At 62.2% G+C, this 54,500-nt stretch carries 56 protein-coding genes (2 of these 56 running past the window's edge); 24 read left to right on the top strand and 32 right to left on the bottom strand.

Annotated elements, in window-relative coordinates:
* Together ACQ4MS_RS03320 and ACQ4MS_RS03315 are read right to left on the bottom strand one after the other, a co-directional pair.
* Window positions 1–146: the 5' portion of an oxidoreductase gene (locus tag ACQ4MS_RS03320; RefSeq protein WP_431097714.1), read on the bottom strand. It extends 913 nt beyond the left edge of the window; only the first 146 of its 1,059 coding nucleotides appear in the window; the start codon lies at window positions 144–146; the stop codon falls past the left edge of the window.
* A 23-nt stretch (window positions 147–169) separates the two neighbouring features.
* Window positions 170–1,522, bottom strand: a complete 1,353-nt coding sequence (locus tag ACQ4MS_RS03315; protein ID WP_431097713.1) for a class-II fumarase/aspartase family protein — start codon at window positions 1,520–1,522, stop codon at window positions 170–172.
* 184 nt (window positions 1,523–1,706) lie between these two features.
* On the opposite strand from ACQ4MS_RS03315, the gene ACQ4MS_RS03310 reads away from it, so the two are divergent.
* Window positions 1,707–2,708 carry a Bug family tripartite tricarboxylate transporter substrate binding protein gene (locus ACQ4MS_RS03310; protein ID WP_431097712.1) on the top strand — a complete coding sequence of 334 codons (1,002 nt, stop codon included), beginning with the start codon at window positions 1,707–1,709 and terminating at the stop codon, window positions 2,706–2,708.
* Window positions 2,709–2,785: 77 nt separating this feature from the next.
* Here the strand turns inward: ACQ4MS_RS03310 and argF are convergent, their stop codons facing one another.
* Both argF and ACQ4MS_RS03300 read right to left on the bottom strand, forming a co-directional pair.
* The gene (gene argF, locus ACQ4MS_RS03305) at window positions 2,786–3,730 is read right to left on the bottom strand and encodes an ornithine carbamoyltransferase (protein ID WP_431097711.1); all 945 of its coding nucleotides are present in this window, start codon (window positions 3,728–3,730) and stop codon (window positions 2,786–2,788) included.
* Window positions 3,727–4,944 (bottom strand): aspartate aminotransferase family protein, encoded by a 1,218-nt coding sequence (locus ACQ4MS_RS03300; protein WP_431097710.1) that lies wholly within the window; start codon window positions 4,942–4,944, stop codon window positions 3,727–3,729. The genes argF and ACQ4MS_RS03300 overlap by 4 nt, the downstream gene beginning before the upstream one ends.
* A gap of 269 nt (window positions 4,945–5,213) precedes the next feature.
* Here ACQ4MS_RS03300 and ACQ4MS_RS03295 point away from each other — a divergent pair, with 269 nt between their 5' ends.
* The gene (locus tag ACQ4MS_RS03295) at window positions 5,214–5,525 is read left to right on the top strand and encodes a DUF3579 domain-containing protein (protein WP_431097709.1); all 312 of its coding nucleotides are present in this window, start codon (window positions 5,214–5,216) and stop codon (window positions 5,523–5,525) included.
* Between the two features lie 288 nt (window positions 5,526–5,813).
* On the opposite strand, the gene rpsT is transcribed toward ACQ4MS_RS03295, so the two are convergent.
* Entirely contained in the window at window positions 5,814–6,125 is a 312-nt protein-coding gene (gene rpsT / locus ACQ4MS_RS03290) for a 30S ribosomal protein S20 (protein WP_007864125.1), read from the bottom strand.
* A gap of 310 nt (window positions 6,126–6,435) precedes the next feature.
* Between rpsT and murJ the strand changes: the two genes are divergently transcribed.
* The gene (murJ, locus tag ACQ4MS_RS03285) at window positions 6,436–8,001 is read left to right on the top strand and encodes a murein biosynthesis integral membrane protein MurJ (protein WP_431097708.1); all 1,566 of its coding nucleotides are present in this window, start codon (window positions 6,436–6,438) and stop codon (window positions 7,999–8,001) included.
* 75 nt (window positions 8,002–8,076) lie between these two features.
* The gene (locus tag ACQ4MS_RS03280) at window positions 8,077–8,928 is read left to right on the top strand and encodes a SirB1 family protein (protein ID WP_431097706.1); all 852 of its coding nucleotides are present in this window, start codon (window positions 8,077–8,079) and stop codon (window positions 8,926–8,928) included.
* A 76-nt stretch (window positions 8,929–9,004) separates the two neighbouring features.
* Here the strand turns inward: ACQ4MS_RS03280 and ACQ4MS_RS03275 are convergent, their stop codons facing one another.
* Entirely contained in the window at window positions 9,005–9,928 is a 924-nt protein-coding gene (locus tag ACQ4MS_RS03275; protein ID WP_431097705.1) for a LysR substrate-binding domain-containing protein, read from the bottom strand.
* Window positions 9,929–10,047: 119 nt separating this feature from the next.
* Here ACQ4MS_RS03275 and metE point away from each other — a divergent pair, with 119 nt between their 5' ends.
* Window positions 10,048–12,396 carry a 5-methyltetrahydropteroyltriglutamate--homocysteine S-methyltransferase gene (gene metE, locus ACQ4MS_RS03270; RefSeq protein WP_431097704.1) on the top strand — a complete coding sequence of 783 codons (2,349 nt, stop codon included), beginning with the start codon at window positions 10,048–10,050 and terminating at the stop codon, window positions 12,394–12,396.
* A gap of 24 nt (window positions 12,397–12,420) precedes the next feature.
* Here metE and ACQ4MS_RS03265 read toward each other — a convergent pair whose 3' ends face one another.
* The 9 genes from ACQ4MS_RS03265 to ACQ4MS_RS03225 all read right to left on the bottom strand — a co-directional run bounded on the left by ACQ4MS_RS03265 (window position 12,421) and on the right by ACQ4MS_RS03225 (window position 21,868).
* Complete coding sequence (locus ACQ4MS_RS03265) at window positions 12,421–13,398, bottom strand: division plane positioning ATPase MipZ (RefSeq protein ID WP_431097703.1); 978 nt, start codon at window positions 13,396–13,398, stop codon at window positions 12,421–12,423.
* Window positions 13,399–13,567: 169 nt separating this feature from the next.
* Window positions 13,568–14,434, bottom strand: coding sequence for a DMT family transporter (locus tag ACQ4MS_RS03260; RefSeq protein WP_431097702.1), 867 nt, complete (start codon window positions 14,432–14,434; stop codon window positions 13,568–13,570).
* Window positions 14,435–14,492: 58 nt separating this feature from the next.
* The gene (locus tag ACQ4MS_RS03255; protein WP_431097701.1) at window positions 14,493–15,440 is read right to left on the bottom strand and encodes an amino acid ABC transporter substrate-binding protein; all 948 of its coding nucleotides are present in this window, start codon (window positions 15,438–15,440) and stop codon (window positions 14,493–14,495) included.
* Window positions 15,434–15,943 (bottom strand): hypothetical protein, encoded by a 510-nt coding sequence (locus ACQ4MS_RS03250; protein ID WP_431097700.1) that lies wholly within the window; start codon window positions 15,941–15,943, stop codon window positions 15,434–15,436. Before ACQ4MS_RS03250 ends, ACQ4MS_RS03255 begins: the two co-directional genes overlap by 7 nt.
* A 41-nt stretch (window positions 15,944–15,984) precedes the next feature.
* Window positions 15,985–16,866, bottom strand: a complete 882-nt coding sequence (locus ACQ4MS_RS03245; protein WP_431099526.1) for a phosphonopyruvate hydrolase — start codon at window positions 16,864–16,866, stop codon at window positions 15,985–15,987.
* Window positions 16,867–16,955: 89 nt separating this feature from the next.
* Window positions 16,956–18,182: a pyridoxal phosphate-dependent aminotransferase gene (locus tag ACQ4MS_RS03240; protein WP_431097698.1), complete on the bottom strand. Its 1,227-nt coding sequence runs from the start codon at window positions 18,180–18,182 to the stop codon at window positions 16,956–16,958.
* On the bottom strand, window positions 18,179–19,834 hold the full coding sequence (locus ACQ4MS_RS03235) for an ABC transporter permease (RefSeq protein ID WP_431097697.1): 1,656 nt from the start codon (window positions 19,832–19,834) through the stop codon (window positions 18,179–18,181). Before ACQ4MS_RS03235 ends, ACQ4MS_RS03240 begins: the two co-directional genes overlap by 4 nt.
* Window positions 19,834–20,901 (bottom strand): ABC transporter ATP-binding protein, encoded by a 1,068-nt coding sequence (locus tag ACQ4MS_RS03230; protein WP_431097696.1) that lies wholly within the window; start codon window positions 20,899–20,901, stop codon window positions 19,834–19,836. Before ACQ4MS_RS03230 ends, ACQ4MS_RS03235 begins: the two co-directional genes overlap by 1 nt.
* 25 nt (window positions 20,902–20,926) lie before the next feature.
* A complete protein-coding gene (locus tag ACQ4MS_RS03225) occupies window positions 20,927–21,868 on the bottom strand; it encodes an ABC transporter substrate-binding protein (protein WP_431097695.1) in 942 nt (313 codons plus the stop codon).
* 145 nt (window positions 21,869–22,013) lie between these two features.
* Here ACQ4MS_RS03225 and ACQ4MS_RS03220 point away from each other — a divergent pair, with 145 nt between their 5' ends.
* Window positions 22,014–22,916 carry a LysR family transcriptional regulator gene (locus tag ACQ4MS_RS03220; RefSeq protein ID WP_431097694.1) on the top strand — a complete coding sequence of 301 codons (903 nt, stop codon included), beginning with the start codon at window positions 22,014–22,016 and terminating at the stop codon, window positions 22,914–22,916.
* Between the two features lie 132 nt (window positions 22,917–23,048).
* Here ACQ4MS_RS03220 and purM read toward each other — a convergent pair whose 3' ends face one another.
* Window positions 23,049–24,089: a phosphoribosylformylglycinamidine cyclo-ligase gene (purM, locus tag ACQ4MS_RS03215; protein WP_431097693.1), complete on the bottom strand. Its 1,041-nt coding sequence runs from the start codon at window positions 24,087–24,089 to the stop codon at window positions 23,049–23,051.
* A gap of 184 nt (window positions 24,090–24,273) precedes the next feature.
* On the opposite strand from purM, the gene ACQ4MS_RS03210 reads away from it, so the two are divergent.
* From ACQ4MS_RS03210 to folK, 6 genes are read left to right on the top strand one after another with little or no spacing between them, the layout of a single operon-like run.
* A complete protein-coding gene (locus tag ACQ4MS_RS03210; RefSeq protein WP_431097692.1) occupies window positions 24,274–25,347 on the top strand; it encodes an AI-2E family transporter in 1,074 nt (357 codons plus the stop codon).
* A 36-nt stretch (window positions 25,348–25,383) separates the two neighbouring features.
* Window positions 25,384–26,070 (top strand): DnaA regulatory inactivator Hda, encoded by a 687-nt coding sequence (gene hda, locus ACQ4MS_RS03205; protein WP_431097691.1) that lies wholly within the window; start codon window positions 25,384–25,386, stop codon window positions 26,068–26,070.
* A gap of 46 nt (window positions 26,071–26,116) precedes the next feature.
* Complete coding sequence (locus tag ACQ4MS_RS03200; protein ID WP_431097689.1) at window positions 26,117–27,178, top strand: GSU2403 family nucleotidyltransferase fold protein; 1,062 nt, start codon at window positions 26,117–26,119, stop codon at window positions 27,176–27,178.
* Complete coding sequence (locus tag ACQ4MS_RS03195) at window positions 27,175–27,840, top strand: HAD family hydrolase (RefSeq protein ID WP_431097687.1); 666 nt, start codon at window positions 27,175–27,177, stop codon at window positions 27,838–27,840. Before ACQ4MS_RS03200 ends, ACQ4MS_RS03195 begins: the two co-directional genes overlap by 4 nt.
* A 6-nt stretch (window positions 27,841–27,846) precedes the next feature.
* Window positions 27,847–29,472 carry a polynucleotide adenylyltransferase PcnB gene (gene pcnB / locus ACQ4MS_RS03190; RefSeq protein WP_431097686.1) on the top strand — a complete coding sequence of 542 codons (1,626 nt, stop codon included), beginning with the start codon at window positions 27,847–27,849 and terminating at the stop codon, window positions 29,470–29,472.
* A gap of 7 nt (window positions 29,473–29,479) precedes the next feature.
* Complete coding sequence (gene folK, locus ACQ4MS_RS03185; protein WP_431097684.1) at window positions 29,480–29,983, top strand: 2-amino-4-hydroxy-6-hydroxymethyldihydropteridine diphosphokinase; 504 nt, start codon at window positions 29,480–29,482, stop codon at window positions 29,981–29,983.
* Here the strand turns inward: folK and ACQ4MS_RS03180 are convergent.
* Together ACQ4MS_RS03180 and pdxH are read right to left on the bottom strand one after the other, a co-directional pair.
* Window positions 29,980–30,381 (bottom strand): GFA family protein, encoded by a 402-nt coding sequence (locus tag ACQ4MS_RS03180; RefSeq protein WP_431097683.1) that lies wholly within the window; start codon window positions 30,379–30,381, stop codon window positions 29,980–29,982. The genes folK and ACQ4MS_RS03180 overlap by 4 nt on opposite strands.
* A 52-nt stretch (window positions 30,382–30,433) precedes the next feature.
* Window positions 30,434–31,084: a pyridoxamine 5'-phosphate oxidase gene (gene pdxH / locus ACQ4MS_RS03175; protein ID WP_431097681.1), complete on the bottom strand. Its 651-nt coding sequence runs from the start codon at window positions 31,082–31,084 to the stop codon at window positions 30,434–30,436.
* Between the two features lie 104 nt (window positions 31,085–31,188).
* Between pdxH and ACQ4MS_RS03170 the strand changes: the two genes are divergently transcribed.
* The 4 genes from ACQ4MS_RS03170 to ACQ4MS_RS03155 all read left to right on the top strand — a co-directional run bounded on the left by ACQ4MS_RS03170 (window position 31,189) and on the right by ACQ4MS_RS03155 (window position 35,244).
* Window positions 31,189–31,761: a TetR/AcrR family transcriptional regulator gene (locus ACQ4MS_RS03170; protein WP_431097680.1), complete on the top strand. Its 573-nt coding sequence runs from the start codon at window positions 31,189–31,191 to the stop codon at window positions 31,759–31,761.
* A gap of 155 nt (window positions 31,762–31,916) precedes the next feature.
* Entirely contained in the window at window positions 31,917–32,375 is a 459-nt protein-coding gene (locus ACQ4MS_RS03165; RefSeq protein ID WP_431097679.1) for a (2Fe-2S)-binding protein, read from the top strand.
* A 26-nt stretch (window positions 32,376–32,401) separates the two neighbouring features.
* Window positions 32,402–34,696 carry a molybdopterin cofactor-binding domain-containing protein gene (locus tag ACQ4MS_RS03160; RefSeq protein WP_431097678.1) on the top strand — a complete coding sequence of 765 codons (2,295 nt, stop codon included), beginning with the start codon at window positions 32,402–32,404 and terminating at the stop codon, window positions 34,694–34,696.
* Window positions 34,696–35,244 (top strand): nucleotidyltransferase family protein, encoded by a 549-nt coding sequence (locus ACQ4MS_RS03155; protein WP_431097677.1) that lies wholly within the window; start codon window positions 34,696–34,698, stop codon window positions 35,242–35,244. Before ACQ4MS_RS03160 ends, ACQ4MS_RS03155 begins: the two co-directional genes overlap by 1 nt.
* 29 nt (window positions 35,245–35,273) lie before the next feature.
* On the opposite strand, the gene ACQ4MS_RS03150 is transcribed toward ACQ4MS_RS03155, so the two are convergent.
* Together ACQ4MS_RS03150 and ACQ4MS_RS03145 are read right to left on the bottom strand one after the other, a co-directional pair.
* Window positions 35,274–35,807, bottom strand: a complete 534-nt coding sequence (locus tag ACQ4MS_RS03150) for a superoxide dismutase family protein (protein WP_431097676.1) — start codon at window positions 35,805–35,807, stop codon at window positions 35,274–35,276.
* Between the two features lie 207 nt (window positions 35,808–36,014).
* Complete coding sequence (locus ACQ4MS_RS03145) at window positions 36,015–36,563, bottom strand: gamma-glutamylcyclotransferase (RefSeq protein WP_431099525.1); 549 nt, start codon at window positions 36,561–36,563, stop codon at window positions 36,015–36,017.
* Window positions 36,564–36,684: 121 nt separating this feature from the next.
* Between ACQ4MS_RS03145 and ACQ4MS_RS03140 the strand changes: the two genes are divergently transcribed.
* The 3 genes from ACQ4MS_RS03140 (at window position 36,685) to eda (ending at window position 40,058) form a co-directional block, all read left to right on the top strand.
* Window positions 36,685–37,314, top strand: a complete 630-nt coding sequence (locus ACQ4MS_RS03140) for an OmpA family protein (RefSeq protein ID WP_431097674.1) — start codon at window positions 36,685–36,687, stop codon at window positions 37,312–37,314.
* 273 nt (window positions 37,315–37,587) lie between these two features.
* Complete coding sequence (gene edd, locus ACQ4MS_RS03135) at window positions 37,588–39,405, top strand: phosphogluconate dehydratase (protein WP_431097672.1); 1,818 nt, start codon at window positions 37,588–37,590, stop codon at window positions 39,403–39,405.
* A 38-nt stretch (window positions 39,406–39,443) separates the two neighbouring features.
* On the top strand, window positions 39,444–40,058 hold the full coding sequence (eda, locus tag ACQ4MS_RS03130; RefSeq protein WP_431099524.1) for a bifunctional 4-hydroxy-2-oxoglutarate aldolase/2-dehydro-3-deoxy-phosphogluconate aldolase: 615 nt from the start codon (window positions 39,444–39,446) through the stop codon (window positions 40,056–40,058).
* 100 nt (window positions 40,059–40,158) lie between these two features.
* Here the strand turns inward: eda and gloA are convergent, their stop codons facing one another.
* The 4 genes from gloA to ACQ4MS_RS03110 form a co-directional block, all read right to left on the bottom strand.
* Window positions 40,159–40,569 carry a lactoylglutathione lyase gene (gene gloA, locus ACQ4MS_RS03125; RefSeq protein WP_431097671.1) on the bottom strand — a complete coding sequence of 137 codons (411 nt, stop codon included), beginning with the start codon at window positions 40,567–40,569 and terminating at the stop codon, window positions 40,159–40,161.
* Between the two features lie 66 nt (window positions 40,570–40,635).
* Window positions 40,636–41,079: a DUF6691 family protein gene (locus ACQ4MS_RS03120; RefSeq protein ID WP_431097670.1), complete on the bottom strand. Its 444-nt coding sequence runs from the start codon at window positions 41,077–41,079 to the stop codon at window positions 40,636–40,638.
* A gap of 8 nt (window positions 41,080–41,087) precedes the next feature.
* Window positions 41,088–41,525 carry a YeeE/YedE family protein gene (locus ACQ4MS_RS03115; RefSeq protein ID WP_431097669.1) on the bottom strand — a complete coding sequence of 146 codons (438 nt, stop codon included), beginning with the start codon at window positions 41,523–41,525 and terminating at the stop codon, window positions 41,088–41,090.
* Window positions 41,525–41,851: an ArsR/SmtB family transcription factor gene (locus ACQ4MS_RS03110; protein ID WP_431097667.1), complete on the bottom strand. Its 327-nt coding sequence runs from the start codon at window positions 41,849–41,851 to the stop codon at window positions 41,525–41,527. The genes ACQ4MS_RS03115 and ACQ4MS_RS03110 overlap by 1 nt, the downstream gene beginning before the upstream one ends.
* 112 nt (window positions 41,852–41,963) lie before the next feature.
* On the opposite strand from ACQ4MS_RS03110, the gene ACQ4MS_RS03105 reads away from it, so the two are divergent.
* Complete coding sequence (locus tag ACQ4MS_RS03105; RefSeq protein ID WP_431097666.1) at window positions 41,964–42,839, top strand: MBL fold metallo-hydrolase; 876 nt, start codon at window positions 41,964–41,966, stop codon at window positions 42,837–42,839.
* On the opposite strand, the gene ACQ4MS_RS03100 is transcribed toward ACQ4MS_RS03105, so the two are convergent.
* Window positions 42,836–43,393 carry a PaaI family thioesterase gene (locus ACQ4MS_RS03100; protein WP_431097665.1) on the bottom strand — a complete coding sequence of 186 codons (558 nt, stop codon included), beginning with the start codon at window positions 43,391–43,393 and terminating at the stop codon, window positions 42,836–42,838. The genes ACQ4MS_RS03105 and ACQ4MS_RS03100 overlap by 4 nt on opposite strands.
* Window positions 43,394–43,432: 39 nt before the next feature.
* Between ACQ4MS_RS03100 and ACQ4MS_RS03095 the strand changes: the two genes are divergently transcribed.
* From ACQ4MS_RS03095 to ACQ4MS_RS03085, 3 genes are all read left to right on the top strand, one after another.
* Window positions 43,433–43,912 carry a MarR family winged helix-turn-helix transcriptional regulator gene (locus ACQ4MS_RS03095; protein WP_431097663.1) on the top strand — a complete coding sequence of 160 codons (480 nt, stop codon included), beginning with the start codon at window positions 43,433–43,435 and terminating at the stop codon, window positions 43,910–43,912.
* Complete coding sequence (locus ACQ4MS_RS03090; RefSeq protein WP_431097662.1) at window positions 43,905–45,182, top strand: MFS transporter; 1,278 nt, start codon at window positions 43,905–43,907, stop codon at window positions 45,180–45,182. Before ACQ4MS_RS03095 ends, ACQ4MS_RS03090 begins: the two co-directional genes overlap by 8 nt.
* An 87-nt stretch (window positions 45,183–45,269) precedes the next feature.
* On the top strand, window positions 45,270–46,244 hold the full coding sequence (locus ACQ4MS_RS03085; RefSeq protein WP_431097660.1) for a magnesium and cobalt transport protein CorA: 975 nt from the start codon (window positions 45,270–45,272) through the stop codon (window positions 46,242–46,244).
* A 1-nt stretch (window position 46,245) separates the two neighbouring features.
* On the opposite strand, the gene ACQ4MS_RS03080 is transcribed toward ACQ4MS_RS03085, so the two are convergent.
* Entirely contained in the window at window positions 46,246–46,905 is a 660-nt protein-coding gene (locus tag ACQ4MS_RS03080; protein WP_431097659.1) for a DNA-3-methyladenine glycosylase I, read from the bottom strand.
* Between the two features lie 119 nt (window positions 46,906–47,024).
* Between ACQ4MS_RS03080 and ACQ4MS_RS03075 the strand changes: the two genes are divergently transcribed.
* On the top strand, window positions 47,025–47,651 hold the full coding sequence (locus tag ACQ4MS_RS03075; protein WP_431097658.1) for a LysE family translocator: 627 nt from the start codon (window positions 47,025–47,027) through the stop codon (window positions 47,649–47,651).
* A gap of 152 nt (window positions 47,652–47,803) precedes the next feature.
* On the opposite strand, the gene ACQ4MS_RS03070 is transcribed toward ACQ4MS_RS03075, so the two are convergent.
* From ACQ4MS_RS03070 to ACQ4MS_RS03045, 6 genes are all read right to left on the bottom strand, one after another.
* Entirely contained in the window at window positions 47,804–50,188 is a 2,385-nt protein-coding gene (locus tag ACQ4MS_RS03070; RefSeq protein ID WP_431097657.1) for a heavy metal translocating P-type ATPase, read from the bottom strand.
* 205 nt (window positions 50,189–50,393) lie between these two features.
* Window positions 50,394–51,188: an SDR family NAD(P)-dependent oxidoreductase gene (locus tag ACQ4MS_RS03065; RefSeq protein WP_431097656.1), complete on the bottom strand. Its 795-nt coding sequence runs from the start codon at window positions 51,186–51,188 to the stop codon at window positions 50,394–50,396.
* Window positions 51,185–51,826 (bottom strand): 2-dehydro-3-deoxy-6-phosphogalactonate aldolase, encoded by a 642-nt coding sequence (locus ACQ4MS_RS03060; protein WP_431097655.1) that lies wholly within the window; start codon window positions 51,824–51,826, stop codon window positions 51,185–51,187. Before ACQ4MS_RS03060 ends, ACQ4MS_RS03065 begins: the two co-directional genes overlap by 4 nt.
* Window positions 51,827–51,863: 37 nt before the next feature.
* Complete coding sequence (locus ACQ4MS_RS03055) at window positions 51,864–52,745, bottom strand: 2-dehydro-3-deoxygalactonokinase (RefSeq protein ID WP_431097654.1); 882 nt, start codon at window positions 52,743–52,745, stop codon at window positions 51,864–51,866.
* Entirely contained in the window at window positions 52,742–53,674 is a 933-nt protein-coding gene (locus ACQ4MS_RS03050; RefSeq protein ID WP_431097653.1) for a sugar kinase, read from the bottom strand. Before ACQ4MS_RS03050 ends, ACQ4MS_RS03055 begins: the two co-directional genes overlap by 4 nt.
* A 148-nt stretch (window positions 53,675–53,822) precedes the next feature.
* Window positions 53,823–54,500, bottom strand: partial view of an IlvD/Edd family dehydratase gene (locus ACQ4MS_RS03045; protein WP_431097652.1) — the final stretch only. 1,062 nt of this gene lie beyond the right edge of the window; the window shows 678 of its 1,740 coding nt (coding positions 1,063–1,740); its start codon lies off the right edge, out of view — the gene reads right to left on this strand; its stop codon occupies window positions 53,823–53,825.

Here is a 54,500-nt window from a genome sequence, read left to right as displayed (position 1 = left end):
TCGGGCCAATCGGCATGCACCTTGGCAGGATCACTGCTTGAAATCGCGGCAAGCCTGAGCCCTGGAACTCCTGCTATCAATGGCGCGTGAAAGGTTTTGGTGGCATAGCCGTAACCGACGATACCAACGGAGAGTGTTTGAAGCACAGGGTTGCCCTTTGGTTGACCGTTTATCGAGGTCGCGTTACCCGCTTGACCGTCTCAATCGTGATGGCCGCCGATTCGCCCACGTAGTTGCGCGCTACAAGTGCCTGAGCCAGCCCCTCGGGAAGCCCATGCTTTGCAAACATCGGGTGCTCACTGATGGTTGTTATAAATGGAATCCCTTCGGATTGAGACCGTTGAGCTGCTTCGTAGAGTACCTTGTGTGCTTCATGGCGTCCCATCAGACTGGTCAGCCGCATCATGACGGCTTCCGAAGCGATCAGGCCGCCCGACAGCTCAAGATTGTGGCGCATGGCCTCAGTATTGACGGTGAGACCCTTTGCCAGCCTGGCAAGGGTTTCGGCAATAGACGTCGAGATGACGGCGATTTCCGGAAGCAGGGTGTCGGTCACGTTGGTCGCCGACGAGTCGCCTTCGTCCATGCGCACCATCGCTTCGAGAGCAGCAGGAACCCGCATCCGCATCATGCGTGCAAGACTGACCAGCAGCAGTGCTGTAGAGGGGTTGCGTTTCTGCGCCATGGTTGAGCTGCCCACTTTGCCCATATGGAACGCTTCCGCAACTTCCCCGATTTCTGTGCGCTGCATGAGTACGACGTCTTGTGCGATTTTCTGTGCGGTGCCTGCCAGCAGTCCGAGTGCTGAAATGTAGTCGCACACGCGGTCGTAGGAGGACCGGCTTGGCAGCCCGGCCGGCGGTAGCCCGAGCTGCTCAGCCATGCATTTTTCAACGGCACGGCCCGCCTCGCCCATGGCTGCAAAAGTGCCTATCGCGCCGCCCATGCATGCGACGAACGACGAGGCCAGGCGTCGCACCAGGCGATCGCGGTCCCTGTCCAGTTCGTCAATCCATCCGGCAAGCTTGAAGCCGAAGGTCATCGGCAATGCATGCTGGCCGTGTGTGCGGCCCGCCATCACCGTTGTCTGGTGTTCCTGCGCCAGCCTGCCAAGTGCGGCGATGGCTGCATCCAGATGACCCGTCAGCAAGTGGTGTGTCTTGAGCATCTGCAGTGAACTTGCGGTATCGAAGATGTTCTGGGTCGTCGCCCCCCAATGGATATAGCCCGCCGCTGGGTCGCCACACAGCTCTTCGAACTGGGAGAGCACGGGAACGAGCGGATGTTGCGCGAATGCGATGTCCCTGGACAAGCGTTGCAGGTCGAAGAGCCGGGCATCGGCGTTCTTCCCAATGATCTGCGCCGCCTCGGCGGGGATGACGCCAAGTTCGGCCTGGGCGCGAGCCAGTGCGGCTTCGACATCGAGCCATGCTTGCAAAGTTGCCCTGTCACTCCAGATGCGCTTGGCCTCGCAGTTGAACCAGTGGCCGGTAATAAATGATTCAAACATACTGATATTCATGGACGGCTTGTTGAACGAAAACTTGCATTGATGCTTCGCTTGAAAATTTTTATAGATGCATATTGTATTTACGTAATAACATGTTTTATATTGAATAAATTGAAAATAAATACAATTTACAATAAATATCAATACAATTCATTTGCCACGCACACAGCGGGTATATAAAACATGGAGACACGTCATGGAAAATCTTTTTGCCTGGCAGCGAGCCGGGCGCCGCAGACTGCTAAACCAGCTTGCCTTGCTGGGTGCCAGTGTTTTGTTGCCGGGCATCGGCCTCGCACAGTCGGACAAGCCCGTATCGCTGATAGTCGGGTACTCTGCCGGCGGCAGTGCCGACCTGGTCGCCCGCGTTGTAGGTGCCGAGCTGTCAAAGCGATTGGGACGTCAGGTTATCGTCGAGAACGTCGCGGGAGCCAGCGGCATGATTGCCGCGCAAAAAGCGCTCAACGCGCCGGCTGACGGTCACTTCATCTATATGGGGGGCACGGATACCGTGCTGGTGCCCATGGTCAATCCAAAAGTCAGGCTCGATTGGGAGAAGGACCTTCTGCCGGTTGGCAGAATGACCACGGTACCGATGGTATTCGCGGTCCCCACGGGGTCGCCCCACGCGACGCTTTCCGACTTGGCGGGTGCGCTACGTAAAAGCGGTAAAGAGAACTTCAATTACGCAACGCCCGGAATTGCGACGATGCAACATCTCTATGGGTCGCTCATCAATAAACGCGCGAAGGTGGAAATGTTGCATATCCCGTACCGTGGTGGTGCCCAAATCGTGAATGATCTTGTCGGTGGCCAGGTGGACAGCGCGGTACTGGTCTTGTCGACGGCGATGCCCTTTCTCAAGGAGGGCAAGATCAAGGCGCTGTCGGTGTCTGACGGTGCCCCGGTTCCGCAACTGCCGAATGTCAGGCGTATTGGTGATGAAGAGGGCTTCAACGGAATTTCGCTGCCGCTCTGGCAAGGCCTGTTTGTAAAAGCGGGGACTTCTCCCTCTATCGTGGCCGCTTATGAGAAGGCATTGCTGGATGCTCTCGCGCAGCCCGACGTGCGCACAAAGTTGACGGAAGCCGGCATTACGGTCGCTCCAATGACCGGGCGTGAGCTTCGTGCGTTCGTCGGTCCTCAGGCCGCGCTGTACCGCGATATTGTGAAGACCGCAAAAATCACCATGGAGTGATTCGGACCGGCTTGTCGGCCTCTCCGGTGGCCAGGGTCTCTTGTCCAGCTCACGCCCTATCGTTCATCGCCCAGCGTTTACGCAAGTTGCCCGAGCAGAAGAAACTCCATGAGTGCCTTTTGCGCGTGCATCCTGTTTTCCGCCTCATCCCAAACCACTGACTGAGGACCGTCGATCACGTCAGCTTCTACTTCCTCGCCGCGATGCGCAGGCAGGCAATGCATGAAGAGCGCGTCGGGCTTGGCGGCGCGCATCATCTCGGTGTCTACGCACCAATCGGCAAAAGCCTTCTTGCGCGCTTCATTTTCGGCTTCGTAGCCCATGCTGGTCCAGACGTCTGTCGTCACCAGGTCGGCACCGGCGCAGGCCTGCATCGGGTCTTTGAAGACCTTGTAGCTTTCGGCCGAGCGTATGCCGGCAATCGACTGGTCGACCTCGTAGCCGCCCGGTGTGCTCACGTTCACTTTAAATCCGAGGATTTCGCTGGCCTGCAACCAGGTATTGGCCATGTTGTTGCCGTCGCCTACCCAGGCTACCGTCTTGCCCTTGATGGAGCCGCGGTGCTCGATGTAGGTGAAGATGTCCGCCAGGATCTGGCAGGGGTGAAACTCGTTGGTCAGGCCGTTGATGACGGGCACGCGCGAATGCTCGGCGAAGCGGTCTATCTTGGTTTGCTCAAAGGTTCGGATCATCACCAGGTCGACCATGCGGCTGATGACTTTGGCGCTGTCTTCAATCGGTTCTGCCCGGCCTAGCTGGCTATCACCGGTGGTCAGATGCACCACGCTGCCGCCCAGCTGGTACATGCCGGCCTCAAAGCTCACGCGCGTGCGTGTCGAGGCTTTTTCGAAAATCATGGCCAGCGTGCGGTCAACCAGTGGCTGGTGCTTTTCGTAGGTCTTGAACTTCTTCTTGATGATGGCGGCGCGCTCGAACAGGTAGGCGTACTCAGCCGCGTTCAGGTCGCTGAACTGCAGGTAATGCCGCACTGGGGCGGGGGTAGAGGGGCTCGCAGTGGTCACGCGTTTTTCTCTTTCAACAATTGCTTGATCAGCGGCACCAAAATAGCCACCGCTTCGTCGGCCTCGGCCGTGGTCAGGATGAGCGAAGGGACCATGCGGATCACGGTGTCGGCTGTCACGCTGAGCAGCAAGCCATTTTCGGCGGCGCGGCCGAGCAGTTCGCCGCAGGGTACTGTCAGCTCAATGCCCAACATGAGGCCGCGGCCGCGGATTTCTTTCAGGCCTTTTTCTCCGGCCAGGCCGCTTGCCAGCGCCGCGCGCAGGTGATCGCCCACCTTCACGGCATTGGCCAGCAGGGCTTCTTCTTCCATGAGGCGCAGGGTTTCCACGCCGGCCCGCATGGCCAGAGGGTTGCCGCCGAAGGTGCTGCCGTGGTTGCCAGGGCCGAAGATGCGGGCGGCCTTGGGACCGACCACGACGGCGCCGACCGGCACGCCCGAGCCCAGGCCCTTGGCCAGCGGCATCACGTCGGGTTTGATACCGGCCCACTGGTGGGCAAACCACTTGCCGGTGCGGCCCATGCCGCACTGCACTTCGTCGATCATCAGCAGCCAGTCGCGCTCGTCGCACAGCGCACGCACCTCGCGCAGATACTCGTCCTTCATGCTGTTGATGCCGCCTTCGCCCTGGATGGCCTCAAAGAACACGGCGACCACATTGGGGTTGTTGGTGGTGGCTGCTTTCAGCGCATCGATGTTGTTGAGCGGCACGCGGATAAAGCCTTCAACCAGGGGGCCGAAGCCTGCCTGCACTTTGGGGTTGCCGGTAGCACTCAGCGTGGCGATGCTGCGGCCGTGGAAGGCCTTTTCATAGACCACGATTTCCGGGCGCTCAATGCCTTTGTCGTGGCCGAACTTGCGCGCCAGCTTGAGCGCGGCCTCGTTGGCTTCCAGGCCTGTGGAGCAGAAAAACACGTTTTCCAGGCCCGAGAGCTCCACCAGTTTGGCGGCCAGGGCTTCCTGCAGCGGCACATGGTAGTAGTTGGAGGTGTGGATGAGTTTGGTGATCTGCTCCTGCAGGGCCGGCACCAGCTTGGGGTGGTTGTGGCCCAGGGTATTGACCGCAATGCCGCCCAGCATGTCGAGGTAAGCCTTGCCGTTGACGTCCCAGACGCGGCAGCCCTGGCCGTGGTCCAGCGCGATGGGCAGGCGGCCGTAGGTGTTCATCACGTGAGGGGAGGCGGCTTCGATGTGCTTGGGAAGGGCTGCGGTCATGAGAACTCCGGAACTAGGGGCTTAACGGGGCTGAAAATCGGAGGCCCGCTACAAGTGAAGCGGGCCTGAGCTGATTTTAGGCGCAGAGTTTGCGGGCTTTTGTGACGATCCTGCATCACTGCAATGAGGGCGCCCGGCACCTCTTGATGTTGAAAATCAGGCATCAAGTCTTATATAAGAGTCGCAAATAAGATAGAATTGTTGTGCGGTGCAGCATGGGGTGAATACGATCGCTTTCCCACGTCAGGCGCCGCAAAACCCTCCATCCGATGGTCTCCAACACCGCCAAAGAAGTCTTCATTCAGGGTATTACCCGCGACGGCAAAACCTTCCGCCCCAGCGACTGGGCCGACAGGTTGTGCGGTGTGATGAGCCATTTCCGCCCGGGCGGCCCGCAGCCCGGCAGCCACCTGACTTATTCCCCCTGGTGTGTGCCTACCGTGATCAACGGCGTGAAATGCGTGGTCGTCAACGCTGAGTTGCGCGAGGCCGAGCCTATGGCCTGGGATTTCGCCATCAACTTCGCCAGGGACAATGACCTGCAGATGGCGGAGGCCTGCCTCATTCCGGATAAGCCATAAAGCTACTGCGCGGGCGCGATGCGGCGTTGCGCCTGATGGGAAGCGAAAGGGGCCCATCTCCCTTTCAGTCGCAATCCTCATGTACTGAAGCAGATTCCGGTTGCTGTGCTCCGGGCGCCTTGCCTCGTACCCGTTCGCTACGCTTTCTGGCTCATCCGGGGTCAAAATGAAGCGCCCAACAAAAAAGCCGTCTTTCGACGGCTTTTTTGCTTTGCTGCAGCGCACCCTACAAAACGGCGGACGGTATTTTCGAGAGAAGAATGCCGTCCGGGCGATTTGCCTAATTGCTTAGGCGGCCTTTGCGGGGGCCAGTGCCAGGGCTTTCACCTTGGCGGACAGGCGGCTCTTGTCGCGCGCTGCCTTGTTCTTGTGGAAGATACCCTTGTCGGCAACTGTGTCCACAATGCTCTGGGCCTTGGCGAAGAGGTCCTTGGCTTTGTCTTTGTCACCGGCTGCAACGGCTTTTTCGACGTTTTTCACAGCGGTGCGGTATTTGGAGCGCAGCGAGGTGTTCGCAGCGTTGAGTTTGACGTCCTGGCGGACGCGTTTACGGCCCGACGCGAGGCGGGGGTTCTTTTTCTTGGGTTTGGCGGTAGCCATATATAAATTCCTTTAATCCTGGGGAGGAGTCTGTGGATGTTGCAGCAAAGCCCATGATTATAGCCCCCACAGTCGTTCACTGCGTGTAACTCCTTGCCCCCCGAGGGGGCCGCCCGCCTGTGGCCCGGCAAAGCCGGTTCCACGGCTCATGCTGGTGAAGAAGGATTTTGCGGTCATCTGCTATCAAATCAGTAGCTACTTTCCCACGTTTTACTTGGGCTTGAGTGCGATTTGATGCCTGAATTTAAGCGATTTGCGTTGATTTTCCTGCCGTGTCTGGGCTTCGCGAGGCCACGGCTAAACTCCCTTTGTGTCACTTTTTAAATCCGCTTCTACCGTTTCCCTTCTGACGCTGGTTTCCCGAATCACCGGTCTGGTGCGGGAACTGTTAATCGCGTCGGCTTTCGGCGCAAGTGCCATGACGGATGCCTTCAATGTGGCATTTCGCATCCCCAACCTGTTTCGCCGGCTGTTCGCCGAAGGGGCCTTCAGCCAGGCTTTTGTGCCGGTGCTGGCGGCGAGCAAGACCCAGAACGGTGACGCCGAAACAAAGCTGCTGATCGACCGGGTGGCCACGTTGCTGGCCTGGACGCTGCTGCTGACCTGTGTGGCCGGCGTGGCCGCGGCGCCGGTACTCGTCTGGGCCATGGCCAGCGGCCTGAAGCAGGAGCCGCGCGGCTTTGAGGCGGCCGTGTTCATGACGCGGTGGATGTTCCCCTATATCGGTTTTATGTCGCTCGTGGCGCTGTCGTCGGGTGTGCTCAATACCTGGCGGCGCTTTGCTGTGCCGGCGGCAACGCCGGTGCTGCTGAATCTCTCGATGATCCTGGCCGCCTGGCTGGGCGCACCCTGGTTCAAGGCGCAGGGTATCGAACCGGTGTATGCCTTGGGCGCGGGTGTCATGGTGGGGGGCATCCTGCAGCTTGCGGTGCAGGTACCGGCCTTGCTCCGGCTGGGGCTGCTGCCGCGCCTCGGCTGGAACCCCTCCGCCATCAAGGCGGCTTGGAACGATCCCGGCACCCGGAACATTGCCAGGCTGATGATGCCTGCTTTGCTGGGTGTCAGCGTGGCGCAGATTTCCCTGTTGATCAACACCCAGATCGCTTCACATCTCACGCCGGGTAGCGTCAGCTGGCTGACCTACGCCGACAGGTTGATGGAATTCCCCACCGCGATGCTGGGTGTGGCGATAGGTGTGGTGCTGATGCCCCAGCTGTCGGCTGCCAAAGCTGCCGGCGATGCCCACCGTTACTCTGCCATGCTCGACTGGGGCCTGCGCATCGTGGTGTTGTTGGCAGTGCCTTGCGCCATAGCGCTGATGACATTTTCCCAGGCCCTGGTGGCGACGCTATATCACTATGGCGCTTTTACCGACCGCGACGTGCAGCAAACCACCACCGCGCTGATGGGCTATGGCGCGGGACTGCTGGGACTGGTGGCCATCAAGGTACTGGCGCCCGGCTTTTATGCCAGCCAGGACATCAGGACGCCGGTGCGCATTGCGGTGGTCGTGTTGGTGGTTACGCAGTTGCTTAACCTGGCGCTGGTTCCGTTTTTGCAACATGCAGGACTTGCACTGGCGATCGGCATTGGCGCGCTCATCAATGCGCTGTGGTTGCTGTTGGGGCTGATGCGCCGCGGCAGTTACACGCCGATGCCGGGCTGGGGCAAATTTGCGCTCCAGGTGGTCGGCGCGAGTGCGTTGCTGGCGGTTTTCCTGCTGTGGGCGGCCGGCGCGGTCAACTGGGTCGGCCTGAAGGGCCAATATCTGGAGCGAATAGGGCTTCTGGCGCTCGTCATGATTGCGTCAGGCGCTATTTATTTCATAGCACTATGGGCGTCGGGCCTGAAAGTGCGAAAACTCCTCAAACATTGAACTGTCGCTTTTTTCAGACCCTTCAAGGGCATTCCTTGATTCCCTTTTTACGCCGGTTTATGAGAAAGTAGCGTCATGCAATTAAATCTGGCTGTACCGTCTCCATTGCAGTATTTCTCCAGCCTGGTGGAAAGTGACGAGCATTTCCCCCTGCTTGAAGCGGCCATCAGCCTGGCGCAGGACGAATATCCTGACCTCGATGTGCAACAGGTGCTGGGTGATGTAGACCAGTTGCTGGCCCGGCTCAAGCGCCGCCTGCCGGCCGATGCGCCAGCCTTGCAACGCCTGCGGGCATTGAACCAGTTCTTCTTCCACGACCTGAACTTCGGCGGCAACGTCAATGATTACTACGACCCCGACAACAGCTACCTGAACGCCGTGCTGCGGACACGCCGCGGCATTCCCATCACGCTGGCCGTGCTGTGGCTTGAGCTGGCCCTGGGTCTGGGCCTCAACGCGCGGGGCGTGGCTTTTCCCGGGCACTTCATGGTCAAGGTCAACCTGCCCAAGGGCCAGGTCGTGATCGATCCGTTCAGCGGCCAGTCGCTCAGCCGCGAAGAGCTGTCCGAGAGGCTGGAGCCTTTCCGGCAACGCAGCAGCGCTGACGAGGAGTTCGAGGTACCGATGGGCCTGTACCTGCAATCGGCGCCGCCGCGCGAAATCATCAGCCGGATGCTGCGCAACCTCAAGGAAATCCACAAGACGCAGGAAGACTGGCAGCGCCTGATTCCTGTGCAGGACCGGTTGATCGTCCTGCAGCCCGAAGCCTGGACCGAATACCGTGATCGCGGTTTGGCATGGGCTGCCCATGGTGAACCCCAGCGAGCCATTGCCGACCTGGAAATCTACCTGGCCAACGCTGCGGATGCGCTGGACATCGATGCCATGGCCGAGCGGCTGGCCCAGCTGCGCCGGAGCCGCCACTGAGTAGCCCTTGTCGGGTAAGTTGCTATATATTTGATAGCTGCTTTCGCCTGTTTAAAGCGGGCTACAAGCACTTTTCTTAAAGAAGTTCGATTTCGCTGAGCGTGAGAAAACAGCTCTCGCGTGTGATCGCCACAAAGTCTTCCAGCCAGGGCCGGCCCGACATGGTCTCGGTGCACGCAACATAAAGGTGTCCTGTCAGGCCTTTCTTGCCCACAGGCCTTGCAGTCACGTAACCGCGGTCCAGGTAACTTTGCACGGCCCACTTGGGCAAGGTGGCGATGCCTCGCCCGCTGGCGACCAGTTGCAGCATGGCAATCGTCAGCTCGGTCGTGCGGCGCGCGGGCTTGATGCCTGCCGGTTCCAGCACTTGGCGCACCACGTCGAGCATCTCGTCGGGCACGGGGTAGGTGATCAGGGTTTCGTCGGTGAAGTCTTTGGCCGTGAGATGCGTTTTGGCCGCCAGCGGATGGTTGTTTGCCAGCAGCGCCATGATCTCAAACCGGAACAGCGGATGAAAATCAACGGCTTCGCTGGCATCGGTCTCCGAGACGATGGCGATGTCGGCCCGGTCTTGCAGCACCAGCGCAATCGGGTCAGGATGAAAACCCGAAACAATGTCCAGCTCCACCTCGGGCCAGCGCGTGCGAAATGAATCCATGGCAGGCATCAGCCAGTCAAAACAGGTGTGGCATTCCACTGCGATGCGTAACTGCCCCGAACGTCCTGTGGCCAGCCGTGCCACATCGCGCTCGGCTTCCTCGACCTGGGGCAGTACGGCATCCGCCAGCGCCAGCAACCTGAGGCCCGTGGTGCTGAATTGCGGTGGTACGGACTTGCGCTCAAACAGGGGCGTGGCATAGCGATCTTCCAGCAGCTTGACCTGGTGCGAAAGCGCCGACTGCGTGAGGTTGAGCAACTGCGCCGCGCGCACGAGGCTGCCGCTGTCGCGCAGCGCCGTCAATGTGCGCAGATGGCGGAGTTCAAGGATGGACGGGGACATCAAGGTTCTTTGCTACTGCAATTATTTTCATGTTGAGAGGCAATATCTTTCGTTTGAATAATAATTGAATCTGGCTGACCATGCGTTCTTCTGTGATTTGCATCAGGGAGATAACTGGCATGGTCTACACACATACCCTGGGTTTTCCGCGCATGGGCGCGAACCGGGAACTGAAATTTGCGCTGGAAAAACACTGGCGCGGCGAGATGGGCACCGCGGCGCTGGAAGCCACCGGAGCCGAACTGCGCGAGCGGCACTGGGCCGTGCAGAAAGAAGCCGGACTGGACTTTGTCACGGTAGGCGACTTCGCTTTTTACGATCACGTGGCCAATCACATCCAGATGCTGGGTTGCGAGCCGGCGCGCTTTGGCTTCACCGGCCAGGAGCCTTCGCTTGGCCGCTACTTCGCCATGGCGCGCGGCGTGAATGTGCACAAAGACCATGCACACAGCGCCGACTGTGCGTGCGCGGATGGCAAGGCGGGCGGCGGCAGCTTCGCGCTGGAAATGACCAAATGGTTTGACACCAATTACCACTACCTGGTGCCCGAGTTCAATGCGGCCACGCAATTCGGCCTTGCTTCGGAACGCCTCTTCGACGAAGTGGCGCAGGCCCAGAGTGCCGGCCACCGGGTCAAGGCGGTGCTGCTCGGGCCACTGAGCTTTTTGTGGCTGGGCAAGGAAAAGAGCCAGGGAGGTGAGCCCGGCTTCGACCGCTTCAGCCTGCTCGACAAGCTGCTGCCGGTCTATGCGCAAATTCTTGGGCGGCTGAAGACGCAAGGTGTGGAATGGGTGCAGATCGACGAGCCTATCCTGGGCCTGGATTTGCCCGAGCAGTGGCGCTACGCCTTTGAGCGCAGCTATTCGCAGCTTGCCCGCAGCGCGCCCCAGTTGCTGCTGGCCACCTATTTTTCACCGCTGGCCGACAACCTGAGGCTGGCTTGCCAGCTGCCGGTGGCGGGCTTGCATGTCGATGCTGTGCGTGCGCCTGAGGAATTGGTGGGTGTGGCCGACTGGCTGCCCGCACACAAGGTGCTGTCGGTGGGTATTGTCGACGGCCGCAACATCTGGCGCACAGACCCCGATGCGGCGCTGGCGAAGCTGCGCGCGGTGGCTGCCAGGCACCAGGGGGAGCTCTGGATCGCGCCCTCCTGCTCGCTGTTGCACGTGCCTTTCAGTCTTGCCGCCGAGAGCGCGCTGGATGAGGAACTGCGTTCCTGGCTTGCGTTCGCGGTGGAAAAACTGGGTGAGCTGCGCATGTTGCGCGCGGCGTTCATGGGTGAGGAGCCTGTGGTTGCCAGGGAACTGGCTTCAGCCCGTGCAGCTGCCGCGGCGCGCCGCCGCAGTCTTCGCGTGCACCGGGCCGACGTGGCGCTGCGCCTTGCGCGCAGTGTTGCGGGCGACGATTGCCGCAGCTCACCATTCCCGGCGCGCCAAACCCTGCAGCGCGTGCGCTTTGCGCTGCCGCCGCTGCCCACCACCACCATTGGCTCCTTCCCACAGACTGCGGAGATTCGCGCCGCGCGCGCAGCGTTCAAACGCGGCGAACTCGGTGCGGCGGCCTACCGGGAAAAGATGAAGGGCGAGATCGCGCTGGCGGTGCGCAAACAGGAGGCGCTGGGGCTGGATGTTCTGGTGCACGGCGAAGCCGAGCGCAACGACATGGTCGAGTACTTCGGCGAGCAGCTTGACGGCTTTGTCTTCACGGCCAACGGATGGGTGCAGTCTTACGGCTCGCGCTGTGTCAAGCCGCCGGTGATTTTTGGCGATGTTGCCAGACGCGCACCGATGACGGTCGAATGGACGGCGCATGCGCAGAGCCTGACGAGGCTGCCGATGAAAGGCATGCTGACCGGCCCTGTCACCATCCTGCAATGGTCTTTTGTGCGCGACGACCAGCCGCGCAGCTTGACCTGTGAGCAGATTGCCTGGGCCATCCGCGATGAGGTGGTCGATCTTGAGAAGGCCGGCATCGGCATCATCCAGATTGACGAGCCGGCCATTCGCGAAGGATTGCCGCTGCGCCGTGCGGGCTGGCCCGCCTACCTGCGAGCCGCCACCCGGGCATTCCGCATCAGCGCCTCGGGCGTGCGCGACGAGACGCAGATCCACACCCACATGTGTTACGCCGAATTCAACGACATCCTGCCGGAGATCGCTGCGATGGACGCCGACGTGATCACCATCGAAACCAGCCGTTCCGACATGGAACTGCTGCGCGGCTTTGGCGACTTCAAGTACCCCAACGAGATTGGCCCCGGCGTTTATGACATCCATTCGCCGCGTGTGCCTACCGTGGACGCCATGGTGCGTTTGTTGCGCAAGGCAGCCAGCGTGATCCCGGCAGAAAACCTCTGGATCAATCCTGACTGCGGACTGAAAACGCGAGGCTGGCCGGAGACGGAAGCTGCACTCGGCAACATGGTGCGGGCCGCGCGAGAAGTGCGCAAGGAGCTGGCGGCTTCCTGACTTTGGGGGGCGGGGGGAGGCGAGTCAGGTACCGCGCTTGAGGAAATGCGGAATCTGCATGCCGTCCGGAGAATTCACATTGCGCGACAAGGCCGGCGCGGTGCTGACCTGCACAGGCCGTCCGACCGCGCGTGCGGTGCTTTGTGAGGACATGCGCGCGCCGTGCACCAGGGATTCCTGCGCGGGCATGAGGCTGTTGGGAAGTGAGCTGCCCAAGCGCGCAGGCGCGGCTTTGGCTGCGGGGGGCGGGTTGAGCGGGCGGGCACCCAGCGTAGCGGCGGTCGAAGGCAGGGGCGCAATCGCCCGGACTGGTGCCTTCGCCGGTGCCGCGGCATGTCCCCTTTCGGGTGCATCGTTGGCAGCTTGCGGCGGATACAGCGTGGGCCGCAGCCACTGCAGGATCGGTTGCCACTGCTGGAGGTCTTGCGCCGCAGCGCTGGCCGGCAAGTCGAATATCGTCATGCCGCGCTCCAGGCTGCGTACATACAGCTGGGTTTCGCGCAAGGCACCCAGGAAGGGCATGCCGAGGCTTTCGGACCAGGCTTCCAGCGTTTTGGCGGCACTGGTGCGCCCGTCGATGCGCATGCCCACCGTTGCTAGCTTGCAGCGGCCACTGGCCACCCGCGGCATCGCCATCAGCTCGGCGTGGCACTGTGCAGCCGATTCGCGGTCAAACATCGAATTGCACACGGGCATGACGATGACATCGGCAAACATCACCACGCGCGCCAACTCAAAACCGTGCATGCCGCCCGGCGTGTCGAGCACGACGTGCGTGATGCCGGTGGGCACACGCAGCATGTTTTTCTGGTCGACGGCCCAGGGCGCGATGGCGGGCAGTGCGGCGTCGCGTCGCTTGAGCCAGCTTCGCGCCGACTGCTGGCGGTCTACATCGCCCAGCATGACGGAGCTGCCATTGCGCGCGCACCACGCGGCGATGTGCGCGGCGAGTGTGCTCTTGCCACTGCCTCCCTTGCGGTTGACGACTGCAATAACGGGCATGAATGCTCCAGGGGCGGGTTGGGGGATCAACGGAACCAATGGAACAGTTTGATACAAAAACCGGCAAAAGTCCAGCTGAGCTAATCAGCATGCGCGCAAGCAGCTAGTATTTTTGTAGCATCCGGGTAAAGCTGGTATCAGGGCCGCCTCTTGGGCGCTGGCTGCCGAGCTACGCCAAAGCCAGGGCCAGCACGCCCGATGCCATCAGGACTGCCCCGAGGATCTGCACCCGGCTCAGGGATTCCCCCAGAAATTTTGCCCCCACGAACGCGGCGACCAGCATCGAGACCTCACGTACCGGCGCGACGTAGGCCAGGGGTGCGAGCTGCACTGCAAACAGCACCAGCACATAAGCCAGTGGTGATAGCGTCCCGACCAGAATGACCGCGAGGGTGTTCTCGCGCCAGCAGGCACGGATGCGCGCGTGGCCCCGAATGGCCCACGGCGCGAATAGAAGCACCCGGAACCAGAGCACGGCGCCGTAAAACAGGATGGGCGTTGCGCCGAGGGACTTCACCGCCCATCCATCGAGCAATGTGTAAACGGCGATCAACGCTCCCGTGAGCGACCCCCAGGCAACGCCGGATTGGCAGCGTGACGGCTCCGCGCTGAAAATGTCCAGGACGCCTGCAGTGACAAAAACCCCGGCAACTATCAGCGCGATACCGAGCCAGCCGGGCAGGCTCGGCGTTTCGCCGAAGAGCAGCACGGAGCCGATCACGGCTAGCATAGGCCCAACCCCACGCGCAATCGGGTACACGACGGCAAAGTCACTGACGCGGTAACCCTGCTGCAGCACCAGCGAGTACGCGGCATGAACCAGGGCACTCGACAGGGCTGCAAGCACCAGGCCCACCGTCATGGCCTGTGGGTGAGTCTGCCATTGCCAGAGCATGACGGGTGTGGCGATGGCCGCGCTGACCCAGCCAAACAGAATGACAAACGGAGGGCCGCCTGCAGAACGTTTTGCCACGACGTTCCAGAAGGCATGCAGCATGGCCCCTGCCAGTACCAGTGCAAGCGAGGTCGCGGTCACGCGGGCACTTCAAGGTCGAGACCGCGATCCCGGAATGCGGAGGATGTGAATCCGGTCATTACTGCATCCGCAGGATGCGCAGATCAGGGACGTAGTCTGTCGGCGAGCGATAAAGGTCTTTGGTGAGGGAGTTCAGCGGAACCTGAAGATTGACGCCCTTGGGCGGGATGGGCTCTTCAAACCATTTCGAATACAGGCGACGGACTTCGCCAGCACGCATGAGAGAACGCATGGTCCGGTCTACCAGGGCCTTGAACGCTGCATCGTCTTTGGGCAGCATGATGGCGAGGGGCTCGATGGACAGGTGCACACTGCTGATGACGTAGTCCCTGGGGTTCGCGGACATGGCCCGCTGGCTGAACAGCTGTATGTCGTCATGCAGCCACGCCTCGGCCCTGCCGCTTTGCACGGCTGAAAAACTTTCGAGACTCTGGCTGAAAAGCTGGAGCTTGATGGGGGCGCGAAGTTGCTGGTTGAAGAATTCCAGCATTTCGGCCGCGGTACTGCCGTTGTTGGTGGAAACATTCCGGCCTTCCAGCTGTGAAGGGCTGGTGATTGGTTGGGTGCTTTTGGAAAGGATACGTACACCGGCGATGTAGTGGGGAATCGTGAACGCCACCTGCCGCCGCCTTTCGGCTGTGTTGGTTGTCGAGCCGCATTCAAGGTCGATTTTTCCCTCTTTCATCAGGGGGATGCGGGTCGATGAGGTCACCGGAACCCATTCAATACCCAGGCGTTTGAGTTTGAGTTCCCGGGTAATCGACTCCACGATGTTTCTGCACAGGTCAATCGCAAAACCCATCGGTTCGCCTTTGCCGAACGTATAGGAAAAAGGCACGGAAGAGTCCCGGTATCCCAGCCGTATGGTTTCACGCTGCGAGACAGCCGCCAGCGTCGCCGAATCGCCGATGCCCTGCATCTGCGATGGGTTGGGTGCGCCGAAAACCGCCTCACCGGCCGTCGCCAAGATGATGCAGAGAGCCAGTGCGGCCGATGGCTTCACCATGACCGTGCCACTCCGTATTTTTGTGCCAGCAGTTCACCAATGCGGCGAGTTACGGCTGAGCATTCCGCGTTGTCCAGGCGGGTGAAAGCTGCTGCCCATTTTTTTGCGTTGGCATGGTCGGGAAACCGCGGAGACTCTCCCCATTGCCAGTCGGGATGCCGGGACAACGGGTTGCGTCCCAGCACATGCAGATGAACACGCCGATGTGTCTGCGGGTGCTTCGGCCCCGAGGGTGCAGCGTTGTGGTGCAGTGCCCAGTTGCCAGCTTCCCAGTAGTTGATGCATCCGCCGGAAAGCTGCGGCAGCGTGTCCAGCATCGCCCGGCCAGTCGCCGCGACCAGAAAGGACCAGAGGGTCAGTTCCACCGCGCTGAGTTCGCTGCGTTCCCAGACTGCTCTGGGTGGATTGACCAGAAGGTGCCCGCCGTCCTCGCGGCTGTTGAGTAACTGCGAGGGCAGAGTGACTGTGCCTCCGTCGAATTTGAAGATGATTTCTGGTTCCATGACTTGCCTTTCCTTGGTTGTTCCGGATCACGCATGAAGCTTCAGCGCAGGAAATTCGCCTCGACTTCGCGCATGTGGGCGTCACCTTGCAGCGCGATGATGTCCTTGACAGAAGGAAGCCGTTTGTCTACCTCGGCAATTCCGCCCTCCCGGCGAATCCGCGCGAAAACATCGCGCATGGCACCCACTGCGGCACGGATGGCGTGGTTGCCATAAATTACGATGCCGACTTTCTGGAGGGCCGCAATGTCGGCTTCCGTGAGCTGGGGATAGGCGGTCGGCACCAGCACCAGCGGGACTTTGCCGCGCCATGCATTGATAAACGCCAGGACTTCGTCGGGTGTTTTCTGTTTTGAATGAATCAATATTGCGTCTGCACCGGCTTCCTCGTAGGCCAGCGCACGTTTGATGGCTTCATCCTGGCCTTGCCCTGCGATCAAGGCTTCGGTGCGGGCAATGACCAGCAGGTTTTTGTCGGTGCGCGCGGCTGCGGCCGCCTGTACCTTGCCCTGGAACTCCTCAATGCGCACCAGCTCCTGCCGGCCGTCTGAGCGCAGGCTGGTGTCTTTGGGGAAGGTCTTGTCTTCCATGACGACAGCCGATGCGCCTGCTGCTTCATATTGCGGCACGATGTAGCTGACGTTCACGGCATTGCCAAAGCCGGTGTCAATGTCCGCGATGAGCGGAACAGACACCACCGCTGCGATGGCACGCATCATCTCCAGATGGGCCCCCATGGACAGGATGTTGGCGTCCGGTACAGCGTGGCTTGCCGACAGTTCAAAGCCGCTTCCCCAAATGGCATCAAACCCTGCTTCTTCGGCCAGCTTGGCACAAAGCGGATTGTGCGCCGCCATGGCGGTCAGCAGCTTGCCTTGGCCGAGGGCCGCGCGGAATTTCTGGTTTTTCTGAAGAGTGTTCATGTGGTTCATGTGGTTCATGTGGTTCATGTCTGTTGTGTAGGGTTGTTGGAGTGGGCCTGAAATTGCCGAATGGATGCGGCGACAGGTGGCTAGCGCAGTTCGGCACACGCCACTGCAATGCGGCGCAGAGCCTCTTCAAGTTCTTCGTCGGATGCTGCATAGGAAATCCGGAAGTGGCCGGGCAGCTCGAAGGCCGCACCCTGGACCACGGCAACGCCTGCTTCGCGCAAAAGGTACAGCGCAAGATCGGAGTCGGTCGCAATCAGGTTGTTGAGTTTGTCCCTTCGACCCAGCAGTCCCTGGCAGCCGGGAAATGCGTAGAACGCGCCGGGAGGAAGGTCACAGCTCAGCCCTTCTATCGACCTTAGAACTTCCACAACCCGGTCGCGGCGCCGCCTGAATGCCTTGACAAATCCTGGGAGGAAATCCATGGGACCATCCAGCGCGGCAATGGACGCAGCCTGACTGATGGAACTGGTGTGCGAGGTCGACTGGGACTGCACCAGATTCATCGCCCTGATGAGTTCAACCGGTCCCGCGCCGAAGCCCACGCGCCAGCCGGTCATGGCGTAGGCTTTGGAGACACCGTTGATCGTCAGTGTGCGGCCGGCGAGCTCAGGCACCACAGCCGCGGGCGTAGCGAAAGCCGTGTCCTCGTAGCGGATCTTTTCGTAGATGTCGTCGGCCATCACCCAGACATGAGGATGGCGAAGCAGCACCTCGCCCAATGCGGCCAGTTCTTCCTGGCTGTACACCGCACCGCTGGGGTTCGACGGCGAGTTGAGCATCAGCCATTTGGTGCGCGGCGTGATGACTTCTTCCAGTTGCTGGGGCGTCAACTTGAACCCGCTGGAAGCGCCGCAACGAACGATGACCGGCCGCCCGCCCGCAAGCAGCACCATCTCCGGGTAAGACACCCAGGCGGGCGTGGGGATCACCACTTCGTCGCCGTCGTTGATGGTGGCCTGCAGGGCGTTGTACAGGAGCTGTTTGGCGCCGCAACCCACCTGGATCTGCTCGGGGCTGAACCTGAGGCCGTTGTCCCGCTCGAACTTTCGCATCACCGCTTCACGCAATAGCAAGGTACCGGCCACATCGGTATAACGCGACTCGTTTCGGTCAATCGCAGCCTTGGCCGCTTCCCGGACGTGGAGTGGCGTCGGAAAGTCGGGCTCTCCCTGGCTGAGCGCGATCACGTCGCGGCCTTCGCGTTTCATCTGGTTGGCCAGGCGCGTCATTTCCTTGGTGGCGGACGGCTTGGCGCCCAGCACACGTTGCGCAAGAAATGCGTGGCCCGGGAGGGAGGGATGGTTCATTCAATGGCTCCTACTTTGAGACGGAAAACCCGACGGGCGAGCGCCAGCGGGATGAAGATGGTGAGGAGGAGCAGCACGCTGTAGGCACAGGCCAGTGCCAGCCTGCCGCTGTCCACCTGCTGGAATATTTCGATGGGCATGGTGTTCATGCCGCCGAAATACAGGACGACTGTGGCCGAGAGCTCCGACAGGGTGGTGACCCACATCAGCACGGCAGCGGCCGCGACGGAGGGGCCGATGATCGGGAGTACCACGCGAAAAAAGCTTTTGATCGGGCTCACACCCAGGCTCATGGACGCCTCTTCGATGGAGTCCCTCAGGTTGTGCAGCGGTCCCGCCGCAGCGCGAACGCTGGTGGGCACCCGGCGCAGGAAGTAAGCGAGGGCCATGATCACCCAGCTGCCGGTCAAGGCCAGCCAGCCGCCGTTGAAGGCATTGATCAGGGCAATGCCCAGCACGGTCCCCGCGATGGTCAGGGGCAGCATGACCAGCACGTCCAGCGCGTGGGTCAAGGCCGAGCGGCGCTTCACGATCAGGTAGGCAACCGCCACCGAGAAGAGCATCCCGGCAGCGGTGGCGATGGTGGCCAGGAAGAGCGAGTTGTACAGCGGCTCGGGAGCCCGCACCAAAGCGTGCTGCAAATGGGCCAGCGTGAAACCGCCGTAGTGCAGCACGGGGCCTATGGAGGGCGTGAAGGCCGTCACCAGCACCACCAGCACCGGGAGCATCGACAGCGTCACTACTCCCAATACCGCGGCGGTGGCGGCCTGCGCGCGCCAGCCCGCAATGGAGATGGCCGCCGGTGTGCGGCCCGATTCCATCTGGAACTGCCGGCGTTCGACCCACAGCTTTTGCACCAGCAGCATGCCGGCGCCGAGGAACACCAGCAGGGAGGCCATCGTCGCCTGCATTTGGGGGTTGCCACCCATTTCGCTCACAAACTCGTTGTATGCCTTGACGGCCAGCACGGGTGTGCGGGCCCCGAGGATAGCGGGCACGCCGAAGCTGCCGATCACGTGGGTGAACACGATCAGTGCGCCGCCGAACACCGACGGCAGCAGGAGCGGCATGGTGACGCCTTTGAGTACCGTGCCCAGGGGCTGGCCGAGGCTGAGCGCGGCTTCTTCCAGGTTGCGGTCCATGGACTTCAGGCCCACCAGGACGGCGACAAAGGCGTAGACGTAGTTGTTGAGCGTCATCACAAAGACCAGGCCCCACCACGAGTACAAGGAGGGCAGCTGTACGCCCAGCGGTTCCAGCCAGCCGTTGAGCAGGCCCTGACGGCCCAGCACCAAGACCCAGGATGCGGCAACCACAACATCGGGAATCACCAGCGTGATCAGCGGCAAAAAGGTCACCAGCCCGGCGAACGGGAATTTGCAGCGCGCCACCACCACCGCAAGCCCGCCGCCCACCAGCATGGAACTCACCGTCACCAGCAGACCCAGGATCAGGGTGTTGAAGAAAACTTCACGGTAAGAAGCTTCGGAGAAAAACCGGGTATAGCCGCCGACGCCGCCATCGCTGCCCGGTGCGGCAAAGGACTGCCAAAGCATGTTGGCGAGCGGCCATACCAGAAAAAGGCCGAGCACGGCCATCGCCGCCATGGCCATCGCCAGCCAGGCCGGGTCTCTGCGCAAGGGGCCCAGCATCACGAGGGCTCCACGATGTGGGCTGCTGGCGGCAACTGCAGCGTGACCGGCTCGCCACGGCTGCGCAGTTGCTTCTGCTGGCTGGTCCAGACGTCCACGCGGATCAGGCCCACGGTGGTGCGCACCGCATAGCCCGTGATGCTCCCGCGGAACTCCACATGTTCAATCACGCCGGAGAGAAGGCCCTCTTGCTGCGGGCCTGCTGCAACCAGAGAAATCTCTTCGCTGCGGATGGCCAGGCTGGAACCTGCGGCGAGCGGGAGGTCGGAGCGCGTGAGGAGAACCCCGCCGGGGGTCCCCAGGCGCCGGGCGCCGTCGGCAGACGACGGCAGCTCGCTGTCGACCGGAACCACATTGGCGCTGCCGACAAAATCCGCGACGAATCTGGACCGGGGTTTGGCGTAAATCTCGCGCGGCGGGCCGGCCTGCACCACCCGGCCGCGGTCCATGACGGCGATCAGGTCCGACATCGCCAGGGCTTCTTCCTGGTCGTGGGTGACAAATACGGTGGTGATGCCGGCCTCGGTTTGCAGGTCGCGAATCATGCTGCGCAGTTCGACGCGCAGTTTCACGTCGAGCGCCGAGAGTGGCTCGTCAAGCAGCAACAACCTGGGCTGGATGACAAGGGCGCGTGCCATGGCCACCCGCTGCCGCTGGCCGCCCGAAAGCGCTGCAGGCATGCGCCCGGCAAATGTTTCCAGGCCGACGCGCTTGAGCATCGCCATGGCGCGTGCTTCGGCTTCTGCGGCGGGCACCTGCCGCGCTGCCAGGCCATAGCACACGTTGGCCAGCACGGAGCGGTCGGGAAACAGCGCGTAGTCCTGGAAAACCATTCCCACGCCCCGGCGATGGACTGGCACCTGGGTGACGTCGTCGTCCCCGAACAGGATCTGGCCGCTGTCCGGCTTGACAAAGCCGCCCAGCATTCGCAGCAGGGTGGTCTTGCCGCAGCCCGACGGGCCCAGCAAGGTAAAAAATGATCCGCTGGGGATGACAAGGTCGAACTGCTGAAACAGCACCTGCCTGCCGTAGCTCTGCGAAATATTCCTGAATGAAACCTGCATCATCGGCCTTTGCTAGACGTTGTGGGCATCACCGGCCAGCCGCAAGCTGACGCCACTGGACCAGAAATTCGGCGCGCTCCGCACCCATCCTGGCGTCGTCCAGCGGGATGATCTTGAGGCTGGCCAACGCCGGCAGGTCAGCCAGCCTGGTGACGTCGATGTCGGCGCGCACCGGACGGCGGTAGGCGCTTTTGAAAACTTCCACCTGCAGATTTCTGGATGCCAGGAATTCGTAGAGCTTTCGAGCTTCGTTGGGGTGTTTGCCCCCCTTGATCAGCGCCATGCCTTCAGGTGAAAGAAAGGTGCCCTCGGCCGGGTAGACCAGCCTGATTTCCTTCATTCCGCCGGCCACATACTCGTAGGCGGCGTATTCCATGGTCACCGCGACGGCAAACTCGCCCTTGGCGACACCTTCGTAGGCTGCGGAAGTCGTTCCCACAATGGTTGCATTGCGCACGATCTTCGCCAGCACGTCCTTGCCGAGCACCTTTTGCAGTCCGTAAAGCGCTACGTATGACGCGCTGCTGCGTTCGGGGTCTGGAATGACAATCCGGCCCTTCCATTTGGGATCGGTCAGGTCGGCCCAGCCTTTGGGCAACTGGCCTCCGGGTACCTGCCGCAGGTTGGCCATCAGCACCGTGACATGAACATTGGTTCCCAGCCACAAGCCGTTGGGCCCGCGGTAGGACTCCGGAACCTTGGCAGCCTCGGGCGAAATGTAGGGTTCCAGCTGTTCCCGGAATTCGCTCACGGTGGAAAGGCCGCCCGACCAGAAGATGTCTCCCAGCGGATTCGCTCCTTCCGCCTTGATGCGCTGCATCAGGGCGCCGGTGCCGGCGCGCACAACGGAAACCTTGATGGACGGGTGTGCTTTGGTGAACAGGTCCACGACCCGGTTCACGGTTTCCACATTGTTTGAGGAGTAAAGGACCACCTCCGCAGCCGTGGCTGGAAGGATGAGTATCACCATGAGTAATACGCATATTTTCCGGATGAAATACCGCATGTCTAAGCTCCTTGCGTGGCTGGGTTGGACTGTTGCCGTTATCCTATGGGTATGCGTTGGTCAGAGCCAGCCATTGGCCGTTCAACTATTCCTGATCAGGTGGATCGTCATGAGTAATACTCATAAGAAGCAGGCGGACATCCCTTTGGTGGCGGCTCGGGCTTTTGTCATCGTTGGGAGGCACGGCAGCTTCACCCGGGCCGCCGCGGCGCTGGGTGTGACCCAAAGTGCTGTCAGCAGGCACGTCGCGACCCTGGAGGCGTGGACCGGTCGGCGTCTTTTTGAGCGCAAGGGCTCGACTGTGGCGTTCACCCCCGCCGGCTCGCAGTTTTATGACGCCATCCGGGACGCCATCTCAACCATCGAGCTGGCGACGAAGCAGATGGCCCAGACCGGGCGTCTCCACGACCGCCTGAAGGTACGCACCTCCATGCCAAGCTTTGCGCTGACGGTTGTGGTGCCTGCGCTGGGGGCGTTCAGTACTGAAAACCCGGTTCAGGTGGATCTCATCACCTCGCTGTCGCCGCCGCAGCCGCAGGATGAATTCGACGTTTTTATTACGCGCGACCTGAGTTTGCCCGGCACGGAAAGCTGGGAATTGATCCGGGAGGAACTGGTTTGTGTCGGCTCGCCGGTGCTTGTGCAGGCCCATCGTCAGAACGCGCCCAACCGCTGGCCCATGATTGCCGCCAGGTCACGTCCGGACACCATCAGCACCTGGGCTGTAGCCAAGGAAATTGTGGTGGACCGCCTTCACGTGGGCGCGATGTACGACCACCTGTTTTTGGCCGTGGCTGCGGCCATTGGGGGTTCGGGACTGCTGGTGGTGCCGCGGCTCCTGGTGCTGGACCAGCTGCGGGACGGCACGCTGATGCTGGTGGACGATGAAAAAGTCGCCTCAGGGGCGACCTATGCGGCTTACATCAACCCGCGCAGCGAGCACATTCAGGTGGCGCGCGAGTTTTGCCGATGGTTAAAAGGCATGCTCAGGGCGCGCGTACAGGACCTGTAAGGCCGGAGTTTTCAAGAGATTTTGGCCTTGAGCCCAATGTAATCGGGCGCAAGCAGCTATTGTTTTAATAGCAATTACCGGTAAATCCGCCGTATCTCGGACAGAGGTGCTGCCGGTCCGTATTCGGCGTGACTAGCCAACCGTCACAGCGGCGCCGTCGCCTTTGGGGGCGATCACGCCGATCTCGTAGACCTGCTCACCGGCGTCACGCAGGGTTTTGGCTGTGGCCTGGGCGTGGGCGGCGTCCACCACCACCACCATGCCGATGCCGTTGTTGAAGGTGCGGTTCATCTCGAAATCGTCGATGCCGGCGGTTTTTTGCAGCCAGGCAAACAGCTCGGTTTGCGGCCAGCTGCCCTTTTTGAGGTGGGCGGCCATGCCTTCGGGCAGCACGCGCGGAATGTTTTCCAGCAGGCCGCCGCCAGTGATGTGGGCCAAAGCCTTGATGGGGTGGGCGGCCAGCGCGGCCAGCACGTTCTTCACATACAGGCGGGTGGGTTCCATCAGGGCCTGCTTGAAGGGCTTGCCGTCCAGCGTGGCGGGGGCATTGCCAGCCGCGCGTTCAATGCATTTGCGTACCAGGCTGAAACCATTGGAGTGCACACCGCTGCTGGCCAGGCCGAGCACCACGTCGCCGGGCTTCACATCCTTGCCAGTCAGGATTTTTGACTTTTCCACGGCACCGACGGCAAAACCGGCCAAGTCGTATTCGCCCGCAGGGTACATGCCCGGCATTTCGGCGGTCTCGCCGCCAATGAGCGCACAGCCGCTGAGCTCACAACCTTTGGCAATACCGCCGACCACCGCCGCGGCGGTGTCCACGTCCAGCTTGCCGCAGGCAAAGTAATCGAGGAAGAACAGTGGCTCGGCGCCCTGCACCAGCACGTCGTTCACGCTCATCGCAACCAGGTCGATACCCACGGTGTCGTGCATCTGCCACTCGAACGCCAGCTTGAGCTTGGTGCCCACGCCGTCCGTGCCGCTGACCAGGACAGGTTCCTTGTAGCGCTTGGGTACCTCAAACAGGGCGCCAAAGCCACCAATGCCCGCCAGCACCCCTTCGCGCATGGTTTTCTTGGCCAGGGGCTTGATGCGTTCGACCAGTGCATCACCCGCGTCGATGTCGACGCCCGCGTCTTTGTAGCTAAGGGGAGAAGGAAAGGAGGTTGTCATGGTGTCGGCTTTGCTACGGGTAGGGTGCGGATGAAGGGTCAGCGGGCGATTTTTGCAGCCGGGAAGGGGCCTGCAAGCCCGATAGAATTCAGCCTGAGATTCTAAAGGCTACCCATCCGGCTCCTGTTTGGCCCTCTTCAGGCCCACCCAGGACCTTCTTCCGCCAAGCTCAACCCAAGGCTTTATGCAATTCACCACCACCCAAAAACGCACCGCCGCCTGGTGCCTGATCGCAGCGCTGATCATCCTGGCGCTGTGGCTGCTGGGGCCGGTGCTGGCGCCCTTTGTCATCGCCGCCGTGCTGGCCTATGCGTTGACGCCACTGGTGAACCGGCTGGACGCCGTGGGCAAGGGCCGCCTGCCGCGGGTGGTAGCGGTGGTCATGGTCGAGTTCATCTTCATCGTGGCACTGCTCGGCCTCTTTTTGCTGATCGTGCCGATCATGGCCAAGGAGCTGCCTGTGCTGCGTGAGCAGGTTCCCCTGCTGGCGGACAGGCTCAACACCAGCCTGGCGCCGTGGCTGGCGCAGTTCGGCATCCATGTGGCCCTGGACGTTGGCAGCATCAAGGCTTTTGTGCTCAAGTACCTCAACGCCAATTTTGAAGACCTGTTCACCTCGCTCATGTCCTCGCTCAAGCTGGGCGGCAGCGTGGCGCTGGCGATTATTGGCAATGCCGTGCTGATTCCGGTGGCCCTGTTTTACCTGCTGATGGACTGGGACAAGTTTGTCGCCCGTGTGCTTGAGCTGGTGCCGCCGCATTTGCGCGCCGGTTTTGACAGCTTCACCGAGGAGGCCGATGCGGTGCTGGGCCAGTATCTGCGCGGCCAACTCCTGGTGATGCTGATCATGGCGGCGTTTTACGCTATCGGCCTGGCGCTTTTCGGCCTGGACCTGGCCCTGCCCATCGGCGTCTTCACGGGCCTTGCGATGTTCATTCCTTATCTGGGTTTTGGCTTGGGCCTTATCCTGGCCGTGCTGGCCGGCCTGCTGGAATTTGCATCGCTCAAGGCATTGGTCATGGTGGCCGTGGTCTACGGCATCGGGCAAGTGGTGGAAAGCCTGTATTTCACGCCGCGCCTGGTGGGTGAACGCATAGGCCTGCACCCGCTGGCGGTGATTTTTGCCTTGCTGGCCTTCGGCCAGATGTTCGGCTTTGTCGGCGTGCTGGTGGCGTTGCCGGCCAGCGCGGTGCTGCTGGTGGGCATACGCCGCATCAAGGCCAGCTACATGGCCAGCCGGCTGTACAAGGCCGGCTAGGCTGGATAAGGCCGGGATGATGAACGCATGGCGGGCATGAAACAGATTGCGCTGGACATTGGTCTGGCTTCAGCCCCGTCGTTCGCCAATTTTTTTGGCGGTCCGAACGAAGCCGCGCTCAAGCACCTGGAGCTGTGGGCCGGCAACACGCTGCGCTCGCCCGTACCTACCTACCTCTGGGGTGAGGCCGCCAGCGGCAAAACCCATCTGCTCAAGGCCGTGCGCGAAACGCTGCGTGAGCAGGGCGCGGCCAGCGGCTGGATGGACGCCTCCATGCTGGAGCCGCCCGAGTTCAACGAATCCTGGGCGGCGGTCATCCTGGACGACTGCCATCTCTATACCGCGGTGCAGCAGCAGGCGGCGTTCAACTGGTTTGTGAATGCGCTGAGCGCCCCCGACGGCCGGCCGCGCTGGGTGCTGGCCGCCGGCCAGATGCCGCCGGCCGACCTGGCACTGCGTGAAGACTTGCGCACCCGGTTGGGCTGGGGCCATGTGTTCGCCCTGCAGGCCTTGACCGAACCCGAGCGGCGATCAGTGTTGCGGCGCGAGGCCGACGCGCGCGGCGTGTTTTTGAGCGACGAAGCCATGGACTTCATGCTGACCCGCTTTTCGCGCGACCTGGGCAGCCTGATGCAGTTGCTCGACCAACTGGATGCGTACGCCCTGCAAACCAAGCGCGCCATCACGATTCCCCTGATCAAGTCGATGCTGGAAAACGGTTAAAACACGATGCTATACAACAAAAATTAATTTGTTGTATAGTTGCGCTATGCCTCTTCATGTCGAACTCCCCCTTTCCGCCCAGACGGCCTATGCCCAGCTGGCGGATGTGGCGACTTCGCTGGAACTCAACCGCAGTATTGAAAACCTGCATGGCAGCTTTTCCCGCAAAACAGTGCAGGACGCGGTGTACTGGTACTTCTCTTACCGCGACCTGAACGGGCAATTGCGCCAGCTCTATGTCGGGCCCGACACCGATGCCGTCCGTACGGCAGTTGAACGTGCGCGCAATCCCACCGTCAAGCCGGACGCGGCCCTGGCACCGTTGGCCAAGGCTGCCGTAGCATTGGGCTGTACCCCGGCTTTGCCCAAGCATGTGCGTGCGGTTCGGCGCCTTTCCGACTATGGTTTTTTCCGTGCGGGTGGTGTGCTGGTCGGCACGCACGCATTCATCGCACTGGGCAATATGCTGGGCGTCAAATGGTTCGCCGGTGGGGCCACTACCGATGTCGATTTTGCACACGCCGGCAAAAACATTTCGGTGGCCTTGCCGGCTGATGTGCAAATTGACGTTCATGCGGCGTTGACAAGCTTTGAGCAGGGTTTCATTCCCCTGGTTCAGCTCAGCGGAGGGGCGGGAGCTTCCTACAAGCTCAGCGGAGACCCCGAATTCCAGATCGACTTCCTGACCTCGGCCCACCGGGGTGGCGATGGCCCCATTGTCATTCCCAATCTCAACGTTGGCCTGCAGCCGCTGCGTTTCATGGAGTTCTCGCTTGAGCGGGTGACACAGGCAGTGCTGGTTGATCGCAATGGCAGCGCCGTGACGGTGAGCATTCCGGCGCCCGAACGTTATGCGGTACACAAACTGCTGATCGTCGGAGAGCGGTCAGGCGCCATGCGAACCAAAGCCAACAAGGATTTGCAGCAGGCTGCGGCCCTGTATGACTACCTGCTGGCCACGCAGCCGGAAAGCCTGCACGAAGCCTGGCACGATGCGCTGGATCGCGGCCCCGGCTGGCGCAAGCGCGCCCTCGAAGGCCTGATTGCGCTGCAGCGGGCTCACCCTGAGCTCAAGCTGGGCGAGATGCTAACTGGAGCCCAAGCTTGAAGATTGCCTTGTTTGACCTGGATCACACGCTGATCCCCATCGATTCCGACTACGAATGGGGCGAGTTCACCATTGCGCTGGGCTGGTGCGACAGCACCCAATTCAAGCGCCGCAACAGTGAGTTTTTTGAGCACTACCGCGCCGGCACGCTCGACATCCATGAATATGTGCGCTTTGCCACTGAGGCTATCTGCAAGCAAGGTGCTATCAATTCAGGAGCTGCTCACGCCCGTTTTATGAGGGATGTAGTGCAAAAAGCCATCACAAAGCAGGCGCAGGCGCTGGTCGACAGCCACCGTGCGGCAGGTGATGAGCTGGTTATCGTCACCGCCACCAACGAGTTCGTGACGCGGCCGATTGCCGACGCTTTCGGCGTGAAAGAACTGATCGCGGTTGAACTGGCGCGTGACGCCCAAGGATGGGTCACAGGAGAGATCAGCGGCACGCCCTCGGCCCGCGACGGCAAGGTCACCCGCGTGGAACAATGGCTGGCGGCCCGAAAGCTGACCTGGAACGACGTGGAAACCACGTTCTATACCGACTCCATGAACGATATTGCCCTGCTGGAGAAGGCAACCCACCCCGTCGCCACCAATCCCGACGAGCGCCTGCGGGCGCTGGCGACAGAGCGCGGATGGCGCATACTTGACCTGTTTATCTAGTTATCCATGATCAAAAAATTTATCGACAAGCTGTTTGGCAAATCAGACGGTACAGATCCCGGCGCCAAGCGGGTCAAAAAATCACCTTTCGGCCAGCGCCAGGATGTGGGTTTCAAGGAACACGGCATTGACGTCAACCTGGTGGACGACCGCGCCATGGACGTGGTGCGCACTCTCAAGGACGCCGGTTACGAGGCCTACATCGTCGGCGGTGCAGTGCGTGACCTGCTGGTCGGCTTGCGCCCCAAGGACTTTGACGTGGCCACCGACGCCACGCCAGAGCAGGTCAAGTCACTGTTCCGGCGTGCCTTCATCATCGGCCGGCGCTTTCGCATCGTGCACGTTATTTACGGCCGCGGGCGCGAGCATGAAGTGATTGAGGTATCGACCTTCCGTGCGCACCTTGACAGCAGCCTGGCAGAGCAGGTCGGCGGCAACGAGCGCACCAGCAAGAGCGAGCTGGCCGGCATGAAGCACGCTGTCGATGCCTCCGGCCGGGTGCTGCGCGACAACGTCTGGGGCCCGATCGAACAGGACGCCGCGCGTCGCGACTTCACCATCAACGCGATGTACTACGACCCCGAGACGCAGGTCGTGGTCGACTATCACAACGGAATCAAGGACGCGAAGAAAAAAATCATCCGCATGATCGGCAACCCGGCCGTGCGTTACCGGGAAGACCCGGTGCGCATCATCCGCGCCGTGCGTTTTGCAGCCAAGCTCAGTGCGCTGGGTTTCAAATTTGAAGACAAGACCGTGGCCCCGCTGCGCGAAATGAAAGGCCTGCTGGCCGACGTGCCGCAGTCGCGCCTGTTTGATGAAATGCTCAAATTGCTGCAGACCGGCCATGCGCTGGCCAGCATCGCGCAACTCAAGTTCCTCGGCCTGGGCACCGGCATTTATCCGCTGCTCGACGTGGTGGTGGAAAACGCCGACGAGCCCTTCCTGAAGCTCGCACTGCAAGACACCGACCGCCGCGTCGGCGAAGGCAAGCCGGTGGCCCCCAGCTTCTTGCTGTCGTGCGTACTCTGGTTTGACGTGCGCGAAGGCTGGGAGCGGCGCAAGAAGCGCGGTGAACACCTCATGCCGGCGCTGCAGGACGCGATTGACGACGCCTTCAACGCCAAGATCGGCGACGTGTCGGGCCGCGGCAAGCTGGGCACCGACATGCGCGAGATCTGGACCATGCAGCCGCGTTTTGAAAAACGCACGGGCAGCGCGCCGTATTCGCTACTGGACCAACCGCGCTTTCGCGCTGGCTTTGATTTCCTGCGCCTGCGCGCGCAGACCGGTGAGATCGACATGGAGCTCGCCGAGTGGTGGGAAAAATTCAGCACCGCCTACGACGACGAACGCCACGCCATGATCGAAGAGGCGCGCCAGGCGCAGCAGAACAAACCGCAGGCGCCGCGGGTTCGTGTCAAGCGTGTTGATGCCGAGCCTGGCTCGACGCATGCTGAACGTGCGGCGTCCGATTCTGCTGACGCCTCGGGCGAGCAGGGCGATGCTGCGCCCGCCAAAAAACGCCGCCGCCGCCGCAAGCCGGCCAACCGCGGTGGTGCAGGCGGAGCTGAAGGCGCGGGCGGCGAGGCTGCTTCTTCGCCTTCGTCGGATAACGTTCCCAACACCTGAGAGCCCCGTGGTTCGCGCCTACGTTGCCCTTGGCGCAAACCTCGGCGATGCCGCGGTAGCACTGCGGCAAGCCGTTCAGGCGATAGGCCAGCTGCCGTTGACCGAAGTTCGTCAATTTTCCAGCCTCTATAAAACGGCGCCACTGAATACCGATGCGGGCAATGAGTCTCCTGCACCCGGCAATGATTACCTGAACGCCGTGGCCGAAGTCGAAACCAGTCTGACTGCTCCCGACTTGCTAAGCCATCTGCAGCAGATTGAGCAAGGGGCTGGCCGCGAGAGGTCCTACCGCAACGCACCCCGCACGTTGGACCTGGATCTGCTGCTCTACGGCAGCGCCCGCATGGAATCAGAGCACCTTACGCTGCCACATCCGCGCATGATGCAGCGGGCCTTTGTGTTGGTGCCGCTGGCGGAGATCGCGCCCGGGTTGGTCAGCCGCCAGCAGTTGGAGTCGGTTGCTACGCAGCGTATTGAGCGGGTGGGCAAGCAGGCGGACCGTTGTAACTAGTCGCCCCCGTCCCGCGGGATTGCGACGAGGCTCTCTGTCCATGGCAGTGCTGAGCGACACCACTTTTGCCTCCGGGGAATCAGTACTTCGCGCTCTGCAATGCCACCCACCCTGAGACCGTAGACCTTCGGGTCATCCGCTGCGTAGGTGTAAAGCGGTGATCCGCAGTGAGGGCAAAACGCTTGTGCGCGCCGGGCACCGTTGTCGCCAACTTTTACATAGATCGCTGGCTTGCCCACCGTGAGGCGAAACGAGCCCTCGGTAGCAGGCACCGAGACCCGGTAGGCAGACCCCGTGAGCTTCTGGCAATCGGTGCAATGGCAGATGGTGGTTTGCGCCGGGTCCACTTCCGCTTCGTAGCGAACGCTTCCACAGTGGCAACTTCCATGAACTTGCATACAAACTCCGAAGGTGTCTGGGCGGCTCGCGACCCGGTCATACCAGCCGCCGTTATGGCGCCAGCCGCTCCCGCAACCAAGCCGCATCATCCTGCAAGGTATAACGCAGCCGGTCATGCAGCCGGCTCTTGCGGCCTTGCCAGAATTGCCAGTTGTCGGGCTTGAGGCGGTAGCCGCCCCAGTGTGGCGGGCGCGGGGGCTGTAGCAAAAATTTGGCGCCGTATTTGGCCGCGTTGGCTACCAGCACGCTGCGCCCGGTAATCACTTCGCTTTGCGGGCTGGCCCAGGCGCCTATGCGGGAGTCGAGCGGGCGGCTGTTGAAGTAGGCGTCGCTTTCTTCGGCGGAGACCTTTTCGACCACGCCTTCGATGCGCACCACGCGTTCCAGCTCCACCCAGTGGAACTGCAGCGCCGCGTACGGATTGCCGGCCAGTTCGTGGCCCTTGCGGCTGTCGTAGTTGGTAAACCAGGTGATCCCGCGTTCGTCATAGCCTTTGATCAGCACGATGCGGGTGGAAGGGCGCAGGTTGCTGGCGACGGTGGCCAGCGTCATGGCGTTGGGCTCGGGTACTTCGGCGGCGATGGCTTCCTTGAGCCACTGGTCGAATTGCAGGAGCGGGTCGGCTTGTGACGCGTCTTCGTTGAGTTCGGCGCGCTCATAGCTTTTGCGCAGGTCGGCAATGGAAAGTGTGGGCTGGCTCATGCCTTTGATTGTGCCCGCACAGGCCATGTCCTTGCCTGCGGTAGACCTCGGCAGAGGTCGGGCTTGATAGCGAATTAATATTCGCTTATATTCACAAGCTCCACATGAAACCCAAAGACGACGAAAAGCAGCGCGCCATTGCCGAGGCCACCTTCAACCTGGTGGCCCAGACCGGACTGAGTGGCCTGACCATGGCCGACATTGCCCGCACGGCCGGCATCGCCACGAGCACGCTCTACGTCTATTACCCGTCCAAAGACGAGCTGATCAGCCAGCTTTATGAAGAAGCCAAGACCGCTACTGTGCAGCGGCTGATGGCGGGTGTCGAGTCCGGCACCTCGCTGCGCAGCCGGGTGCGGCTTATCTGGGGCAATCTGCTGCGCCACCGTCTGGAGCGCTACGCCGAGGTGGTGTTTCAGGAGCAGTACTACAACTCGCCCTGGTTTACCCAAGGCAACCGTGAGCTGTCGACGCGGCTGGCGGCAGGCTTTCTGGCACTGATGGAAGAAGGCCAGAAGCAGGAGATCCTCAAGCCTGTACCCCTGCCTTTGCTGACGGCAAGCTTGGTGGGCTCGGTGCGTGAAACCGCCAACCTGATACGTACCCAGGTGCTGCCTGACGATGAGATCGTGCACCAGGCGGCCTTTAGCCTTTGCTGGGACGCCATCAAGGCCTGACTTTCCTGAACGCCCCTGAAAAGGCAATACCCCTCATGTCTGCGTGCCCAAGTTTTTACGGATAAAACCCTGATTTAAGCGAATAAAAATTCGATAAGTAGCCCTTTCACCTCCATTTGATCTTCCCGCTAACAACAACCGCAAGGAGTTCCACGATGCCCACCCTCAACATCAACGGCAAGGACATTGCCGTCAACGCCGACGAATCCACCCCCATCCTCTGGGCCCTGCGTGACACGCTGGGCATGACAGGCACCAAGTTCGGCTGCGGCGCGGCCATGTGCGGCGCGTGCACCGTGCATCTCAATGGCTCGGCCATACGCTCTTGCGTCACGCCGATCTCTGCCGCCGCCGGCCAGAAGATCACGACCATCGAAGCCGTGGCGGCCGACCGCGTCGGCAAGGCTGTGCAGGACGCGTGGGTCAAACATGACGTGGCGCAGTGCGGTTATTGCCAGAGCGGCCAGGTGATGAGCGCAACCGCCTTGCTAAAAACCAACACCAGGCCGAGCGATGCCGACATCGACGGCGCCATGGCCGGCAACATCTGCCGCTGCGGCACCTATGTGCGCATTCGCGCCGCCATCAAAGACGCCGCCCAGGCACTGGCTTAATTGGCTTAAAGAAGGAGAACAACACCATGTATTCCAACTCCCCAGACACCTTCGATATCGCTTCGCAACTGCCAAAAGGGCTTCAGTCCCTTATGTTTCGGGCGCAAGCAGCTACCAAAACCATAGCGGATGCGGAACCGCCACGCCGCAGCTTCCTCAAGGTTGCGACTGCCGGTGGTTTTGCGCTCGGCGCTTTTCCGATACTGACGCAAGCGCAAACCATGGCAACAGCGGGTGCACCGGCGGCATCCAGCCTCAAGCCCACCCAGCAGCCCTCGGCCTTTGTGCGCATCGACAAGGACGGTACGGTGACCGTGACCATCAACCGGCTCGACTTCGGGCAGGGTGTGCAGACCGGCCTTCCCATGATCCTGGCCGAAGAACTTGACGCGGACTGGAGCCTTGTGAAGAGCCAGCATGGTAATGCCGACCCGGCCTATGTGGACCCGGCGTTCGGCATGCACCTCACGGGTGGCTCTGGCTCGATCAAAAATTCGTACACCCAGTACCGTGAGCTGGGTGCGCGCACCCGCGCCATGCTGGTCTCGGCGGCGGCTGCGCAGTGGAAGGTGGATGGTGGCAGCCTGCGCACCCAGCAAGGCGTGGTGATTGGCCCCGGCGGCAAACGCCTGACCTACGGTGAACTGGCCGAAGCGGCCATGAAGCAGCCAGTGCCAGAGGCCGTCACACTGAAAGACCCTAAACAGTTCCGCATCATCGGCAAGCCCACTGGCCGTCTGGATGCACGCGCCAAATCCACCGGCAACCAGAGCTACGGTATCGACGTACGCCTGCCTGGCATGCTGACGGCCGTTGTTGCGCATCCGCCAGTCTTCGCCGGCAAGGTCAAGTCGCTTGACGACGCGGCCACCCGCGCCGTGCCCGGCGTGAAGGCCGTGCTGCGCGTGCCGCTGGACCGCGGCGGCGAAGGCGTTGCGGTGGTGGCAGAAGGCTACTGGGCCGCCAAGCAGGGCCGCGATGCACTCAAGGTCGAGTGGGACACCAGCGGCGTCGAGAAGGTTGACAGCGCGCAGCAACTGGCCAGCTACCGCACGCTGGCGCAGAAAACCGGCGCGCTCAAGTACAACGACAACATCAGCAAGCTGGCTGCCGCGCCGAAAAAGATCAGTGCCGAGTTTGTCTTCCCCTACCTGGCCCATGCGCCCATGGAGCCGCTGAACTGCACGGTGCAATTCAGCGGGCAGGGCGCAGATGCGAAGGCCGAGCTTTGGCTGGGCACGCAGATGCCAGGCCTGGACACCCTGGCCGCCTCCAAGGCGCTGGGCGTCGCACCGCAGAACATCAAGATGAATGTGCAGATGGCCGGCGGCGGTTTTGGCCGCCGCGCGATTGCCACCAGCGACTACGTGGTCGAAGCCTGCAACGTGGCCAAAGCCGCGCGCGGCGCCGGTCTGACGGCCGCGGTGCGCACGCTGTGGAGCCGTGAGGACGACATCAAGGGCGGCTACTACCGGCCCATGCATGTGCACCGCGCCGAGATCGGCTTCAACGACAAGGGCGAGATCCTGGGTTGGGACCACGTCATCGTCGGCCAGTCTATCGTTGGCGGCACGCCCTTCGAAGCTTTCATGGTGAAAGACGGTGTGGACGGCACCATGGTCGAAGGCATGAAAGAGCCTTACGATGTTCCGATGCGGCTGTCTGTGCATCACCCCAAGCTCAATGTGCCCGTACTCTGGTGGCGGAGCGTGGGCTCTACCCACACGGCCTATGTGATGGAAACGTTGATCGACGAAGTGGCACGCAGCACGGGGCAAGACCCGGTGGCTTACCGGCTGAAGCAGTTCGGCAGCAAGCATCCGCGCCACGCAGCCGCGCTGCAGCTGGCGGTCGACAAATCGGGCTACGGCAAACGCACGCTGGCCGCCGGGCGCGCCTGGGGTGTCGCGGTTCACGAGTCCTTCAACACCGTGATTGCCTACGTGGTGGAAGCTTCGGTGAAAGACAACACGCCGGTGCTGCACGGCATCACTGCGGGCGTGCATTGCAACCTGGCTATCAACCCCACCAGCATTGAGGCGCAGGTGCAGGGCGCGGCGCTGATGGGGCTGTCCATGTGCCTGCCGGGTGCGGCCATCACGCTCAAGGACGGCGTGGTCGAGCAAAGCAACTTTGGCGACTTTCCGGTGCCGCGCATCACCGACATGCCGACGGTGGCCGTGTTCATCGTGCCCAGCGCTGATGCGCCCACGGGCCTGGGCGAGCCCGGCCTGCCGCCATTGGCCCCGGCCTTTGCCAATGCGATCGCGAAGCTCACCGGCAAGCCGGCGCCGCGCGAGCTGCCCTTCAAGCTGGCGTAATGGAAAGCCGCAAGCCCACGGTGCTGGTGCTCGCCTCGGGCCGGGGTGAGCGCTTTGCCGCGTCGGGCGGCGGCACGCACAAGCTGCAGGCGCTGCTGGCTGGCAAGCCGGTGCTGCAGCACACGCTGGACGCGGTGGCTGCCAGCGGCTTGCCCTGGCACCTGGAGGACGCGGGCCACGACGGCATGGGCGACACGATCGCCGCCGCCGTGCGGGCCACGCCCGACGCTGCCGGCTGGCTGGTCCTGCCGGGCGATTTGCCGCTGGTGCAAGCAGCCACTCTGCTGAGGGTCGCCGAGGCGCTCACGCAGCATGCGGTGGCAGTGCCGATGTTCAACGGCGCGCGCGGTCACCCGGTCGGCTTCTCTGCCGGGTGTTTCGCCGCACTGCTGAATTTAAAAGGAAATTACGGTGCAGCACCAGTGGTACGAGCGCAAGCAGCTATCAATTCGGTAGCATATGTAGACGTTACCGATGAAGGCATCGTCACCGACATCGACACGCTGGATGACCTGCGCCGGGCTGAAATGCTGTTCGCTGCACGTTGATCTGGCGCAGCGCGCGGCGCAAAAAGGAGCTATGCGAGCGAGCGTGAAGAATCCAGCTTGATGACCGCGCAAGCCAGCCGCGGCCCGGCGTTGCCGGTGGGCTGGGTCTTGTAGTCGTCGGGATCGCGGTGAACGATCAGGCCCTTGCCCACGATGTCTGTCGTGCCGCTGCCGACGGTAATGGTTTTTGATTCAAAGCTGAACTTTGCGACGCCGCCGGCATCGGCTTTCAGGCTGGGCAGGTCGCCGGTGTGATGGGCCATGTCCGAGTGGTTGCCGTGCGGCTGGCCTGTGGGATTGAAATGCCCACCCGCGCTCATGCCGTCGCCGCTGGAGCAATCGCCTTTTTCATGCACATGAAAACCGTGCTCGGCATTGGGCTTGAGGCCACGCACCTCGCCAGAAACCACCACCTTGTCGCCGCTCTGGGCAAAGTTCACGGTGCCGCTGGCGGTGTTGCCGGTAGTGCTTTGCAACTGGGCCACGGCGAGTGGGCCGCTCATCTTCGATGCACAGGCTGACAGCACAAGGGCTGCGGCAAGCGATGCCAGGTGGTGTTTCATGCTGAAGGTCTCCTCAGGGGTTGGATGGATGTTGAGAATGGAAGGCTCACTGTAGGCCGGCTTCCCGGCGTTGACAAGGTCCGTCTGGGCAGCAATTAACAGATGCTCACAAAGCCCGGTGTAGCGTTCCCGTCCAGATGCGTCGGCGTATAGCATGCCGGACGGCAGGACAATGCAACGCAACGCCAGGAGCTTGTCAGGCGGTTTTCAGCGGCTGACCAATGCCAGCAGCTTGCCCAGGGCCTGGTCGTGAATGCCCAGCGTGCGCAGCTTGTCATAAGTGAGCTGCGCATACTCGCGCGTGGTGCCGTAGCGCCCGCAGGAGTCGGAAAAAATTTGCCGGTACACCTCTTCGCTGAGTACGCCGGTGTGGCTGGGGCTGCGTCTGGACAGTGTGAAGGCCAGTGCACGCACATCGCCCTCATCGGTCTGGCAACGCAGCCACTTGGGGTCGTACACCCCGTTGGGCATTTCACGTTCCCACAGCGCCGGCAGGGCACCGGCGACCTGCGCCTGGGGTATGCGAAAGACCATGCCCTTGCAGCTGCCACCAGGAAGCAGGCCGAACACCAGGCCGGGGCACTCCGGTGTGCCGCGGTTCAGGCGGCTCCACATCTTCAGCGCACGGTGGTAGCCGTGGATGGTGGCAAAGCGTTCTTCAGCGTGTTCAAACTCCGGCCGCCAGATCAATGAGGCATACGCAAAGACCCAGAGATCGCTTTTACCGCCCCATTCGCGAATCACGGTTTCCAGCATGTGCGCCGGGTTGCGCGAAACGCTCACGCCGGGGCCGGCGAGTTGTTTGGCTGAATTTTCCACAGCCGCACTTTACAATGAGCGCAGTTTTTGTGACGGATCTAGTGACGGGAGTGGGGCAATGGTTTCTCAGGACGATGAAGGCCAACAAGGCTTGGTGTTGGCGGTCGTTCTTGGCCTGATCACTTTTGTGGTGACGCTGGTCATTGGCATCGGCGTGCATCACCTCAACCGCGGTCAGCCGCCCTCGACCCGTCCGGGAATTGGGGTTGTCATCGCCACCCCGGCGCCTGCCCTGCAGGCACCCTTGCCAACCGCTGTGGCGCCTGCAAGCAGCCCTGCAATAGTTCCTCAATCCCCTCAGTCCCCCCAGTCGCTTCTATCCGCTCAACCCGGCCAGGCTTCATCACAAGCTGTTTCTGATGCCGCCACTGTGATGGTGGAGCAGGGAGTGGTGCGGTTTTATTTTGGCTCCGGCCAGGCCGACCTGGCCGCCGGCGCTGGCGACGCCCTGGTGGATGTGGTGAAGGCAGCCAAAGCGGGCCGCACGCTGGTCATTTCGGGTTTTCACGATGCCACGGGTGATGCAGCCAGGAACGCATCGCTGGCCCGCCGGCGTGCTGTCGCGGTGCGTGACGCGCTGAAGGGCGCGGGTGTGCCGGAGCGGCAGATCGAACTGAAAAAACCTGAGCAGCTGCCTATCGGTGGCAGCAACGCCGAGGCACGGCGGGTGGAAATCACGCTGAAATAAAAAGCGATCCCTGACCGCGGAGCAGAGTAGTGCGGCGCTTACAGAGGCAAGGGCGTTGTGCCGACGCCGGCCGCGCAGCGGCTCTTCCAGACTGGTAGCGTCGATGCGCAAGTTTGGTAACCGTACCGTAACCATATTGCACCAATCCGGCCGGTAACCCGTTACCATAGAGTCAGTAATAAAGTTACAGCGAATGAAAGCTTGCGACTGAGATCCCGCCGCGCGGCTCAGCCAGATTTCATCTTCATCTGTTACCCGACCAAAAGCTCCATCATGGCCCTTCATTCCAAAGTTTCAGACATCACGGCCCGCATTGCCGAACGCAGCCGTCCGTCGCGCGACGCCTACCTCGCGCATTTGCGTGCCGCCACGGCCCGCGAGCCGGGCCTGGACCGCATGGGTTGCGCGAATGTGGCACATGCCTTTGCCGGCATGCCGCTGGACGACCGCTTCAAGGTGGTCACCGAGCGCAGGCCCAACATCGGCATCGTCACCGCCTACAACGACATGTTGTCGGCTCACACCCCGCTTCAGGCCTACCCGGCCTTCATCAAGGATGAGGCGCGCAAACTGGGCGCCACGGCGCAGGTGGCAGGCGGCGTGCCCGCCATGTGCGACGGCGTGACCCAAGGCACCAGCGGCATGGAGCTCAGCCTCTTCAGCCGCGACGTCATTGCCATGGCCACGGCCGTGGCGCTGTCGCACGACATGTTCGATGCGGCCTTGATGCTGGGCGTTTGCGACAAGATCGTGCCGGGCCTTTTGATTGGTGCGCTGCAGTTCGGCCATCTGCCCACTGTGTTTGTGCCTGCCGGGCCCATGACTTCTGGTATTCCCAACAAGGAAAAAGCCCATGTGCGCGAGCAGGCCGCGCAGGGCCTGGTGGGCCGGGAGGCCTTGCTGGATTCCGAGTTCAAGTCCTATCACAGCCCCGGCACCTGCACCTTTTACGGCACCGCCAACAGCAACCAGCTGCTGCTCGAAGCCATGGGCCTGCATGTGCCCGGCACCGCGTTTGTGAACCCCGGCAATGCACTGCGTGAAGAACTCACGCGTGAGGCGGCACGCACCGTGCTGGGTATCGTCAAGGCCAAGCGATTTGCGCCCATCGGGGAAATCGTGGACGAGCGCGCCATCGTCAATGCGATGGTCGCGCTGCTCGCCACCGGCGGCTCCACCAACCACCTGATCCACTGGGTGGCGGTGGCGCATTCGGCCGGCATTGTGATCGACTGGAATGACTTCTCCGACCTCTCCGACGTAGTGCCGACGCTGGCGCACGTCTACCCCAACGGCAGCGCCGATGTGAACCAGTTCCAGGCTGCAGGCGGCCCGGGTTTCATCATTCGTGAGTTGCTCGATGCCGGTTTCATGCATGAAGACGTGCTGACAGTGCGTGAAGGCGGTATCCGCGAATACACACGTGAGCCGGCAATGGCCGGCGCGGTGCTGGCCTGGCATGACATCGGTGCCTCCAAAGACGAGGCCATCGTGCGTACGCCTGCCAAGCCTTTCAGCGCAACCGGCGGCCTCAAGCTGCTGCAGGGCAACCTGGGCCGAAGCGTAATCAAGGTCTCGGCTGTCCCTGACGACCGCCATGTCATCGAGGCGCCAGCGCGGGTGTTTGATTCGCAGGAAGCTTTGCACATCGCTTTCAGCGCCGGTGAGCTGAATCGCGACGTGGTTTGTGTAGTGCGCTGGCAAGGCCCGCAGGCCAACGGCATGCCCGAGCTGCACAAACTCACGCCCCCGCTGGCGGTATTGCAGGGCAAAGGCTTCAAGGTGGCGCTGGTCACCGACGGCCGCATGAGCGGCGCATCCGGCAAGGTGCCGGCGGCCATCCATGTGTCGCCCGAAGCGGCTGCCGGCGGCCCGCTGGCCAAGGTGCGCGACGGCGATGTGATTCGGGTGGACGCCATCACCGGCGAGTTGAAGGTGCTGGTGGCTGACGCTGAATGGGCTGGACGGCCCGTGGATACCATGCCCGCGGACTTGCGTGCAGCCAACGGCATCGGCATGGGACGGGAACTGTTTGCCGGTATGCGCCGCCACGCGCTGACGGCTGAAGAAGGAGCTTTATCGTGGACTTGAACCTGAACGTCAGCGGAAAACTGACGCCCCTGCAGATCATGCAGGACGCCCCCGTGATACCCGTGATTGTGCTGACAGACGTGGGCCAGGCGATCCCGCTGGCGCGGGCGCTGGTGGCTGGTGGCATTCGTATGCTCGAGGTCACCTTGCGCACGCCGCAGGCGCTCGCCTGCATTGAGGCCATTGCACGCGATGTACCCGAAGCCGTGGTGGGCGCTGGCACTGTACGCAGCGCTGCCGACGCCCAGGCCTGCGCCATGGCTGGTGCGCGCTTTGCGGTAAGCCCCGGTTACACCCATGCGGTGGGGCAAGCCTGCAAGGATGCCGGCCTGCCACTGCTGCCCGGGGTTGCCACCGGCAGCGAGATCATGATGGCGCAAGAAGACGGCTTGACTGAGCTCAAATTTTTCCCGGCCATGCAGGCGGGTGGGCCAGCCATGTTGAAGGCCTGGAATGGCCCATTTGGCGATGTGCGGTTTTGCCCGACGGGCGGCATCACAGTGGCCAATGCGCCCGAGTTCCTGGCATTACCCAACGTGGTGTGTGTGGGCGGATCCTGGCTGACCCCTGCGGACACCCTGGCCCGTGGCAACTGGTCACACGTGACTGCGCTGGCGTTTCAGGCCTGCCAACTCGTGCGTAACGCGGCCTGAACCTGACGGCTATACCGTGCTGTTTTAGAATGAAATCGTGCCTGGAGCCAAATAAAACCGGCGCAAGTTGCTATTAAAACAATAGCAATCCGGAGCGTGACTAGCGCAGGCCCGTGCCGCCGGCGCTCTCATCCCGCTGGATCAATTCAATCTTGTAGCCGTCCGGGTCTGTCACAAAAGCGATCACGGTGGTGCCGCCTTTGACAGGGCCGGCCTCGCGCGTGACATTGCCGCCAACCGCCTTGATCCGGTCGCAAGCCGCGTAGGCATCAGGCACACCCAGCGCGATATGGCCAAAAGCCGTGCCCATGTCGTAGCTCTCGGTGCCCCAGTTATAGGTCAGCTCGATTTCGGCCTGCGCCGGATTGCCCTCATAGCCCACAAAGGCCAGGCTGTATTTGTATTCCGGGTTTTCCGACGTGCGCAGCAGCTTCATGCCCAGCACCTGGGTGTAAAAATCGATGGAGCGCTGGAGATTGCCAACGCGCAGCATGGTGTGTAGGAGTCGCATGGGCGGATTATCCTGCGGAGCCTGCCTGTTTGCACGGGCTCTGTGCTTTACCCCATGGAATTGCCGTCAGCCGGCGCGGCTGCACCTGGCGCTCGAGCGCTGCCGTCTTTCGAGCACTTCGAAGAAAGCCATTCCGGCCAACATGGCCAGGACAAACACGGCGGCTTTGGTCTCGCCCATGCCAAGTGCTACCAGCCCCGGCCCCGGACAAAAGCCGGCCAGCCCCCAGCCTATGCCGAAAAGCACGCTGCCGGCCACCAGTCTGCGGTCAACGAGGCCGGCAGCAGGCAGGTTCATCTCGGCGCCCAACAGGGAGCGGCTCCTTTTTTGAGCAGCCAGGAAAGCGAAAAACCCCACGGCGATGGCGCCTCCCATGACGAGCGCCAGCGAAGGGTCCCAGGCACCCGCCAGATCCAGAAAGCCCAGGACTTTGGCGGGATTGGCCATTCCGGACACGATCAGGCCGAGGCCGAATATCAGGCCGGCAAACAGGGAAGACAGCAGGGCCATGGTTTCCTCTAGAGGGTGAAAAGATGCCGCACCACGAAGACCACGGCAAAGCCGGCACCCATGAAAGCGGCCGTTGCCACCAGCGAACGCAGTGAGAGCCTTGAAAGGCCGCATACCCCATGACCGCTGGTGCAGCCTGAACCATATCGCGTGCCGATACCGACCAGCAGTCCGGCGATGACAAGGGCGCCATTGCCAGCCTCGATTTTCACCGCCGGCAATGTGGAGAAGATCGCGTAGGCCAGCGGTGCACCGACCAGACCGGCAATGAATGCTGCGCGCCAGGCCATGTCGCCCCGCACCGGCCGCAAGAGCCCGCCCAAGATGCCGCTGATGCCGGCGATGCGCCCGTTGAGCAGTGCGAACATGGCTGCGGCCAGGCCGATGAGCAGGCCGCCGGCCAGGGCGGACCATGGCGTGAACGCGTTCCAGTCGATGATTGGCATCAGTTGTCTCCGTCGGGGCAGTAGAGGCGGTAGAGCAAGGCCAGAACTTCCAGCGTGCCGGGTTCGGCCACGCTGTAGTAAATGTTCTTGCCGTCCCGCCGGGTGTTGACCACGCCTTCATTGCGCAACACGCCAAGTTGCTGCGAGAGCGTCGGCTGCCGGATACCCAGGGACTCCTCGAGTTCGCTGACGCTGCGCTCGCCCTGCGACAGCTGGCACAGCAGCAAAAGCCGGTTTTCGTTGGCCAGCGCTTTCAGCATGCCAACGGCTTGCACAGCCGCATCGCGAAGGCGCTGGGGATTGAGAACAGGGGGTGATGACCTCATGGGCGGCGCGTTCAATTAAATTATTGATATTATATGTTTATTGATAATGTAAATCGGACACGGCAACCAACACGCGGATTCAGCGGACTGGTTGACCAATGAGGACAGACCCATGTGCATTCCACCGATTCCCCAGGCCTTTTTTGATGCTGCAACCGGGACGGTCACCTACGTTGTTGCGGACCCCGGCACTGGTTGCGCGGCCATCATTGACCCGGTACTGGACTACGACTTCAAATCCGGCTGCACCGGCACGGCGTCGGCCGACCGGGTGCTGGACTACGTGAGAAAGCAGGGCTTACACGTTGAATGGATCCTGGAAACCCATGCGCATGCCGACCACCTGTCGGGAGCGCACTACCTGAAGTCGCACGCCGGCGGCAGGATTGCCATCGGCGAACATATAAGCACCGTGCAATCCACGTTCAAGGCAATTTTCAATCTGGAGCGATCTTTCGCGATAGATGGCAGCCAGTTCGACCATCTGTTCAAGGACGGTGAGACATTCAGGCTGGGCAAGATGGAGATGTCTGCGCTGCATGTGCCGGGCCATACGCCCGCAGACATGGCCTACCGTGTGGGTGACGCGGTGTTTGTGGGCGACACGCTCTTCATGCCCGACGTGGGCACCGCGCGCGCGGACTTCCCGGGCGGGGACGCTCATCAGTTGTACCGCTCCATCCGCAAGCTGCTGCTGTTGCCGGCGCAAACCCGGATCTTCGTCTGCCACGACTATCCTCCCGGCGAGCGCGCGCCTCAATGGGAGACCACCGTGGGCGAGCAGCGCCGCGCCAACATTCATGTACATGACGGCATCTCCGAAGAAGCCTTTGTGACCATGCGTGCGGCCAGGGACGCGACGTTGGGCATGCCCACGCTGATTCTTCCCTCCATCCAGGTCAATATCCGGGCGGGCGGCCTGCCGCCGCCTGAGGGGAACGGTGTCAGCTATCTCAAGATTCCTGTCAACCTGCTGGGCGTCGCCTAGCCGCGCGCCGGCACCTCAAACACCAAGCAAGTCGTCGTCGCATGCGCATACAGCTTGCCGTCCGGGCCCACAATGCGGCCCTCGGCGGTGGCCAACTGCCGGCCGCAGTGAATGACGGTGCCGATGGCGCGCAGGGGCCCGGTCTTGTGTGAAGCCGCGCGCACGATGTTGATGCTGAGTTCGGCCGTGGTGTAGGCCCGGCCCACGGGCATCAGGGTGTGCACGGCACAGCCTACGGCCGAGTCGAGCAGCGTGGCGTACCAGCCGCCGTGCACCGTGCCCAGCGGGTTGTAGTGCTTGAGCTGGGGCGTGCCCTGGAAGATGGCCTTGCCGGGCTCGACTTCAATCAGGGCGAAGTCCAGCGTTTCGGCGATATGGGGGTAGGGCAGTTCACCGGCGAGCATGGCCTGCATCACTTCCATGCCGGTTTTACCGGCCACGTCTTCGGGCCGCGCCAGGCCGGGCTTGCCGCCGCCGCCCATCATGCGGGCGCGCACCGCGGCGCTTTGTTCCATCCATTGAGTCAATGTGTCTTGTGGGGTCATGGCATCCATAAATGTTGCATATACAATAGTTGTAGCTACAATCAAATTATGAACGAGAAAACCCGCCTGTCAACCCAGGCCGAACTCAAGTTACAGGGTTGCACCAACCTCAAGCTACGCCAGTTGATGCGCCGCGTTGCGCACCACTACGACCTGGAGATGGCCAAGGCCGGACTGAAGACAACGCAGTACTCCTTGCTGACCTATGTGTTGAAGCTGGGCCCCATGCGGCCCGGCGAGCTGGCGCGCGGCATGAAGATGAGCGCTTCCACGCTCACGCGCAACCTTAAGCCATTGATTGACGCAGGCTGGATAGAGCTCGCTGCAGGCACCGATGCGCGCAGCCGTACCGTGGTGCTCACCGCCGCAGGCCGCGCCAAGCGCGAGGAGGCCCGCGTGCGCTGGAAGGTGGCGCAGGAGCAGCTCAACGCGCTGCTGGGCGTGGGCCGCGTTCTGGCCTTGCACAACCTGATCAATGAATCCCTCGAACTTTTGTCCCCCATCGAATCCGGAGCTGATGATGAGTAACCCCGAGCCTTCCAGTCCAGCCCCGTCTTCCACCGCTCTGCCCGCGCGCCGCATCGCGATGTGGCTGGTGTTGCTGGCAGCCGGCGGCACTTTTGCCCTCACCATGGGTGTGCGGCAGACCATGGGCCTGTTCCTGTCTGCGCTCAATACCTCTACCGCCCTGGGTATTGGCAGCATCAGCCTGGCCTTTGCCTTTGGCCAGCTCTGGTGGGGGCTGACGCAGCCCTTCGCCGGCGCGGTGGCTGACCGCATCGGCACAGGCCGAGTGATCTTTTTAGGTGTGGTGCTAGTGGCAATCGGCACCATCATCACGCCGCTCATGACCAGCACGGCGGGCCTGATCTTTGCCATTGGCGTGCTGGCTGCGGGCGGTGCGGGCATGGCGGGCCCCTCGGTGCTGATGGCTGCGAGCACGCGCCTGGTGCCGCCGGAAAAACGCGGCCTGGCCACCGGTATCGTGAATGCGGGCGGTTCTTTCGGACAGTTTGCGATGGCACCGATTGCCATCGGACTGACAGCTGCTGTCGGCTGGGCCAGTGCGATGCAATGGCTGGGTGCGCTGGTGCTGCTGGCCGTGCCGGCGGTGCTGGTGCTCAAAGGCAATTCGAACGCGCTGGCAGCGCAGGCCGCGGCGGCTTCCGGTACCAAAGCGCTCAGTGCGCGGCAAGCCATCAGCCAGGCGATTGCCACGCCCAGCTATCGTTACCTGGCTGCCGGCTTTCTGGTGTGCGGCTTTCACGTGGCTTTTCTGGCGACGCATCTTCCGGGTGTCGTAGCCGCCTGCGGCTTGCCACCTGAGATCGGCGGCTGGTCGCTCGCGATGATCGGCCTCTTTAATATCGTCGGCAGCCTGGCCATGGGCTGGGCGGTGGGTCAATGGCGCATGAAGTCCCTGCTGGCTCTGTTGTACGCGACGCGCGGCCTCGCTGTGTTGATCTTCCTGCTGGCGCCCAAGACGCCGGCCGTGATGCTGATCTTCGCTGCCGTCATGGGCGTGACATTCCTGTCGACTGTGCCGCCCACGGTAGGCCTGGTTGCCAAGATGTTCGGCACGGCCAACATGGCCATGCTGTTCGGTGTAGTCATGCTGTCGCACCAGGTGGGCGGATTCCTGGGCGCCTACCTGGGTGGCTATGTATTCCAGGCCACCGGCAGCTACGACTGGGTCTGGTACATCGACATCGTGCTGGCCGCCGGCGCTGCGCTGGTGAACCTGCCGATTCGCGAAGCGCTGCTGCCGCGTCAAATGGCCGCGAAGGCAACAGCCTGAAGGTGATTGACGAAGCGATTCCGCTATTGCACGTGAGAGTTGATGTGACAGAATCCTTGCAAGCAGCCAACTTGCGGGATACATCAGATGCTCATCAATTGTGTGGTCTACCAGAACGGCACGAAGCTGGCCGACATTCCTGTCACCGAGATCAGTGACTACATTTGCCGCCCCGATGCTTTTGTCTGGGTGGCGCTGCAAGACGCGACGCCGGAAGAGCTTGAGGAAATGCGGGAAGAGTTCGGCCTGCATGAACTGGCCGTCGAGGATGCCCGGCATGGCCATCAGCGGCCCAAGATCGAGGAATACGGCGCTTCGTTGTTTTCGGTGCTGCACCTGATTGAGCCGTCCACCGACAAGCCGGGCGAACTTCACGTCGGTGAAGTGGATGTGTTTACCGGCAAAAACTATGTGCTCTCGGTGCGCAACCGCAGCCAGAAGGGTTTTCTGGGTGTGCGTGAACGCTGCGAGCGTGAACCGGAGTTGCTGCGCCACGGTTCAGGTTTTGTGTTGTACGCCTTGATGGACGCGGTGGTTGACCGCTATTTTCCGATCCTTGACGCGCTTGAAACCGAGCTTGAGCTGATCGAAAAAGAAATCTTCACACCCGGGGCCGCGCGGAAAAACATCGAACGGCTCTACGAACTCAAGGGCCGCGTCATGGTGCTCAAGCATGCCGTCGCGCCCTTGCTTGAGGGCGCGAGCAAGCTCTATGGCGGCCGGGTGCCGCAAATTTGTGCCGGCGTGCAGGACTATTTCCGGGATGTGGTTGACCATTTGTCACGCATCAATGCACTGATCGAGAACATGCGCGACACCATAGGTACGGCTATCCAGGTGAACCTGGCGATGGTGACCATCGAGGAAAGCGAGGTGACCAAGAAGCTCGCTGCCTGGGCCAGTATCTTTGCGGTCTGCACCGCGTTTGCCGGCATCTGGGGCATGAACTTCGAAGCCATGCCCGAACTGAAGTGGCGCTATGGCTACCTCATGGCCATCAGCATGATTGTGGTGGCGTGCTCGCTGCTGTTTTGGCGCTTCAAGCGCGCGCGCTGGCTCTAACCTACGGCGCCTTCGGAGGAGTGAAGGCCTTGCGCGAGGCCAATGCCGCCTTTCGGCTGGCACAGCCCTCGATGTGGTCGTTGACCAGGCCCATGGCCTGCATGAAGGCATACATCGTGGTGGGGCCCACAAAGGTCCAGCCCCGCTTCTTCAAGTCTTTGGACAGCACGATGGAGGCCGGTGAAGTCGGCATGGCTTTGAGGGCCTCGTGTGTGATGCGCGCGGGCCGGTTCCTGGTCTCGGGCTCCAGCCGCCAGACAAAAGCACCCAGCGAGCCAAACTCCTTGCGCAGCTCGATCACGCGCTGCGCATTGTTGATGGTCGAAGCGATCTTTCCCGCATGGCGCACAATGCCGGCGTCGTTGACCAGCCGCTTGATGTCGCGCGCATCGAAGCGGGCCACCTGCTCGGCATCGAAATTGGCGAATGCGCTGCGAAAGGACTCACGCTTGTTCAAGATGGTCAGCCAGCTCAGGCCCGCCTGAAAGCCTTCAAGGCATATTTTTTCAAATAGCCGTCTCTCATCGTCCACGGGGAAGCCCCATTCGCTGTCGTGGTAGTTCCTGTAGAACGGTGTCGCCTGACACCAGGCGCAGCGCGTGGTGTGGGTGTCGTCGGTAAAAAGACCTGCGGCGGGTGATAGTGGAGCTTTGGAAGGCATGGGTAATTCTAGGCGGATGAGGTTGGGGTTGTGCAACTGGAAGGACTCGTCTTCGGCCGGCCGGCGCTATCATGAAGCACGGTCCCTTCATCGACTCCGCAACTTCGGAAATACGCACCATGTCTATCCAGCTTTGGCTCGCCTTCGTCGCCGCAACCGCCGTCCTGCTCATCATTCCGGGCCCCACCATCCTCACCGTCATCAGCTACTCGATGGCGCATGGCAAGCGCGCCAACATTCCGCTGGTGGCCGCGGTGGCGCTGGGCGATTCGACGGCCCTGGTCGTGTCGCTGTTCGGCCTGGGCGCCTTGCTGGCGGCTTCGGCTTTCTGGTTCACGGTGGTCAAGTGGGCGGGCGGCCTGTATTTGCTGTACCTGGGCGTCAAGCTTTTGCGCGCCGGTATTTCGCCCATGCAGGCGGCAGCGCCCGACGCGCCGGGCTCGCTCTGGAAATTGTTCGGCAACACTTATCTTGTGACCGCGCTCAATCCCAAGGGCATCGTATTTTTTGTGGCTTTCCTGCCCCAGTTCATCAACCCTGGTGCTGATGTTGCGCGGCAGCTCTGGGTGCTGGCGGTCACCTTTGTGGTGATGGCCAGCCTCAACGCCACGTTGTACGCGGTGTTTGCCGCCTCTGCGCGTACCCTGCTGGCTTCACCGCGCGCACAGCGGCGCTTTAACCTGGCGGGCGGTTCGCTGCTGTCGGCGGCTGGCGTCTGGGCATTGTTGGCCAAGCGGCCGGCGTGAGCAGGCCACCATCCGAATAGGACTTGTGACCGGTGGCGGTCAGCATGACGTTTTGAGTCTGACCCCGCGGCCTCGCCCTGCCAGCGCGCGTGCCGGCCAAACAGGACATCATGTGACCTGTGCTGCGGGACGTTTGCGTCATGCCGCGTGTTTTACAAATCTTTTCCACGCAGCCTCAGCGCATTTCCGATCACAGATACCGAACTCAGGCTCATCGCCAGTGCCGCAATCATGGGTGACAGCAGCCAGCCGGTAAAAGGAAAAAGCAAACCCGCTGCCAGGGGAACCCCCAGAGCGTTGTAGACGAAGGCAAAGCCGAGGTTCTGTTTCATGTTGGCGATCGTCGCTTCCGAGATCGCACGGGCCTGTGCGATGCCGCGCAGATCACCTTTGACCAAGGTGATCTGCGCGCTGTTCATGGCGACGTCGGTGCCCGTGCCCATGGCAATGCCCACGTTGGCCTGGGCCAGCGCAGGGGCATCATTGATGCCGTCACCGGCCATAGCCACCACATGGCCTTCTTGTTGCAGCTGCTTGACCAATGCCAGCTTGTCGGCCGGCTGCACACCGCCATGCACTTCGTCAATGCCCAGGCGCCCGGCGATGGCCCTGGCGGTGGTCAGGCCGTCCCCTGTGGCCATGATGACGCGCAGGCCGGCAGTTGTGAGCGCCGTCAGCGCCTCGGGCGTGCTGCCCTTTATCGGGTCGGCCACGGCGAGCAGGCCTGCGAGCCGGCCGTCGACCGCAAGGTGCATCACGCTGGCACCCTCGGCACGCAATGTTTCGGCCTGGGCAAGCAACGGATCCACAGAGACGCCGACCTGTCCCATCAGCGCCGTATTGCCCAGGGCAAGCGTCCGGCCGGCCACCCGTCCGCTGACACCGATGCCGCTGGCGGACTCGAAATTCTCAGGCGTTTCCAGTGTCAAGCGCCGTTCGCGCGCCGCTGCCACGATGGCGTCTGCCAGCGGGTGTTCGCTGCCCTGGTCCAGGCTGGCGGCAAGCCGCAGCACCTCGTCGGCACTGAAGCCTGCGACGGGGACGGCGCGGTCAAATGCCGGTTTCCCGGCGGTCAGCGTGCCGGTCTTGTCGACGATCAGCACGTCGACGGTGCGCAGGTGTTCAATCGCCGCTGCATCCCGGAAAAGGATGCCTTGGCCAGCCGCCTTGCCGGTGGCGACCATGATGGACATCGGTGTTGCCAGGCCCAACGCGCAAGGGCAGGCGATGATCAGCACTGCGACCGCATTGATCAGGCCGTAGACCCAGCTCGGTTGCGGGCCGAAAAGTCCCCATCCCAAAAAGGTCAGCACGGCCACAGCCACGACTGCCATGACAAACCAGCCGGCCACCTGGTCAGCCATGCGCTGCAAAGGGGCCTTGGAACGCTGGGCCTGCGCGACCATCTGCACGATCTGCGACAGCATGGTTTGTGCGCCGACGCGCTCGGATCGCATCACGAGGGCGCCGCTGGTGTTGAGTGTGGCGCCTATCAGCCTGTCGCCGGGGCGCTTGCTCACCGGCAGGGGTTCTCCGGTCAGCATCGATTCATCGACGGCGCTGCCGCCTTCAGTGACGATGCCGTCGACCGGCACTTTTTCGCCTGGGCGCACCCGCAAGCTGTCGCCCACGTGCACGTGGGTCAGCGGCACATCTTCTTCGGTGCCGTCGGCCTTGATACGCCGCGCGGTTTTGGGCGCCAGCCCCAGTAATGATTTGATCGCAGCCGACGTCTGCGAACGCGCTTTCAGCTCCAGCATCTGGCCGAGCAGCGTCAGCGAAATAATCACGGCCGCCGCTTCAAAATAAACCGCCACGCGGCCCATGGAAATAAACGAGTCCGGGAATACGCCGGGTGCAAGGGTGGCGATCACGCTGTAAACAAAGGCGGCACCCGTTCCCAGGCCGATGAGGGTCCACATGTTCGGGCTGCGGTGGATGATCGATTGCGCGCCCCGCACGAAGAACGGCCAGCCTGCCCACAAGACGACCGGCAGGCTCAGTACCAGTTCTATCCGGCTTTGGACAGCCATGTCGAACCAGCCGGCCTGGTGGCCGAACATCGCCAGCACGGTCACCGCCACACTGAGCGGCAGCGTCCACCAGAAGCGGCGAGTGAAGGACTGGAGTTCGGGGTTTTCATCCTCCTCGAGGCTGGGCATGAGGGGCTCCAGTGTCATGCCGCAGATCGGGCAGTTGCCCGGATGGTCTTGCCGGATCTCTGGGTGCATGGGACAGGTGTAGAGCGTCTCACCCACCTGGTCAGACTGGCCGTCATGCGGTTTGGACGCCGCATCGGGCGCTGGCGCTGCCTTGGGCCGGTCGACATAGGCTCCCGGATTGGCAGAGAATTTGGACAGGCAGCCGGCACTGCAGAAGTAGTAGGGCCTTCCACCGTGCTCAAGGTGGTGCGGGGACGCGGTGGTGACGTCCATGCCGCAGACCGGGTCTTTCAGCCCGGTTGGGGTGCCCGGCGGCGGGTGGGCATTTCCAGTCTTCGCGAAAACCGCATCTGGGGAGTGAGTTTTATGTTCCATGGAGGATTCCCTTTTCCGTTCTTCAGGCCTGAACCAGGCCGATGAACAAGGGTAGACCTTTCCCCTATGGGAAGGTCAAGCCCCATGGATTCGGGGCGTATGCGTCATGGGCGGCCATGCTGATCTTCAGCGCTCTCCGCCGGGAATTGCATGATCCAGATCAACGGGAGGCAGATGACCGGCGCGCCTTTGCGTGCCTGCCGGGTTATACCGGTACGGTGTAGTTCAAGGTCATGCGCCCGCCGTCTACCACCACGATCTCGCCGGTGATGTAGCTGGCCGCGTCGCTGGCGAGGTAGGCCACCGTGTCGGCGATTTCGGAAGGTTCACCCAGGCGTTTCATGGGTGTGCGGCTCATGATCTTGGCCTTGGCCTCGTCGCTGGTGAGCACGGCCCTGGCCGCCAGCTCGGTCGCGATGGTGCCCGGCGCGACGGCGTTGACCCGCACGCCTTGCGCCGCCAAAGACAGAGCCATCACGCGCGTCAGCTGGTTGATACCGCCCTTGCTGACGTTGTAGCTGGCGATTGTGGGGATCGCGAGCATGCCGTTGACCGAACTCATGTTGACGATGCTGCCTTTACCGGCGGCTGCCATGACGCGTGCCACGGCCTGGCCTACGAGGAACGAACCTTTGAGGTTGATGCGCAGCACGGCGTCGAAGTCGGCTTCCGTCACCTCCAGGAATTCGGCGGCCTTGAAAATGCCGGCGTTGTTCACCAGCACGTCGATACGGCCGTGGGCGGCCAGTGCCTGCGCCACCAACGCATCGACCTGGACCTTCTCGCCGACATCGCAATGCACGTAAAGCCCGCCCAGTTCGGCGGCGAGCGCGGTGCCGCGGGCGTCGTCAATGTCGGCGATGACTACTTTGGCTTCTTCGCGGGCGAAGCGGCGCGCGCAGGCTTCGCCGATGCCTTGGGCGCCGCCCGTGATGATGCAGACGTTGCCGGCCAGGCCAAAAGAGATTGGGGGCGAATTTTTAGATGAAATCGTGCTCATGCCCTCATAGTACCAGCGTAAGCAGCTATGAATTTCATAGCATTATCGGCCACCTCAATGGCTGTCATACCGGGTTTGTACAGCGCCGAACCGATGCCAAACCCGCTGGCGCCTGCGGCCAAATAGGCCCCAATGTTGTCGGGCGTGACGCCGCCGACCGGCATTACCACGGTGGAGCCCGGCAGCACGGCGCGCAGGGCTTTCACCACGGAAGGCGTGATCATCTCAGCCGGGAAAAGCTTCAGGCCGGTGGCGCCCGCGTCCAGTGCTGCAAAGGCTTCGCTGGCAGTCATCACGCCGGGCAGGCAAACCATGCCGAGGCGGGCGGCCTCGCGCACCACCGCCGGATTGAAATTGGGCGAGACGATGAGTTGACCGCCGGCGGCTTGCACGTCGCGCACGTCTTCGGGCGTCAGCACGGTGCCGGCGCCTATCAATGCCTGTGGATAGACATTCGCCATGGCGGCGATGCTGTCCAGCGGCTGCGGCGAATTCAGGGGAATCTCAATGAGGGTCCAACCTGTGGAAACGAGCGCCTGGCCGACCGGCAGTGCCTCGGCCGGTGTCAGCCCGCGCAGGATGGCCACCAAGGGGTTGGCGGTGAGGGCTTGGGAAAATTTTGAATGGGCGTTGTTCATGCTGTGGAATTGGTTGAGGCGGGGCTGTGCGTACATCTCAGCCCAAGGTCCCGGCAATGGCGTGCAAGCCCCGCCAGGTGGCGCCCGCGCCTACGCGCTGGACGGGTACGCCCAGGTGGGCAAGCGCCTGTTCGTAGCGGACCGTGAGGGCTTCAGCGCCCATCACCACGACCGGCTCGCCCCGCGGCAAGGTCTGGGCCTTGAGTTCTTCGCCGATGACCAGGCCCGACAGATAGCTTGGCAGGGCCTCGGCTTTCATCCGGTTGAACAGCGACAGCGTGCGTGTGCTGAAGGCGGAGTTCAGCAGGCCGGGACCAGCCAGCGCATGGGTCACGCCCTGGTCAAAGGCGGCGGCGTCCAGTGAGGGCTCGTCTTCGGGCAGCATGCGTGCCAGGATGGAGTGGCGGCGCAGCAGCGCATAGAACTCGCCGGTCATCCAGGTCGAAAAGTCCGTCACTTTGCGATCAGTCACGGTGGCCCATTTGCTGTGCGTGCCAGGCAGCACGAGACGCGCATGGTCCAGGCCCAGCAGTTGCAGCGCACCGAAGATCTGGGTTTCCTCGCCGCGCATCACGTCGGGAACACCGGCCTTGTCAATGCTCAGGCCGGGCACGATGGCGATACGGCCGGGCTCCACCCATTCGAGCGCGTCGGCAATCGCGCCAAAGCCGACGGGGCAGGCGCAGTAGGGCGCCTCGCGCCAGCCTTGTTTGCTGCCGGCCATGCCGGAGATCAGGCACAGCGTGCCGGGCGCCATCCAGTCGCCGAAGCAGCTTTGAAAAACATCGGGAAAGCCACCGGCTTCCACCGTCAGGATGCCGCGCGGGAAGGTGCGTTCCTCCGTCGCCGCGCCATCTGCATCGAGCAGCGCGCCGCGCAGCGACGAACTGCCCCAGTCGACCGCGAGCAGCCGGCTCACAGCAAAGCCCTGACCTGTTCGGGGAGCGGCAGCGGTGCCACTGCGCCATAGCCCTGCACTGTGAGGGCGGCTGCCGCATTGGCATAACGTGTGGCATCGAACACCGTGTCGCCCAGGGCGATGCGCGCCAGCAGGTTGCCGCAGAAGCAGTCGCCCGCGCCGGTGGCGTCCACCAGCTTCACACGATGCACCGGCACACGTTCGCGTCGCGCGCCGTCGCTGACCAGCGCACCGTCGCCGCCCAGTTTGAGCACCACGGTTTTGGCGCCGAGGGCATGGCCCCAGTCCACTACTTCATCGGGATCGGTCATGCCGTTGAGGGCGGTGATGTCTTCGAGGCTGGGCAGGAAAATATCGCACAGCGAAATCGCGTGGCGGGTGCAGGCCAGCGCGCGGTCCAGCGGCCAGAGCTTGAGCCGCAGGTTGGAATCAAAGGACACCATGGTACCGGCATCCCTGGCCAGCTTCATCGCAGCAAAGGCGGTATCGCAGGCGCTGGCGGAAATGGCCAGCGAGATGCCCGAAACGTGAAGGACTTTCGCCTGCCGCACGGCATCTGCCGCGCCGGCCTGCTGCAGCCAGGCCGGCGTCATGCGGCTGGCCGCGGAGCCCGCGCGCAGGTAGCTGAACTCATGCCCCTTGGGCCCGTGGGTGACAAAGTAAAGGCCGGTGCTGGCTTCGGTGTCCTGCTGCACGGCGGCTGTGGAAACGTTTTCTGCGGCCCACAAGGCCATCAATGACTGGCCGAAGGTGTCGCCACCCAGGCGGGTCAGATAAGCGGTGCTGGCGCCGGCGCGCGCAGCGGCGATCACCGCATTGCTGGTGTCGCCGCCAAAGCCCTGCAGGTAGTTGGGCTGGCCGGCGGTGGTCTGGTTGAACTCCACCATGGCTTCGCCGAGCGCGACGACATCGAATTTTCTGGCTTGCATTGATTGGGTTTCCTGGCTTCGTCCGGCATCCCGGCGCGGGCATTTTTCAGGAAAGAAAAACCGGAAAAAACACGCCGCACCTCAAACCCCCGATAGTACCCGCGGGCCGGGTGCGCCCCGTACCCACGCTGTACCCGGCCTACACGCTTCAGTGGTTGTCGCGCGGCACAAACGACCCGCGCTTGCCCACCAGGAAATCCAGGTCCACGCCTTCGTCGGCCTGCAGTACGTGGTCGATGTAAAGCTTCCAGTAGCCTGAGGACAGCGGTGGTTCTGGCGCTTTCCAGCTGGTCATTCGCCGTGCAAGCTCTTCATCGCTGACATGCAGATGAAGGCGACGATTGGGAACATCAAGTTCGATGATGTCGCCGTTCTGCACCAGCGCCAGTGGGCCGCCCGCTGCCGCTTCGGGCGCGGTGTGCAGAATCACGGTTCCGTAGGCTGTGCCGCTCATGCGGGCATCGCTGATGCGCACCATGTCGGTGATGCCCTTGCGCAGCACCTTGGGCGGCAGCGGCATGTTGCCGACCTCGGCCATGCCGGGGTAGCCCTTGGGGCCGCAGTTCTTTAGCACCATCACGCAGTTTTCATCGATGTCCAGATTTTCATCGTCAATCCGGGCATGGAAGTCTTCTATGGTTTCAAACACCACGGCACGGCCTTTGTGCACCATGAGCGCCGGCGTGGCCGCGCTGGGTTTGATGACGGCGCCGCGCGGCGAGAGGTTGCCGCGCAGTACGGCGATGCCGGCCCTGTCCTTGAAGGGCGCCGACAGCGGCTTGATGACGTCGGTGTTGTAATTCTCCGCGTCGGCGATGTTTTCGCC

It is taken from the genome of Polaromonas aquatica (assembly GCF_050626995.1).
GTDB lineage: Bacteria > Pseudomonadota > Gammaproteobacteria > Burkholderiales > Burkholderiaceae_C > Polaromonas > Polaromonas aquatica_A.
The sequence above is the reverse complement of the archived record's forward strand: the minus strand, read 5'-3'. Positions and strand labels throughout refer to the sequence as shown.

Bases quoted from the DNA above. Each gene is read 5' to 3' on its own strand.
- ACQ4MS_RS03315 (WP_431097713.1), bottom strand. From the start codon at position 1,522: ATGAATATCAGTATGTTTGAATCATTTATTACCGGCCACTGGTTCAAC.
- ACQ4MS_RS03310 (WP_431097712.1), top strand. From the start codon at position 1,707: ATGGAAAATCTTTTTGCCTGGCAGCGAGCCGGGCGCCGCAGACTGCTA.
- ACQ4MS_RS03300 (WP_431097710.1), bottom strand. From the start codon at position 4,944: ATGACCGCAGCCCTTCCCAAGCACATCGAAGCCGCCTCCCCTCACGTG.
- ACQ4MS_RS03295 (WP_431097709.1), top strand. From the start codon at position 5,214: ATGGTCTCCAACACCGCCAAAGAAGTCTTCATTCAGGGTATTACCCGC.
- rpsT (WP_007864125.1), bottom strand. From the start codon at position 6,125: ATGGCTACCGCCAAACCCAAGAAAAAGAACCCCCGCCTCGCGTCGGGC.
- ACQ4MS_RS03280 (WP_431097706.1), top strand. From the start codon at position 8,077: ATGCAATTAAATCTGGCTGTACCGTCTCCATTGCAGTATTTCTCCAGC.
- ACQ4MS_RS03275 (WP_431097705.1), bottom strand. From the start codon at position 9,928: ATGTCCCCGTCCATCCTTGAACTCCGCCATCTGCGCACATTGACGGCG.
- metE (WP_431097704.1), top strand. From the start codon at position 10,048: ATGGTCTACACACATACCCTGGGTTTTCCGCGCATGGGCGCGAACCGG.
- ACQ4MS_RS03265 (WP_431097703.1), bottom strand. From the start codon at position 13,398: ATGCCCGTTATTGCAGTCGTCAACCGCAAGGGAGGCAGTGGCAAGAGC.
- ACQ4MS_RS03255 (WP_431097701.1), bottom strand. From the start codon at position 15,440: ATGGTGAAGCCATCGGCCGCACTGGCTCTCTGCATCATCTTGGCGACG.
- ACQ4MS_RS03250 (WP_431097700.1), bottom strand. From the start codon at position 15,943: ATGGAACCAGAAATCATCTTCAAATTCGACGGAGGCACAGTCACTCTG.
- ACQ4MS_RS03245 (WP_431099526.1), bottom strand. From the start codon at position 16,866: ATGAACACTCTTCAGAAAAACCAGAAATTCCGCGCGGCCCTCGGCCAA.
- ACQ4MS_RS03240 (WP_431097698.1), bottom strand. From the start codon at position 18,182: ATGAACCATCCCTCCCTCCCGGGCCACGCATTTCTTGCGCAACGTGTG.
- ACQ4MS_RS03235 (WP_431097697.1), bottom strand. From the start codon at position 19,834: ATGCTGGGCCCCTTGCGCAGAGACCCGGCCTGGCTGGCGATGGCCATG.
- ACQ4MS_RS03230 (WP_431097696.1), bottom strand. From the start codon at position 20,901: ATGATGCAGGTTTCATTCAGGAATATTTCGCAGAGCTACGGCAGGCAG.
- ACQ4MS_RS03225 (WP_431097695.1), bottom strand. From the start codon at position 21,868: ATGGTGATACTCATCCTTCCAGCCACGGCTGCGGAGGTGGTCCTTTAC.
- ACQ4MS_RS03220 (WP_431097694.1), top strand. From the start codon at position 22,014: ATGAGTAATACTCATAAGAAGCAGGCGGACATCCCTTTGGTGGCGGCT.
- purM (WP_431097693.1), bottom strand. From the start codon at position 24,089: ATGACAACCTCCTTTCCTTCTCCCCTTAGCTACAAAGACGCGGGCGTC.
- ACQ4MS_RS03210 (WP_431097692.1), top strand. From the start codon at position 24,274: ATGCAATTCACCACCACCCAAAAACGCACCGCCGCCTGGTGCCTGATC.
- hda (WP_431097691.1), top strand. From the start codon at position 25,384: ATGAAACAGATTGCGCTGGACATTGGTCTGGCTTCAGCCCCGTCGTTC.
- ACQ4MS_RS03200 (WP_431097689.1), top strand. From the start codon at position 26,117: ATGCCTCTTCATGTCGAACTCCCCCTTTCCGCCCAGACGGCCTATGCC.
- pcnB (WP_431097686.1), top strand. From the start codon at position 27,847: ATGATCAAAAAATTTATCGACAAGCTGTTTGGCAAATCAGACGGTACA.
- ACQ4MS_RS03180 (WP_431097683.1), bottom strand. From the start codon at position 30,381: ATGCAAGTTCATGGAAGTTGCCACTGTGGAAGCGTTCGCTACGAAGCG.
- pdxH (WP_431097681.1), bottom strand. From the start codon at position 31,084: ATGAGCCAGCCCACACTTTCCATTGCCGACCTGCGCAAAAGCTATGAG.
- ACQ4MS_RS03170 (WP_431097680.1), top strand. From the start codon at position 31,189: ATGAAACCCAAAGACGACGAAAAGCAGCGCGCCATTGCCGAGGCCACC.
- ACQ4MS_RS03165 (WP_431097679.1), top strand. From the start codon at position 31,917: ATGCCCACCCTCAACATCAACGGCAAGGACATTGCCGTCAACGCCGAC.
- ACQ4MS_RS03160 (WP_431097678.1), top strand. From the start codon at position 32,402: ATGTATTCCAACTCCCCAGACACCTTCGATATCGCTTCGCAACTGCCA.
- ACQ4MS_RS03155 (WP_431097677.1), top strand. From the start codon at position 34,696: ATGGAAAGCCGCAAGCCCACGGTGCTGGTGCTCGCCTCGGGCCGGGGT.
- ACQ4MS_RS03150 (WP_431097676.1), bottom strand. From the start codon at position 35,807: ATGAAACACCACCTGGCATCGCTTGCCGCAGCCCTTGTGCTGTCAGCC.
- ACQ4MS_RS03145 (WP_431099525.1), bottom strand. From the start codon at position 36,563: ATGCTGGAAACCGTGATTCGCGAATGGGGCGGTAAAAGCGATCTCTGG.
- ACQ4MS_RS03140 (WP_431097674.1), top strand. From the start codon at position 36,685: ATGGTTTCTCAGGACGATGAAGGCCAACAAGGCTTGGTGTTGGCGGTC.
- edd (WP_431097672.1), top strand. From the start codon at position 37,588: ATGGCCCTTCATTCCAAAGTTTCAGACATCACGGCCCGCATTGCCGAA.
- eda (WP_431099524.1), top strand. From the start codon at position 39,444: ATGCAGGACGCCCCCGTGATACCCGTGATTGTGCTGACAGACGTGGGC.
- gloA (WP_431097671.1), bottom strand. From the start codon at position 40,569: ATGCGACTCCTACACACCATGCTGCGCGTTGGCAATCTCCAGCGCTCC.
- ACQ4MS_RS03120 (WP_431097670.1), bottom strand. From the start codon at position 41,079: ATGGCCCTGCTGTCTTCCCTGTTTGCCGGCCTGATATTCGGCCTCGGC.
- ACQ4MS_RS03115 (WP_431097669.1), bottom strand. From the start codon at position 41,525: ATGCCAATCATCGACTGGAACGCGTTCACGCCATGGTCCGCCCTGGCC.
- ACQ4MS_RS03110 (WP_431097667.1), bottom strand. From the start codon at position 41,851: ATGAGGTCATCACCCCCTGTTCTCAATCCCCAGCGCCTTCGCGATGCG.
- ACQ4MS_RS03105 (WP_431097666.1), top strand. From the start codon at position 41,964: ATGTGCATTCCACCGATTCCCCAGGCCTTTTTTGATGCTGCAACCGGG.
- ACQ4MS_RS03100 (WP_431097665.1), bottom strand. From the start codon at position 43,393: ATGGATGCCATGACCCCACAAGACACATTGACTCAATGGATGGAACAA.
- ACQ4MS_RS03095 (WP_431097663.1), top strand. From the start codon at position 43,433: ATGAACGAGAAAACCCGCCTGTCAACCCAGGCCGAACTCAAGTTACAG.
- ACQ4MS_RS03090 (WP_431097662.1), top strand. From the start codon at position 43,905: ATGAGTAACCCCGAGCCTTCCAGTCCAGCCCCGTCTTCCACCGCTCTG.
- ACQ4MS_RS03085 (WP_431097660.1), top strand. From the start codon at position 45,270: ATGCTCATCAATTGTGTGGTCTACCAGAACGGCACGAAGCTGGCCGAC.
- ACQ4MS_RS03080 (WP_431097659.1), bottom strand. From the start codon at position 46,905: ATGCCTTCCAAAGCTCCACTATCACCCGCCGCAGGTCTTTTTACCGAC.
- ACQ4MS_RS03075 (WP_431097658.1), top strand. From the start codon at position 47,025: ATGTCTATCCAGCTTTGGCTCGCCTTCGTCGCCGCAACCGCCGTCCTG.
- ACQ4MS_RS03070 (WP_431097657.1), bottom strand. From the start codon at position 50,188: ATGGAACATAAAACTCACTCCCCAGATGCGGTTTTCGCGAAGACTGGA.
- ACQ4MS_RS03065 (WP_431097656.1), bottom strand. From the start codon at position 51,188: ATGAGCACGATTTCATCTAAAAATTCGCCCCCAATCTCTTTTGGCCTG.
- ACQ4MS_RS03060 (WP_431097655.1), bottom strand. From the start codon at position 51,826: ATGAACAACGCCCATTCAAAATTTTCCCAAGCCCTCACCGCCAACCCC.
- ACQ4MS_RS03050 (WP_431097653.1), bottom strand. From the start codon at position 53,674: ATGCAAGCCAGAAAATTCGATGTCGTCGCGCTCGGCGAAGCCATGGTG.